This window comes from Klebsiella sp. PCX (assembly GCF_021869705.1).
Taxonomy (GTDB): domain Bacteria; phylum Pseudomonadota; class Gammaproteobacteria; order Enterobacterales; family Enterobacteriaceae; genus Klebsiella; species Klebsiella quasipneumoniae.
Genome location: NZ_CP091527.1, coordinates 4,566,549 through 4,621,433, shown reverse-complemented (window position 1 = coordinate 4,621,433; position 54,885 = coordinate 4,566,549). Strand labels below are relative to the sequence as shown.

Genomic DNA, 54,885 nt, shown 5'->3' with positions numbered 1-54,885 from the left:
TTGTGCACTTCGGTGTGCCGATCGAGGAAGGCGGCCACCGGCTTATCCAGACCGGTCATGGGACGCAGCTTCGGATCCCAGTGCGGGTTTGGCAGAAAGCGCACGTCAAAGACGTAATCGGCATCGATCGGGATACCGTGCTTAAAGCCGAAGGATTCGAAGACCATGGTCAGTTCGCGTTCTCGTTTACCCAGCAGCCGGGTGCGCAACATTTCCGCCAGCTCGTGAACCGACATCTCCGAGGTATCGACAATCAGATCGGCCCGCGAGCGCAGGGGCTCCAGCAGATCGCTCTCTTCATCGATGGCGCTTTCCAGCGACAAATTCTTGCTCGACAGCGGATGCAGGCGACGGGTGTCGCTGTATCGACGGATCAGCGTGTTGCGATCGGCATCGAGAAATAGCAGCTGCGGCGAAAAGCACTCCGGCAGGTTTTTCATCGCCTGCTCAAAGATCTCCGGTGATTCCGGCATGTTCCGCACGTCGATGCTGACGGCCGCCGAAATATTGCGGTCAGCCAGCGACCGTGCCAGATCGGGCAGCAGCACGACCGGCAGGTTATCCACGCAGTAAAAGCCCATATCTTCCAGCGCTCGCAGAGCGACGGATTTACCCGAGCCCGAGCGGCCGCTGACGATCATCAGTACCATGTACCGTTTCTCCTCAGTACGATAAAGGATAAGGTGCGACTGCCGTTATGCGTCATCGCTGCTTCCTGCTTCGGTGATGATCTCATACAACTCTTCATCGCTCTGCGCCGCGCGCAGGCGACGACAAATCGCTTTGTCGGCCAGCCGTTTGGCCACCAGGGAGAGCGTATGCAGGTGGGTTTTTGTCTGATCGGCCGGCACCAGCAGCGCGAACAGCAGGTCGACAGGCTGATTGTCGATCGCGTCGAAGGCGATGGGGGTTTCCAGCTGGACAAAAACGCCGACAGCACGCAGCGTATCCTCTTCCAGTTTTCCGTGGGGAATGGCGATACCATTGCCAATCCCGGTACTGCCCATTTTTTCGCGGGTGAGGATCGCTTCGAACACCACCTGCGGCGGCAAACTTAACTGTTTGGCGGCCAGTTCGCTAATGATTTCCAGAGCACGCTTCTTGCTCTGGCAGTGAACCTGGCTACGGGTACATTCCTGGTTCAGGACGTTGCTCAGTTGTAGAGCCGAATCGTTGTTCATCATAATTTCACCTGAGCGCCCCCGCGCCCGTCGCCGATGTTACCTGGCGGCTGACGCAGGGGGGCCCGGACAATTAGTGTTGTTTTAGTTTATCTTTATGCTTCGTTAACTGCCTTGCCAGCTTGTCGATAAGACCATCGACAGCTGCATACATATCCTGCCCTTCCGCACTGGCATGGATTTCGCCACCGTTGACATGCAGATTCGCGTCCGCAATTTGCGTCACTTTCTCTACTTTTAACACAATATAGACCTGATTGATCCGGTCGAAAAATTGTTCCAGCTTGCTGAACTTCGCCGTGACGAAGTCGCGCATCGCGGGAGTGATCTCGACGTTGTGTCCTGTAATGTTGAGCTGCATAGTGTCTTCCTTATCGGTTGTGTCAGACCAGTTGTTTACGCTGGTTTGACGGCGGGATGGATAAAGACTCTCTGTACTTCGCGACAGTGCGGCGCGCGACCATGATACCCTGCTCGGACAGCATGGAGGTGAGCTTACTGTCGCTCAACGGCTTCGCGGGATTTTCCGCGGCGATGAGTTTCTTCACCAGCGCGCGAATCGCCGTCGACGAGGCTTCGCCGCCGCCTTCGGTATTGACATGGCTGGAGAAGAAATACTTCAGTTCAAAAATACCGCGCGGACTGTGCAGATATTTTTGCGTGGTGACACGGGAAATCGTCGATTCATGCATCTCGACGGCCTGGGCGATATCGGCCAGCACCATCGGCTTCATATACTCTTCACCCTGTTCGAAAAAAGCCTGCTGTTGTTCTACGATGCAGCGGCTCACGCGCAGCAGGGTATCGTTGCGGCTTTCCAGACTTTTAATCAGCCAGCGGGCTTCCTGCAGATTGCTGCGAATGAACTGGCCGTCGGCGTCATTGCGGGCGCTGTTGCCCATTGCCGCATACTGCTGATTAATTTTCAGCCGTGGAATGCTGTCGGCGTTGAGCTCCACGGTCCAGCGGCCGCTGACCTTGCGCACCAGCACGTCGGGAATGACATATTCCGGTTCGCTGGTTTGAATGGACTGGCCGGGACGGGGATCCAGGGACTGGATCAGGTTCACCGCCTCTTTCAGCACCTCTTCTTTCAGCCGGGTCACCCGCATCAGGGTGCGGAAATCATGGTTGGCCAGAAGATCGAGATGATTGCTGATAATCAGCCGGGCCTCTTCCAGCCACGGCGTCTCTTTGGCGAATTGCGAGAGCTGGATCAGCAGACAGTCGCGCAGATCTTTCGCCGCGACGCCAACCGGATCAAAACGCTGGATGCGCTTCAGGACGGCTTCCACTTCTTCGAGGCCGATCTCCTCATCGCCGATGCTGTCGACGATATCTTCAATCTGAACGGTGAGGTAGCCCGTATCGTCGACGGCGTCGACAATGGAGGTGGCGATGGCGCGGTCGGTATCGGTGAAGGGCGTCAGCTCGACCTGCCACATCAGGTAATCCTGCAGCGTCTGGGTGGTCTCGCCTTGATAAACGGGGAGTTCGTCGTCCTGGTAGTCCACGCCGTTGCCTGACGGCGTACCGGCGGTATAGATTTCATCCCAGCTGGCATCGAGAGGAAGCTCGTCGGGCATCTCTTTTTGCTCAAGTGCGTCGACGGTATCGAGAGACTCGCGGTCCTCCACCTCTTTCGCCTCTACCTCGTCGTGAAGATCGGTTTGCTCAAGCAACGGGTTACTTTCCAGCGCTTGCTGGAGCTCTTGCTGGAGTTCTAACGTGGACAACTGCAGCAAACGAATCGCCTGCTGCAGCTGCGGCGTCATGGCAAGCTGTTGGCTAAGCCTTAATTGCAAACCTTGCTTCATGTTCAGGGTAAATATCTCCGGCTAAAACGTCTGTAACCTCTACCCTATCAGAGTCTGAAGTCTTCCCCAAGATACACGCGCTTAACCTGCTCATCTTCGAGGATCTGCTGCGGTGTACCATGAGCGATAAGGTGTCCCTGACTGACAATATACGCGCGTTCGCAGACCGCGAGAGTCTCTCTGACGTTATGGTCGGTAATCAGTACGCCGAGGCCGCTGTCGCGCAAATGCTCAATGATGCGTTTGATGTCGATAACCGAGATCGGATCCACGCCGGCAAAGGGTTCATCCAGAAGAATAAATTTCGGGTTGGCCGCCAGCGCGCGGGCGATTTCGACGCGGCGGCGTTCACCACCGGAGAGCGCCTGACCGAGGCTGTCGCGCAGGTGCTCAATATGAAACTCTTCCATCAGCTCTTTGGCGCGATCTTCCCGCTGCTCGCTGCTCAAATCGTCACGGATCTGCAGGACCGCCATCAGGTTGTCATAAACGCTCAGGCGACGGAAAATCGAGGCTTCCTGCGGCAGATAGCCGATCCCCCGGCGCGCGCGCGCGTGCAGCGGCAGCAGGCTGATGTCTTCGTCATCAATGATAATATTGCCCGCGTCGCGCGGCACAATCCCGACCACCATGTAGAAGGTGGTGGTTTTACCGGCGCCGTTGGGGCCAAGCAAGCCGACAATCTCCCCCGAGTTAACGGTGAGACTGACATCTTCCACCACGCGGCGGCCTTTATACGCTTTAGCGAGATTCTTCGCAGTTAAGGTTGCCATAACGGATTAGTTACTCTTCTTTTGCTGGTTGCCGCTTTTGTCCTGCAGCTCGGACGGCACCAGAACGGTGGTGACGCGTCGACCTTTGTCGCTGAAGGCCTGCATTTTTTGCTCTTTCACCAGATAGGTGATCTTGTCGCCCTTGATGTTGCTGTCGAGCTGTTCAAGGTACGCGTTGCCGGTCAGCACGACGTAATCGTTCTGCAGCTCATAGCGCATTTTCGACGCCCGGCCTTTTACCGGTTTGCCGTTATCCTGCATCTGGTAGAAGGTGGCCGGGTTACCGAAACCTTCGATCACCTCTTTGCCTTTTTCATTGCCCGGACGGGTGACCACCACTTTATCAGCGTTAATTTTGATCGTCCCCTGAGTCACGACCACGTTACCGGTGAAGGTGACGACATTGCCCTGCATATCCAGCGACTGCTGATCGGATTCGATATGGATCGGCTGATCGGTATCGCCCGTCTTGGCGAGGGCCGGCAGGCTGGCGGCCAGTAACGCGCCGGCGAGCGCAATCTTAAGGCTGAGTTTGTTTGTTCTGAATTTCATAAGAGGTTCTCACCTTTTCAATCAGCTCGGCATTTTTGCTGCGAAGGTTTCCACGCATTTTCAGGCCGCTGGAATTAAATGTGGTGCCGTATAACGTCACCATGTCATCAGAGGTAACGTCCTGCGTTACCAGATTTATCTGGGCGTTATCCGTCGTAATTTTGCGCAGTTGAGAGTCAGGCGCGAGCGCATTCACCTCAACGTGCCCGTAAAGATAGAGCATCCGGTCATTTGTCAGCTTCGCTTTATCTGCTCTGACTGACCAGGTTGGCACCTTATTGGTATCAAAGGTGGTCATCACTGGTTTGGTAAACCAGGAGACCTCCTGATCGGAAAAATACTCCACATGCTCGGCAATCAGCCGATAGCTCAGGGCGCCTTCCGGACTGTACACCACGGTGTCAGTGTGTTCGCTTTTATACGTCGGGTCGTTGGGATTGACCTCCTGCTGGGCCGTGTCGTCCGTATTCGCCAGATTCAGGCCGATGAGGATCAGCGCGAGCAGCGACAGTAAAATGATAACCCAACGTCTGGTTTTACTCATATTGATTGCCCTTTGGCCTCATCCAGCTTGCCCTGCGCCAATAGTAACAAATCGCAGACTTCGCGTACCGCGCCGCGTCCGCCATTAATCCGGGTGATGTAATCGGCGCACGGCAGCAGCAGCGGATGCGCATCCGCGACGGCGACGCTAAGCCCCACTTCGGCCATCACCGGCCAGTCAATCAGATCGTCGCCGATGTAGGCGACTTCCTCTGGCCGCACGCCCAGTTTGTCAGTGAGATCGCGGAACGCCAGCAGCTTGTCCGACTGCCCCTGATACAAATGCGTGATGCCCAACGTCTGACAGCGATCTTCTACCAGTTTAGCTTTTCGTCCGGTAATAATCGCCACTTCAATGCCAGAGGTCAGCGCGCAGCGGATACCATAGCCATCGCGGACGTTGAACGCTTTCAGCTCCTCGCCGTGATTACCCATATAGATAAGCCCGTCGGATAATACACCGTCGACATCGAGGATCAGTAAACGGATCTTAGCCGCGCGATCGAGAAACGTCTGGCTTACCGGCCCATAGCAGGTCGCTAACGGAGCATCAGCATTATTCATTATTTTTTCCTTACTTACACTACGCCCGCGCGCAGGAGATCGTGCATATGTACCACACCCAGCAGATGGTCGCCATCGGCAACCAGCACGCAGGTGATATGACGGGATTGCATCAGGTTTAGCGCATCCACCGCCAGGGTGCCGGGACGGATACGGATCCCTCCCCGGGTCATGACGTCGGCAATGCTGGCATCGCGCATATCAACGCCGGTGTCGAAGACCCGGCGCAGGTCACCGTCGGTAAAGATACCGATGATGTTCATGTCGTCATCGCAGATAGCGGTCATACCTAAATTTTTACGGGTGATTTCCAGCAGCGCATCGCGCAGGGTGGCCTGCAGGCCGACGTGCGGGATCTCATCACCGGTATGCATAATATCATTGACGCGCAGCAACAGCTTACGACCGAGTGCGCCACCCGGATGCGAGAGAGCGAAATCCTCAGCGGTAAAGCCGCGGGCTTCCAGCAGGGCGACGGCGAGGGCATCGCCCATCACCAGCGCGGCGGTGGTGCTGGAGGTGGGCGCCAGCCCTAACGGACAGGCCTCCTTCGGCACTTTCACGCACAGATGGATATCCGCCGCGCGCGCCATGCTGCTTTCAGGCCGGCTGGTAATGCAGATAAGCTTCACCTGCTGACGTTTCAGGACCGGGATCAGCGCGAGGATTTCGTTCGATTCGCCGGAGTTCGACAACGCAATCACCACGTCCTGCGGCGTAACCATGCCCAAATCGCCGTGCGCGGCTTCGCCTGGGTGGACAAAAAATGCCGACGTGCCGGTACTGGCGAAGGTTGCCGCCATTTTGCGGCCGATATGGCCGGATTTGCCCATCCCCATCACCACGACCTTCCCGCCGCAGCGGAAAATCGTTTCGCAGGCGCGGGTGAAATCGTCATTTATATACTGATCGAGCTGGGCCAGACCTTCACGTTCAATTTCCAGCACCTGACGGCCTGCCTGTTGAAAGTCAAAATCCGTGGGCAAATCTATTTGCGACATGATGTTATCCCGAGTCATTCAACGAAGAGCGGCGCTGTCCAGAACAGCATCGCCAACCAAACCACAAAACCGCCGACCAGCAGCGCGCCAACCAGTCGTCCCGGCTGCTGCTGGCGGCGCCAGCACAGCACGGCGAAGATCAGGCTGACCAGCAACATCACGCCATAGTCGCGGGTAAAGGCTTCCGCCGCAAAGGCTCCCGGCGCGATCAGCGCCGGCAAACCCAGCACCAGCGCAATATTGAGGATATTTGCGCCGATGATATTGCCGATGGCAATGTCATCTTCCCCTTTGCGCGCCCCGGCGATGGCGGTGGCCAGCTCCGGCAGGCTGGTGCCTATCGCCACTACCGTCAGGCCGACGGTCAGTTCACTGATGGCAAAATAGTTTGCCAGCACCGTACTGTTATCTACCACCATGCGGGTGGCCATCGGCATGACGATCATCGCCACCCCTAACCACAGCAGAGCGACCGGCAGCGACCCTTCACGCGGCAGTTCGGCCAGCTGTTCGCGGGTCAGGCTATCGCTTCCCTGGCGTTCCGCCAGACGGGCGATTTTGATGGTGAACAGCAGCCATAGCAGCGCCAGCGCCAGTAAAAACAGGCCATCGAGACGGGACAGTTGACCATCATAGAGCACCAGCCCTGCCAGTACGCTGACCAGCAACATTAGCGGTAATTCGCGGCGCAGAATATCAGAATGCACGGTAAATGGCCTGAGTAAGGCAGCCAGACCGAGGATCAGGAGAATATTAGTAATGTTGGAGCCGAGCGCGGTGCCCACCGCCAGATCGGTCTGTCCATGCAGCGAGGCCGCGGTGGAAACCATGATCTCTGGCAGGCAAGTGCCAATACTCACCACCGTCATACCGATGATCAGCGGCGGGATCCCCAACATGCGACAGAGGATGGAGGCGGCATAGACCAGACGATCGGCGCTGTAGACAACCAGCAATAAACCAATAATTAACAGAGCCGTCGCTAAGAGCATCTAAAGTCCTTTCTTCAGGTATAATCGTCGCCTCGCTGGGTTATCCCTACGCAGCGTAACGAATTCTTAATTTTGACTTTATGCGTGCCAAAAGTAAAACAAATGCCAGCTTTCGCTAACCTGTGCAGGTAAGATTCTGTAAAAATGTTGTGATTGTGGCGTAAGAAAGGGCGATGCTTGCCCATCAGGTGCTTAGTAAGGATGATTTTATGAGCCAAACTCAGGCGAATTTAGTTGAAGTGCGCGGTATCCGCTTTTCTCGCGGCGATCGCGTGATCTTCGACGACATCTCGCTGTCGGTGCCGCGCGGTAAAATTACTGCGATTATGGGACCTTCGGGGATCGGCAAGACTACCCTGTTACGCCTGATCGGCGGACAGATCCCGCCGGACAGGGGAGAGATCCTGTTCGATGGCGAGAACGTGCCGCAGATGACCCGTTCGCGTCTGTACACGGTGCGTAAGCGGATGAGCATGCTGTTCCAGTCCGGGGCGCTGTTCACCGACCTCAATGTCTTTGACAACGTCGCCTACCCGCTGCGCGAACATACGCATCTGCCGCCTGCGCTGCTGCATACGACGGTGATGATGAAGCTGGAGGCGGTAGGGCTGCGCGGTGCGGCGAAGTTAATGCCCTCTGAGCTTTCCGGCGGCATGGCGCGCCGCGCCGCCCTGGCGAGGGCCATTGCCCTGGAGCCGGATCTCATTATGTTCGACGAACCGTTCGTCGGGCAGGATCCCATCACCATGGGCGTGCTGGTGAAGCTGATTTCTGAACTCAACAGCACGCTGGGTGTCACCTGCATCGTGGTTTCGCACGATGTGCCTGAGGTGCTGAGCATTGCGGACTATGCGTATATCGTGGCGGATAAAAAGATTGTCGCCCACGGCAGCGCCCAGTCGCTACGTGAGAATGCTGACCCTCGGGTTCGTCAGTTCATTGATGGTATTGCCGACGGCCCGGTGCCGTTCCGTTATCCGGCTGGCGACTATCACCATGATTTATTAGGCATAGGGAGTTGAGCGACTGATGCTGTTTAATGCGCTGGCCGCGCTAGGCCATCGCGGTATTAAAACCACCGCGACCTTTGGACGCGCCGGATTAATGCTGTTCAACGCCGTTGTCGGCAAGCCAGAGTTTCGCAAGCACGCGCCGCTGCTGGTTCGTCAGCTCTACAACGTCGGCGTTCTGTCGATGCTGATTATCATTGTATCGGGCCTGTTTATCGGTATGGTGCTCGGGCTGCAGGGGTATCTGGTCTTAACCACCTACAGCGCAGAGACCAGTCTTGGCATGCTGGTGGCGCTGTCGCTGCTGCGCGAGCTGGGGCCGGTGGTCGCCGCGCTGCTGTTTGCCGGTCGCGCCGGGTCGGCGCTGACCGCCGAGATTGGCCTGATGCGGGCCACGGAACAGCTCTCCAGTATGGAGATGATGGCGGTGGATCCGCTGCGCCGCGTCATTTCTCCCCGTTTCTGGGCCGGCGTCATTTCGCTGCCGCTGCTGACGATTATCTTCGTTGCGGTGGGGATCTGGGGTGGAGCGCTGGTGGGCGTGAGCTGGAAAGGCATTGATGGTGGTTTTTTCTGGACCGCGATGCAAAATGCCGTCGACTGGCGAATGGATCTGGTGAACTGCCTGATTAAGAGCCTGGTATTCGCCATTACGGTAACCTGGATTGCGTTATTCAATGGTTATGACGCTATCCCCACTTCCGCCGGGATTAGCCGGGCGACTACGCGCACCGTGGTGCATGCGTCGCTGGCGGTTCTGGGGCTGGATTTTGTGCTGACTGCGCTGATGTTTGGGAATTGAGTTCATGCAAACGAAAAAAAATGAAATCTGGGTAGGGGTGTTCTTACTGGTGGCGCTGCTGGCGGCGCTGTTTGTCTGCCTGAAGGCGGCGAACGTCACCTCGCTACGTACTGAGCCGACTTACCGTCTTTACGCGACCTTCGATAATATCGGCGGCCTGAAAGCACGCTCGCCGGTGCGCATCGGCGGTGTGGTTGTTGGCCGCGTGGCGGACATCACCCTCGACCCGAAAACCTATCTGCCGCGCGTGGAGCTCGATATCGATGAGCGCTACAACCATATCCCTGATACCAGTTCGCTGGCGATCCGCACCTCTGGCCTGCTGGGCGAGCAGTATCTGGCGCTGAACGTCGGTTTTGAAGACCCGGACCTCGGGACGACTATTCTTAAAGACGGCGGTACTATCCAGGACACCAAGTCCGCTATGGTGCTGGAAGATCTGATTGGTCAGTTCCTTTATAACAGTAAGGGCGGCGACAATCAGAATTCTGGCAATGATAAGGCCGAGGCAGAAGGTCATACTGACGCGACGCCGGCAGCCGGCACGACGCATTAATTTCAGGAGAAACACGATATGTTTAAACGCTTACTCATGGTCGCCATGCTGGTGATTGCCCCGCTGACCGCCGCCCAGGCGGCAGACCAGTCCAATCCGTATAAGCTGATGAATGAAGCGGCGCAGAAAACCTTCGATCGCCTGAAGAATGAACAGCCGAAGATCAAGGCCAACCCTAACTATCTGCGCGACATCGTCGACCAGGAGCTTCTGCCTTATGTGCAGGTGAAGTATGCCGGCGCGCTGGTGCTGGGCCGCTATTACAAAGAAGCTACCCCGGCGCAGCGTGAAGCTTATTTTGCCGCCTTCCGTGAATACCTGAAGCAGGCCTATGGCCAGGCGTTGGCAATGTACCATGGTCAGACCTATCAGATTGCCCCGGAACAGCCGCTGGGCAGCGCGACCATCATTCCGATCCGCGTCACTATCATCGACCCGAACGGCCGTCCGCCGGTACGTCTCGACTTCCAGTGGCGTAAAAATACCCAGACCGGCAACTGGCAGGCCTACGATATGATTGCGGAAGGGGTCAGCATGATCACCACCAAACAAAACGAGTGGAGCGACCTGCTGCGTACCAAGGGCGTTGATGGCCTGACCGCGCAGCTCAAAGCGATCTCCGCTCAGCCGATCACCCTGGAACAGAAAAAATAATGAGCGGGCAGCTGAGCTGGACTCGTGATGGCGAGACGCTGGCGCTGCACGGAGAGCTGGACCAGGATCTGCTGGTCCCGCTCTGGGAGGCACGCGCCCAGGCGACGGCGGGGACAGCGATCATCGATCTCAGTCAGACCACGCGCGTGGACACGGCGGGCCTGGCGCTGTTAATGCATTTTGTAGCGCTGATTCGCCGCCAGGGCCGGGAAGCGCAGCTGATCGGCAAGAGCGAAAATCTGCAAACGCTGGTCGGTCTTTACAACCTGCCTGTCGATATGATCCCATAATCTTTTCAGTGTCTTAGCGCTGAAGCTATTCCGAAAGCCCCGGCAATCTTTTCGCCGGGGCTTTTTGCTTGTTTAAGACCGCGCCACTTTCCTCTAAGATGTTGGGCTGTTTTCACTATCAGATAAATTTGAGCCCATGGAAAATCATGAAATTCAGACCGTGCTGATGAACGCACTCCCCCTCCAGGAAGTCCACGTCTCTGGCGATGGCAGCCACTTTCAGGTTATTGCTGTGGGTGAGATGTTCGATGGCATGAGTCGGGTTAAAAAGCAGCAGAGCGTCTACGCGCCGCTGATGGAATATATTGCTGACAACCGCATCCATGCGCTGTCGATCAAGGCCTTTACTCCGCAGGAGTGGGCGCGAGACCGCAAACTAAATGGCTTCTAAGCTGTGGGGGATCCCCTGCAGCGTATGTGAATTTTTAATAGAGAACAGAATCAATGGATAAATTCCGTGTTCAGGGGCCGACTCGCCTTCAGGGCGAAGTCACCATCTCCGGTGCAAAAAACGCCGCCCTGCCAATCCTCTTTTCCGCGCTGCTTGCCGAAGAGCCGGTAGAGATCCAGAACGTACCTAAGCTGAAAGACATCGATACCACCATGAAGCTGCTGAGTCAGCTGGGCGCGAAGGTAGAGCGCAATGGTTCGGTGTGGATTGACGCCGGCCCGGTCGATGTATTCTGTGCTCCGTACGATCTGGTGAAAACCATGCGCGCCTCTATCTGGGCGCTGGGGCCGCTGGTGGCGCGTTTCGGTCAGGGACAAGTCTCTCTGCCTGGCGGCTGCGCCATCGGCGCGCGTCCGGTCGATCTGCATATTAGCGGCCTGGAACAGCTGGGCGCCGAGATCAAACTGGAAGAAGGTTATGTAAAAGCTTCGGTCAATGGTCGTCTGAAAGGCGCGCATATCGTGATGGATAAAGTGAGCGTCGGCGCCACCGTCACTATCATGAGCGCAGCGACCCTCGCCGAGGGTACGACGATTATCGAAAACGCCGCTCGCGAGCCGGAGATCGTCGATACCGCGAACTTCCTTAACGCGCTGGGCGCAAAAATCAGCGGCCAGGGTACCGATCGCATCACCATCGAAGGCGTGCAGCGTCTGGGCGGCGGCGTTTACCGTGTGCTGCCGGACCGTATTGAAACCGGGACCTTCCTGGTGGCCGCAGCCATTTCCGGCGGCAAGATCCTCTGCCGTAACGCGCAACCAGATACCCTCGATGCCGTACTGGCGAAGCTGCGCGACGCCGGAGCGGACATCGAAACGGGCGAAGACTGGATCAGCCTTGATATGCATGGCAACCGTCCGAAAGCGGTTAACGTGCGTACCGCGCCGCATCCGGGCTTCCCGACCGATATGCAGGCCCAGTTCACGCTGCTCAACCTGGTCGCGGAAGGGACCGGCGTGATCACCGAAACGATCTTTGAAAACCGCTTTATGCACATTCCGGAACTGATCCGTATGGGTGCTCACGCGGAGATCGAGAGCAATACCGCGATCTGTCATGGCGTGAAGCAGCTTTCGGGCGCGCAGGTGATGGCGACTGATTTGCGTGCTTCGGCGAGCCTCGTGCTGGCAGGTTGTATCGCTGAGGGAACCACCATCGTCGATCGCATCTATCATATCGATCGTGGCTATGAGCGTATTGAAGATAAACTGCAGGCGCTGGGTGCCAATATTCAGCGCGTGAAAGGCGAGTAATCGCGTCCTGAAAGGGCCCGGGTGTCTCTCCCGGGTCCTTGTCGCATAATCACATCACTTGTCCATCTTCTTCTGACGCATCATCTGCGTTCTGTCGATAAACTCATGCGTTACCGGATCATGGTAGCGTGACGGCCAGATGACCCATGGCTGTGTATCCAGCGCCGTGGCGATGATTAATTCGCCTTTCGGCCAGGGGCGGGTCAGGGCGTTCGCCAGCGTTGAAGAACTCAGACCGTGCCGTCGCGACTCTGCCGCCAGCGATGTTCCCCGTTTACGTAATCCAGCAACAATATCTGCGGGATGCCAGTCGATGAACTTATCCATAAATTCTCCTGGTGATAAAGATCCTGAACGGCCCATATGGGCAACGGAGACACTATACCCGCGCACCAGGTAAGGTTCTAACAAGTTCTGTTAAAGCGTCGGAATATTCAGAATGTATCAAGATATCGGGAAATTTACGGTAGGGAATGGATTTTTACTGGAACTTTCCCGCGCACTGCGCGGGAAGGGAGAGGGGATTAATGATCGCGCTGAACCGCGATATGCGCCAGCCCGATCAAGGCTTCACGCCAGGGGGTGTCCGGGAGAATCTGCAGCGCGGCAATCGCTTTGTCAGCTTCTTCTTCAGCACGTTTCTGCGTCCACTCCAGCGAACCGCAGGCAGCCATCGTTTCCAGGACGGCATCCAGCAGATGGCGGCCGTTGCCCTGCTCGATAGCCCCGCGGATCATCGCCGATTGATCGGCGGTACCATGGTGCATGGCGTGCAGCAGCGGTAGCGTCGGTTTGCCTTCGTTGAGGTCGTCACCGACGTTTTTACCGAGCCGCTCTCCGTCGGAGCTGTAATCGAGTAAATCGTCGATCAGCTGGAAAGCGGTGCCGAGATAGCGGCCATAATCCTGCAACGCGCGCTCTTCTTCCGCAGTGCAGTCGGCCAGCAGTCCCGCACACTGCGAGGCTGCCTCAAACAGACGCGCCGTCTTGCTGTAGATGACGCGCATGTAGTTCTCTTCCGTGATATCCGGGTCATTGACGTTCATCAGCTGCAGCACTTCGCCTTCGGCAATGACGTTCACCGCTTCCGACATGACCTCGAGGATCTTCAGCGAGCCCAGCTGGGTCATCATCTGAAAGGCGCGGGTATAGATAAAATCGCCGACCAGCACGCTGGCGGCATTGCCAAACGCCGCATTTGCCGTGGCTTTGCCGCGACGCATATCAGACTCATCGACGACGTCGTCATGCAGCAGGGTGGCGGTATGAATAAATTCAATCAGCGCAGCGATGGTGACATGCGCGCTCCCCTGATAACCCACCGCGCGCGCGGCGAGCACAGCAATCATCGGGCGAATGCGTTTGCCGCCGCCGCTGACGATGTAATAGCCTAACTGATTGATAAGCTGAACATCGGAGTTGAGTTGCTCAAGAATCGTCGCATTGACACCCGCCATATCTTGCGCGGTTAACTCATTGATTTTTTCTAAATTCATCGCAAAAGCCGGGCCAAATGTCCTGTTACCATGAATCCAGGTGGGATCACAGAAGGATTAAGACAGAATTAAAAGAAGATATGATTGTACTGAAAAATTGCCGTAGATAAACGTTGTCGTGAAAGTTGTGTTTTTTTTCTGCATTGATCGCTAATCGCTCTTGTCAAAGGCTCGCGTTTTGCGTAATATTCGCGCCCTATTGTGAATATTTATAGCGCACTCTGAATCACACGAAGAGGTGCGCGGAAGCGGAGTTTTATATGTACGCGGTTTTCCAAAGTGGTGGTAAACAACACCGAGTAAGCGAAGGTCAGACCGTTCGCCTGGAAAAGCTGGACATCGCAACTGGCGAAGCTGTTGAGTTCGCTGAAGTGCTGATGATCGCAAACGGTGAAGAAATCAAGATCGGCGTTCCTTTCGTTGAGGGCGGCGTAATCAAAGCTGAAGTTGTTGCTCACGGTCGTGGCGAGAAAGTTAAAATCGTTAAGTTTCGTCGTCGTAAACACTATCGTAAGCAGCAGGGCCATCGTCAGTGGTTCACTGATGTGAAAATCACTGGCATCAGCGCCTAAGACCTGAGGAGTAGATTTAAATGGCACATAAAAAGGCTGGCGGCTCGACTCGTAACGGTCGCGATTCAGAAGCTAAACGTCTGGGCGTAAAACGTTTCGGCGGTGAAGCAGTTCTGGCAGGTAGCATCATCGTTCGTCAACGTGGTACCAAATTCCACGCTGGCACCAACGTTGGTTGCGGCCGTGACCACACTCTGTTCGCTTTGACTGACGGTAAAGTCAAGTTCGAAGTTAAAGGCCCGAAAAACCGTAAATTCATCAGCATCGTTGCTGAATAAGTTTTTCGCGTCCCGGTAACGGATGAAAGCCCCGCAACACGTTGCGGGGCTTTTTACATTCGTCTACCGGAAAATTTTTGCAGGGAAACAGGCATGAAGCAGCAGGCTGGGATTGGCATTATTCTGGCGCTTACCACCGCGATGTGTTGGGGAGCGTTGCCGATTGCAATGAAGCAGGTTCTTGAGGTGATGGCGCCGCCAACGGTGGTGTTTTATCGCTTCCTGATGGCCAGTATTGGCCTTGGCGCGATTCTCGCGATCAAAGGCAAACTGCCGCCGCTGCGGATTTTTCGCAAGCCGCGCTGGCTGGTCTTATTAGCGATTGCCACCGGCGGTCTGTTCGGTAACTTCATTCTGTTCAGTTCTTCCCTGCAGTATCTCAGCCCCACGGCTTCTCAGGTCATCGGCCAGCTATCGCCGGTGGGCATGATGGTGGCTAGCGTCGTGATTCTGAAAGAGCGCATGCGCGGCACCCAGGTGGTGGGCGCGTTGATGCTGCTCAGCGGGCTGGTGATGTTCTTCAACACCAGCCTGATTGAAATCTTTACCCGCCTGACGGACTACACGTGGGGGGTAATTTTCGGCGTTGCTGCCGCCACGGTGTGGGTAAGCTACGGCGTCGCGCAAAAGGTGTTATTGCGCCGTCTGGCATCGCAGCAGATACTATTTTTGCTGTACACTTTATGTACGATTGCATTACTGCCGCTCGCTGAGCCTGGGGTGATATCCCGGTTAAGCAGCTGGCAACTGGCATGCCTGATTTTTTGCGGGCTAAATACCCTGGTCGGCTACGGCGCGCTGGCGGAAGCCATGGCGCGCTGGCAGGCGGCGCAGGTCAGCGCGTTAATCACCTTGACGCCACTGTTTACGCTACTGTTTTCTGATTTATTATCAATGGCCTGGCCCGATGTTTTCGCCAGACCGATGTTAAACCTGATTGGTTATCTCGGTGCGTTTGTCGTGGTTGCGGGCGCGATGTATTCCGCCATCGGTCATCGTCTTTGGGGACGTTGGCGTAAGCGAGAGGCGGTAGTACCGCTGCCCCGCTCAGGCGAATGATTTACGGAGAGTAAAATGAAGTTTGTAGATGAAGCAACGATCCTGGTCGTAGCAGGTGACGGCGGCAATGGTTGCGTAAGCTTCCGCCGCGAGAAATATATTCCGAAAGGCGGCCCGGACGGCGGCGATGGCGGTGACGGCGGCGATGTCTGGCTGGAAGCGGACGAGAACCTGAATACCCTGATCGACTACCGTTTTGAAAAATCTTTCCGCGCCGAACGCGGGCAGAATGGCCAGAGCCGCGACTGTACCGGTAAGCGTGGTAAAGACGTGACGGTAAAAGTGCCGGTCGGGACCCGGGTTATCGACCAGGGCACCGGCGAGACCATGGGCGATATGACCAAACACGGTCAGCGTCTGATGGTGGCGAAGGGCGGCTGGCACGGTCTGGGCAACACCCGTTTTAAATCATCCGTTAACCGTACCCCGCGTCAGAAGACCATGGGTACGCCGGGTGATAAGCGCGACCTGCAGCTGGAGCTGATGCTGCTGGCGGACGTCGGAATGCTGGGGATGCCGAACGCCGGTAAATCCACCTTCATCCGTGCGGTCTCCGCCGCCAAGCCAAAAGTGGCTGACTATCCGTTTACCACCCTGGTACCAAGCCTGGGCGTGGTGCGTATGGACAACGAGAAGAGCTTTGTGGTCGCCGATATCCCGGGGCTGATTGAAGGCGCAGCGGAAGGCGCAGGCCTCGGTATCCGCTTCCTCAAGCACCTTGAGCGCTGCCGCGTATTGCTGCACTTGATCGACATCGAGCCTATCGACGGTTCCGATCCGGTTGAGAACGCGCGCATCATCATCGGCGAACTGGAGAAATACAGCGAGAAGCTGGCCTCCAAACCGCGCTGGTTAGTCTTTAACAAGATTGACCTGATGGACAAAGCGGAAGCCGAAGCTAAAGCGAAGGCGATTGCTGAAGCGCTGGGTTGGGAAGAGAAATTCTACCTGATCTCCGCCGCCAGCCAGCAGGGCGTGAAAGATCTGTGCTGGGACGTGATGACCTTCATCATCGAAAACCCCATCGTGCAGGCGGAAGAAGAGCAGAAGCCGGAGAAAGTCGAGTTTATGTGGGACGACTATCACCGTCAGCAGCTTGAAGAGGCCGAAGCCGAAGTGGAAGATGACGAAGACTGGGATGACGACTGGGACGAAGACGACGAAGAAGGCGTCGAATTCATCTACAAACGCTAATCCTGACTTCTTTGGATCAAAAAGGGCCGCATCTGATGCGGCCCTTTTGTTTTTAGTTGTTCTGGTACAGATCCTTATAAAGCCGGCTTTCAAAGCGCACCAACGGTATGCGGCGATTACGCTGATCGGCTGGCTCCACGGCGTAGCCGGAGAGGTATTGCACGAAGGCCACCTTCTGCCCGCTGGCGGTAGTGATGAAGCCCGCAAGGTTATAAACCCCCTGCAGTGACCCAGTTTTCGCCGAGACTTTGCCATCGACGCCCGCCTGATGGAGGCCGGCGCGATACTGCAGCGAGCCGTCATGGCCCGCCAGCGGCAGCATAGAGATGAAGTTGAGCTCGGTGTCGTGCTGGGCGATATACTGCAACACCTGCATCATGGTCGCCGGGGCGATCAGGTTGTGGCGCGACAGGCCAGAGCCGTCGGCGATGATGGTGTTGCCAAGATCAACACCAGCCTGTTGACGCAGGATCTGACGTACGGCATCGGATCCTGCCCGCCAGGTCCCTGGTACGCCGAACCGGGCATGACCGATGGTACGAAAAACGGTATCCGCAATCATGTTGTCGGATTTCTTCAGCATGATCCGCAGCAGATCGTGCAGCGGCGCCGACTGGGTGGTGGCTAATACCGTACCGGGCTCATTGGCCAGTGTCTGACGCAGCAGCGTGCCGCTATAGGCGATCCCCGCCTGCTTCAGCTCCGCTTTAAGGATCGCCCCGGCATAGCTGGCACCATCCTGTATCGCAAAGGCCAGCGGCAGCGGTTCGCTACGCTGCGGCAGGCAGCCGGTGAGGGTATAGCGGTTGAGGTCGCCCGGCACCACGTCCAGTTCGCAATACTGGGCTTCCGATGAGCCGCGCGCCAGGGTGCGAACCTGACTGAACATGGTGACCGGATAATAGGAGGCGACGCGAATGAAGGCGAGATCGCCCGGCTTCTGCGCGCTATACAGCGAGACCGAGAAGCAGTTGCGGTCGACAATCGCCGCCGCAGGCGGAGCGCTGAAGCATTGCGTCATGTCGTTCCACGGCCACCCCGGCGCTTTATCATGGCTGGCGAAGACCGAGGTATCGATAAGCACATTGCCGTCGATACGCTGCACGCCAGCTTTTTTTAGCGTCGCCACCATGTTGCGAATATCCTGCCGCTTCAGCGTTGGGTCGCCGCCGAAGCGGGCGATCAGATCGCCTTTCAGCACGCCGCCGTCCAGTGAGCCTTTGGTTTCCAGCGTGGTGGTGAAGCGAAAATCGGGCCCCAGTTGCAGCAGCGCCGCCAGCGCGGTGATGACCTTTTGCGTACTGGCTGGAAGTGCCATTTGCTGGCTGTGATAGTCGATTTCCGGCGTCGACGCGCCGACCTTTTGCGCCATAAAGGCAAGGTTCGCACCGGCGGGAAGCTGGGTGATGTACTCGTCAATATTCGCCGCCTGAGCGCTAAGCGCTATACCGGCAGTCAATCCGATGATAAATCTGGGAAATCGCATAATCTCGCGCTAACAACCTGAAGCCAGGCCGTCATACTACGGTGCAACGCCCAGTAAAGTAAACGATGACCCATAATGAACTTCGGGTTAAAATACCTATCAAATGAAAAATTGCTGCTGACCTGGGGAGTGTTTCCCGGGTCGGTTTCTTTTTGCTCGTGTCCTGCCCGTGTACAGGACAGGTGGCGGAGCGGGGCTATCCGTTCCCTGAAGGAATGATAAAGAGGTATAACTAATGCAAGCGATTCCGATGACCTTACGTGGCGCTGAAAAACTGCGCGAAGAACTGGATTATCTGAAGTCTGTGCGTCGTCCTGAAATCATTGCCGCTATTGCTGAGGCCCGTGAACACGGCGATCTGAAAGAGAATGCCGAGTATCACGCCGCGCGTGAACAGCAGGGCTTCTGCGAAGGGCGTATCAAGGACATCGAAGCGAAACTGTCCAACGCGCAGGTTATCGATATCACCAAAATGCCGAACAATGGCCGGGTGATTTTTGGTTCAACCGTCAGTGTGCTGAACCTCGATACTGACGAGGAGCAGACCTACCGTATCGTGGGCGATGACGAAGCTGATTTTAAGCAGAATCTGATCTCCGTGAACTCGCCGATTGCCCGTGGTCTGATCGGTAAAGAGCAGGATGACGTCGTGACTATCCGCACACCAGGTGGGGAAGTGGAATACGAAATTACCAAGGTTGAATACCTGTAAGGCGTATTTCCCGCTACGATGTTTATAGATTGTAAAGAAAGGAAAAAGGCCGCATAGCGGCCTTTTATCAACGTCACGAGCATGGCATTTTGCTCGCCTGGCCACAGAAATCCCTCGTTTTACACAAAGTTGTGTCGGGATTGAGGATATTCTTAGCGTGGCAGCGAGATTTTACGCTCTGGCGTTGGGCGGTACAGAACCAGCGTTTTACCGATGACCTGTACGTTACAGGCGCCGGTTTCGCGCACGATGGCTTCCACGATCAAGGCTTTAGTTTCGCGATCTTCTGAGGCGATCTTCACCTTGATGAGTTCATGGTGCCCTAACGCTTGTTCGATCTCGGCCAGTACCCCTTCGGTCAAACCATTGTTGCCAAGCATAACTACCGGCTTGAGCGGATGTGCCAGACCTTTCAGGTGCTGTTTTTGTTTAGTACTCAGATTCATCGTATTTTTTTGCTTACGTTGGGATTGAAAACGGGTCATTCTACCGCCATCTCCCATATATCGCCAAACTACCGCGTCGATTTTTACGCAGTTAAGTACGATGAACCCGAACGGGAATGTTAAATGACAGGTAAAAAGCGTTCTGCCAGCTCAAGCCGCTGGCTTCAGGAACACTTTAGCGATAAATATGTTCAACAGGCACAGAAAAAGGGGTTACGTTCCCGTGCCTGGTTTAAACTTGATGAAATACAGCAAAGTGACAAAATTTTTAAGCCGGGGATGACGGTAGTCGACCTCGGTGCTGCTCCCGGTGGCTGGTCGCAGTATGCGGTCACGCAGATCGGCAACAGCGGCCGCATCATCGCTTGCGATCTTTTACCAATGGATCCAATTGTTGGTGTGGACTTCCTTCAGGGCGATTTTCGTGATGAATTAGTCCTGAAAGCGTTACTTGAGCGAGTGGGCGACAGTAAAGTACAAGTGGTCATGTCCGATATGGCGCCGAATATGTGCGGAACACCGGCGGTGGATATTCCCCGGGCTATGTATCTGGTAGAACTGGCGCTTGAAATGTCTCGTGATGTATTAGCGCCAGGTGGTAGTTTTGTAGTGAAGGTGTTCCAGGGCGAAGGCTTCGATGAGTATCTTCGAGAAATTCGCTCCCTGTTTACGAAGGTCAAAGTTCGTAAGCCGGACTCTTCCCGCGCTCGTTCGCGTGAAGTGTATATTGTAGCGACCGGGCGTAAACCATAACCGGCAGATTTCAAACGAAAGTTTGAAAGAAACTGGATATAGAGTATCCTGACGCTGTTTTTAACACAGTTGTAATAAGAGGTTAATCCCTTGAGTGACATGGCGAAAAACCTAATACTCTGGCTGGTCATTGCCGTTGTGCTGATGTCAGTATTCCAGAGCTTTGGGCCCAGCGAGTCGAATGGCCGCAAGGTGGATTATTCTACCTTCCTGCAAGAGGTCAATCAGGACCAGGTTCGCGAAGCGCGTATCAACGGACGTGAGATCAACGTTACCAAGAAAGATAGTAACCGTTACACGACTTACATTCCGGTTAACGATCCGAAGCTGCTCGATAACCTGTTGACTAAAAACGTCAAAGTGGTTGGTGAACCACCAGAAGAGCCAAGCCTGCTGGCTTCCATCTTCATCTCCTGGTTCCCTATGCTGCTGTTGATCGGCGTCTGGATCTTTTTTATGCGGCAAATGCAGGGCGGCGGCGGGAAGGGCGCGATGTCCTTCGGCAAAAGCAAAGCCCGTATGCTGACGGAAGATCAGATCAAAACCACTTTTGCTGACGTTGCCGGGTGTGACGAAGCGAAAGAGGAAGTCGGCGAACTGGTGGAATACCTGCGTGAGCCGAGCCGCTTCCAGAAACTGGGCGGTAAGATCCCGAAAGGCGTCCTGATGGTCGGTCCTCCGGGTACCGGTAAAACGTTGCTGGCGAAAGCGATCGCTGGCGAAGCAAAAGTGCCGTTCTTTACTATTTCCGGTTCTGACTTCGTAGAAATGTTCGTCGGTGTTGGTGCATCTCGTGTGCGTGACATGTTCGAACAGGCTAAGAAAGCAGCGCCTTGCATCATCTTCATCGATGAAATCGACGCCGTCGGCCGCCAGCGTGGCGCCGGTCTTGGCGGTGGCCACGATGAACGTGAGCAGACCCTGAACCAGATGCTGGTTGAGATGGACGGCTTTGAAGGTAACGAAGGCATTATCGTTATCGCGGCGACTAACCGTCCGGACGTTCTTGACCCCGCGCTGTTGCGTCCGGGCCGTTTTGACCGCCAGGTGGTGGTTGGCCTGCCGGATGTTCGCGGTCGTGAGCAGATCCTGAAAGTGCATATGCGTCGCGTTCCGCTGGCGCCGGATATCGATGCGGCAATCATTGCTCGCGGTACCCCTGGCTTCTCCGGTGCCGACCTGGCCAACCTGGTCAACGAAGCGGCCCTGTTTGCTGCCCGCGGCAACAAACGCGTCGTCTCGATGGTTGAGTTCGAAAAAGCGAAAGACAAAATCATGATGGGTGCGGAACGCCGCTCCATGGTGATGACGGAAGCGCAGAAAGAGTCTACCGCTTACCACGAAGCGGGCCACGCGATTATCGGTCGCCTGGTGCCGGAGCACGATCCGGTACACAAAGTGACGATTATCCCGCGCGGTCGTGCGCTGGGTGTGACCTTCTTCCTGCCGGAAGGCGATGCGATCAGCGCCAGCCGTCAGAAACTGGAAAGTCAGATCTCCACCTTGTACGGCGGTCGTCTGGCGGAAGAGATTATCTACGGTCCGGAACATGTTTCTACCGGCGCGTCCAACGACATTAAAGTGGCGACGAACCTGGCGCGTAACATGGTGACCCAGTGGGGCTTCTCCGACAAACTCGGTCCGCTGCTGTATGCGGAAGAAGAGGGTGAAGTGTTCCTCGGCCGCAGCGTCGCGAAAGCGAAGCATATGTCCGATGAAACCGCGCGTATCATCGACCAGGAAGTGAAATCGCTGATTGAGCGTAACTATGGTCGTGCTCGCCAGTTGCTGAACGACAACATGGATATTCTGCACGCGATGAAAGATGCGCTCATGAAGTATGAGACCATCGATGCGCCGCAGATTGACGACCTGATGGCTCGTCGCGATGTTCGTCCGCCAGCGGGTTGGGAAGAACCAGGTTCTTCTAACAACTCTGACAACAATGGCACGCCTCGTGCGCCGCGTCCGGTTGATGAACCGCGTACGCCGAACCCGGGCAATACCATGTCAGAGCAGCTGGGCGACAAATAAGCTGCCGCTGTTGATGTCTTGTTTTAACCTTAAAACCCCGGGGCGCCCGCTCCGGGGTTTTTCTTTTTTAACCTCTTCTGTCTCAGGGATTTTGTGATGAAACTTGTAGCCCAGGGCTCAACCCTCGATCTCTCTCACCCCCACGTGATGGGTATTCTTAATGTGACGCCTGACTCCTTCTCTGATGGCGGCGCCCATAATTCGCTGATTGAGGCGGTGAAGCATGCCAATCTGATGATCAACGCCGGGGCGACCATCATTGATATCGGCGGTGAATCGACGCGGCCAGGGGCGGCTGAGGTTAGCGTGGAAGAGGAGCTTGCGCGGGTGATCCCGGTGGTGGAGGCTATCGCCCAGCGCTTTGAGGTGTGGATCTCAGTGGACACCTCCAAAGCGGAGGTTATCCGCGAATCGGCCCGAGCGGGGGCGCATATCATTAACGATATTCGTTCGCTGACCGAACCCGGCGCGCTGCAGGCTGCGGCGGAAACCGGGTTGCCGGTGTGTCTGATGCATATGCAGGGACAGCCGAAAACCATGCAGGAGGCGCCGAAGTATGAGGATGTCTTCGCCGATGTAGAGCGCTTTTTTAATGAACACATCGTGCGCTGCGAACAGGCGGGGATCGCAAAAGAAAAATTGCTGCTCGACCCGGGATTCGGTTTCGGTAAAAATCTCACCCACAATTATCAGTTGCTGGCCAGGCTGGGAGAGTTTCATCACTTTGGTCTGCCGCTGCTGGTCGGTATGTCGCGTAAGTCGATGGTAGGTCAGTTGCTGAACGTTGGGCCGTCGGAACGGCTGAACGGCAGCCTGGCGTGTGCCGTCATAGCAGCAATGCAGGGCGCGCAGATTATCCGCGTCCATGATGTCAAAGAAACGGTAGAAGCGCTGCGCGTGGTGGAAGCCACCCTCGCCGCTAAGGGAAAAAAACGTTATGAGTAACCGCAAGTATTTTGGCACCGATGGTATTCGTGGCCGCGTCGGCGATGCGCCGATCACTCCGGAATTTGTGCTTAAGCTCGGCTGGGCGGCGGGTAAAGTGTTAGCGCGCCACGGCTCGCGTAAAATTATCATCGGCAAGGATACCCGTATTTCGGGCTATATGCTGGAATCGGCGCTGGAAGCCGGGCTGGCGGCAGCGGGACTCTCTGCATCGTTCACCGGGCCAATGCCGACGCCGGCGATTGCCTACCTGACGCGCGCCTTTCGCGCCGAGGCGGGGATCGTCATCTCCGCTTCACATAACCCTTTCTACGACAACGGCATCAAGTTCTTCTCCATTGAGGGCACCAAGCTGCCTGATGATGTGGAAGAGGCGATTGAAGCCGAAATGGAGAAAGAACTCACCTGTGTGGATTCGGCTGAGCTGGGTAAAGCCAGCCGTATCGTCGATGCCGCGGGGCGCTACATTGAGTTTTGTAAAGGCACCTTTCCCAATGAACTGAGCCTCTCCACGCTGAAAGTGGTGGTGGACTGTGCGCATGGCGCAACCTACCACATCGCTCCTAATGTATTCCGCGAGCTGGGCGCCCAGGTTATCGCGATGGGCTGTGAGCCTGACGGCCTCAACATCAACGAAGAGGTCGGGGCTACCGACGTGCGGGCGCTGCAGGCGCGCGTGCTGGCGGAAAAAGCCGATCTGGGCATTGCCTACGACGGCGATGGCGATCGGGTGATCATGGTTGACCATGAAGGCAATAAAGTCGATGGTGACCAAATCCTCTACATCATCGCCCGGGAAGGGCTGCGTCAGGGACAGCTGCGCGGCGGCGCCGTCGGTACGCTGATGAGCAATATGGGCCTGGAGCTGGCGCTCAAGCAGCTAGGCATCCCGTTTGCCCGTGCGAAGGTGGGCGACCGCTATGTGCTGGAGATGCTTCAGGAAAAAGGCTGGCGCATCGGTGCGGAAAACTCCGGCCATGTGATCCTGCTGGATAAAACCACCACCGGCGATGGCATCGTCGCCAGTCTGCAGGTGGTCGCGGCGATGGTACGCAACCACATGAGCCTGCATGACCTGTGCAGCGGCATGAAGATGTTCCCTCAGCTGCTGGTGAATGTGCGCTTTACCGAGGGCAGCGGCAACCCTCTGGAGAATGAGCATGTCAAAGCGGTGACCGCAGAAGTGGAAGCGGCATTAGGTAAGCGTGGCCGCGTCCTGCTGCGTAAATCGGGTACGGAGCCGCTGATCCGCGTCATGGTGGAAGGCGAGCATGAAGATCAGGTGCACGAGTTTGCGCATCGCATCGCCGAAGCGGTAAAAAGCGTCTAAGCTTGCCGGCTAAGTGGTTAAAAAGGCGGCGCTTGCCGCCTTTTTTATGATCGAATACCGGCTTTTTGCTGTTTTTTTCTGCAGTTGATACAATGTGTCGAAATTGCCCTTGCGAAGGTCATTCGCTTTGGTTAGTATTCACACCCGCTTCAGTGGGAAACGTTAAAACGTCCCACTTTATTGGTCGAAGCACTTGGTATGCGGCGAATCCGCAAGGAACAGGTTGATTATGTACGAAGCTCTTTTGGTTGTTTTCCTTATTGTAGCGATTGGCCTCGTAGGTCTGGTTATGCTGCAGCAAGGTAAAGGCGCTGATATGGGAGCCTCCTTCGGTGCAGGCGCTTCCGGCACACTGTTTGGGTCCAGCGGTTCTGGTAACTTCATGACCCGTATGACCGGCATCCTGGCTGCGCTGTTCTTCATCATCAGTCTGGCGCTGGGTAACATCAACAGCAACAAGACCAGTAAAGGAAGTGAGTGGGATAACCTGAGCGCGCCGAAAACGGAGCAAACTCAGCCAACTGCGCCGGCTCAGCCGACCAGCGATATCCCGCACTAAGTATTCTGTACCGAGGTGGTGGAATTGGTAGACACGCTACCTTGAGGTGGTAGTGCCCTAACGGGCTTGTGGGTTCGAGTCCCATCCTCGGTACCAATATTCCAGAAGAAAGACGCTGAAAAGCGTCTTTTTTTGTTTTTGTCCCCACCGACCATTTATTATTAAACATCTCTTCGCTGGTCCCCTCCTTTTGCTGTCGTTAAAGTCGCCTCGTCAAATTAACAGAGGTGAAGTGACACAATGAACAAGATCGGGGTGCTTATCGTCGCCGGCGTGCTCGGTTTAGCGGGATGCAGTTCAACATCCCCATCCAAAACGGTGGAGACGATTAATACGCTAACCGTACCGGTATCGCACAGTGAGCCGGGGACTGCGGCGAACAATGCCCAGGCGGTGACGCGCTATTTCCAGGACAATACGGCACTGATTGGTCGCCTTAATCATTCGTTGAAAAGCCATTATTTGCAGGATGTGGAGCGCCGCGATGTGTTCGACAGACACAGCGAGGCATATCAGGTGTATGGCGCGTTGACCCGCCTGGAGCAGATGGCATCCATGAATGACGTTTACCGTAAAGAGAATAATGTTGCTGGTCTGCAGGAGATCAACCGTGTACTGAAAAGCGTGCCACTGACCAGCTGAGATGAGACAGGGACTGCCGGAAGGCAATCCCTGTGCATGGATTAAAAGCGGAAGTTAACCCCGGCATAGGCCCCGTCGGCGAGGGTGTTGTCGCGGTTGCCATCTTTCCCCGCCATATCGATATAACGATAGCCAGCTTCAATATTTAGCGACGGGAGCACGTTAAGGCGTAGCCCGGCATTAGCCTCTACATAATCATCGACGCCGCTGGACATCGAGTCCGGCGAGTAATAACCCTCACCGAAGAGCGTGAAGTACTGGCCGAGTGGGAGTTCTGCTCCGCCACCTGCGGCGATAGCGTAACCTTCATCACCGTCTTTAGGGTTCAAATAGACCCCTTTACCGCCCAGCGTCATCAGAAAGGGCCCGAGGTTAAAGTTGTAACCCATTCCCAGTCCTACGCTGTCCCCGTCATTGTCGCTGTGGGCCCACTGGGTGTTGAACGTCATGCCAGGTTCCCCGGCACCAAAGCTGGCGGACAGATTGGTAAACTCGGCGCCGGCTTCACCATGCAGGTTAACGGATGCGCAGGCAGCGCTGCTGGCCCCTAAAGCGATCATCACGGCAACCATTTTTGGAGCAATAGACTTCATTGTTGAATTCCTTCAGATAAAAAAAAGCCCGATACGGGCGTTCGGGCAAAATTAACGGGTTCTTGGATCTCATCGTTATGGTCGCTGCAGACGGCAAACAAGAGGGGTCAACTCCCGCTGCCGTTGCTCACGCCTGGCCGATTTCCGGTGGCATATCCTGAGCTGATGCAGGCCCGGCGGTTAACGCCGTGAGTGGCAGTCTGCTGGTTGAGCTCAGGGACATGTTGTCCACCGGTAAATTCAGGAACTCAGCATAAAATTTTTCTTTTTTTACCGTTAGCGTTTATTGATTTAAATTTAAACATTTTCAACAGTAAGGTGAATAACGACAAAAAGATGGTGACGGGCGCGGGTTAGAATTTTTCCGGAAGCGAGGCGATACTTTGCAAATAACCGCCGCGGGCAAAGGCAATATAACCGCCTTTCTTTAAGGCTGACAAGACATTGAGAATACTGCTGCGCGACAGATGGGTCCGGTCCTGAATATATTCCAGAATAGACACGCGCTGCCGGGTCTCTTCGGTTAAGAGCATCATTTCCAGCAGATGGTTACGGATCACCGAATAGGTTCGCTGCTGCAGGACCAGATCGTCACGATATACCATATACGAGGTATGATAAGCCAGCAGGCTGGTGACTTCTTCCCACAGGTTGTGCTGACGGAATAGCGCCGACGCCAGGTCATAATCGATACGCAGCAGTTCGGAAGAGACCTCCGCCCGCAGACTATGGCTGCGGCTGGGTTGCAGCATTTCCGCCACGCCGAACAGATGCGGCTCATAGACGGTAACCATCAATAGCTTGTCGGAATTACGAATAATCGACAGCTCGCCTTTTTTAAAAATAAAGAGTTGGGTCTTACCTTTATATTCCCACGTTAGTCTTTTTCTGGCGATCGCGTTAACGGGCGTCGCGTGTGGCTCAAGCACATCGATCAGTCGGTCAATGGCCTTTTGCGGCCTGATCGGCGGTTTAATATTCATGATGTTTATCACCAGATATGAATTAATCAATTGAGGCTATTATAGTCAACAATTTTGCCGGCCGGGTGATAAGGAAAAAATGCCTCTTTTCGATTTTTCTGCTGCTAACTGGTAACAAAAAATAAAAAGCCGGCGGAGAGCCGCCGGCAGAGAGAGTAAACATCGTCAGGCGATTATTTGCCTTTGTTTTCCAGATTTTCAACCTGCGGTAAACCCGTCGCTGAGGAGGCGCTCAGCAGGCCAGACTGCGCATAACCGAACAGCTTCTCGCGGGTATCGGTGATATCCAGATTACGCATGGTCAGCTGGCCGATACGGTCTTCAGCGGTAAACATGGAATCGCCTTTTTCCATGGTCAGGCGCTCTGCTTTATAGGTCAGGTTGTCTGATACCGTATTGAGGATCGAGTAGTCATTGCCGCGACGCAGCTCAAGGGTGACTTCGCCGGTGATCTGGCTGGCGACCCAGCGCTGCAGCGAATCACGCAGCATCAGCGCCTGGGAATCGAACCAGCGGCCCTGATACAGCAGACGGCCCAGCTGGCGACCGTGAGCATGATACTGCTCGATAGTATCTTCGTTATGAATACCGGTCAGCAGACGCTCGTAGGCGATATGCAGCAGCGCCATCCCCGGGGCTTCATAAATGCCGCGGCTTTTCGCTTCGATAATGCGGTTTTCGATCTGGTCGCTCATGCCCAGGCCGTGACGACCGCCGATGCGGTTGGCTTCCAGCATCATTTCAACGTCATCGGCGAAGGTTTTGCCATTCAGCGCCACCGGGTGGCCTTGCTCAAAGCGTACGGTGACTTCTTCCGCAGGGATCTTCACGTTTTCGTCCCAGAACTTCACGCCCATAATCGGGTTGACGATCTTGACGCTGGAATTCAGAAACTCCAGATCTTTCGCTTCGTGGGTAGCGCCGAGCATGTTGGAGTCGGTGGAATAGGCTTTCTCGACCGACATCTTGTAGTCAAAGCCGCAGGCGATCATAAATTCGGACATTTCGTGACGGCCGCCGAGTTCATTGATGAAATCGCTGTCCAGCCACGGTTTGTAGATCTGCAGTTCAGCGTTGGTCAGCAGGCCGTAGCGATAGAAACGTTCGATATCGTTGCCTTTATAGGTGCTGCCATCGCCCCAGATGTTAACGCCGTCTTCTTTCATTGCCGCTACCAGCATGGTGCCGGTGACCGCGCGGCCCAGCGGCGTGGTGTTGAAATAGGTCAACCCGCCAGTGGTGTTATGGAAAGCGCCACACTGAATCGCGGCGATCCCTTCTGCGACCAGCTGTTTGCGGCAGTCGATCAGACGGGCACCTTCGGCGCCGTACTCTTTCGCGCGGCGCGGAATAGCATCGTAGTCGTCTTCGTCCGGTTGACCCAGGTTAGCGGTATATGCATAAGGCACGGCGCCTTTTTTGCGCATCCATAACAGCGCGGCGCTGGTATCCAGTCCACCAGAGAAAGCGATACCAATACGTTGACCAACCGGGAGATGCTTGAGAATCGTCGTCATAAAATAAAACCCTGCTCGATAGACTGTGGTGAGTTCGACCCAACAACCTTAACTGCATTTTTATGCATTAATTGTGAGTATTCATTTAACCATCTTTTACTGGCGACAGGAAGGGCTTCATCATCTTTTTGCTAAAAAAGCCTGAAATACCAGCACAAACGGCAATCGGGGGCGCTAAAATGCATGTTGACAAAATATACTAGTTGCCGTTACAATTCATCCCGATTTTATGTCCCGTCTTCGGTACCAAATCCCAGCAGTATTTGCGTCTTTTGCTCAAAAAGAGTAAAATATGCCACGTTTCAGGCGCGGGGTGGAGCAGCCTGGTAGCTCGTCGGGCTCATAACCCGAAGGTCGTCGGTTCAAATCCGGCCCCCGCAACCACTTTCCCATTAAGTACTTTTTCAAATATACTGTGAGGACTAGGTGTCCTTCGTAGCCGAATTTGAAAGAATTCTTGCGGAAGGTGTTCCAGATCGCCATGGCGATCTCAGGGTTCAGTTATCTAAAGCCCCGATTTATCGGGGTTTTTTGTTATCTGACTTCAGAATAACTGGGCTATACGCCCTTTTTTTATGTCTTGGGGGTGGGTTTGTCCACATTAGAGCAAAAATTGACAGAGATGCTCACTGCGCCGGTTGAAGCGCTTGGCTTTGAGCTGGTCGGCATCGAATTTATTCGCGGTCGCACATCCACACTGCGCATCTATATTGATAGTGAAGATGGCATCAACGTTGATGATTGTGCTGATGTGAGCCACCAGGTAAGCGCCGTCATGGATGTCGAAGACCCGATCACTGTCGCTTACAACCTGGAAGTCTCTTCGCCTGGTCTCGACCGTCCGATGTTCACCGCCGAACACTATCAACGTTTCACTGGCGAAGAAGTTGCGCTGGTGCTGCGCATGGCGGTTCAGAACCGTCGCAAATGGCAGGGCATTATCAAAGCGGTAGACGGTGAAATGATCACGGTAACCGTCGAAGGCAAAGATGAAGTGTTCGCGCTGAGTAACATCCAGAAGGCGAACCTGGTTCCCCACTTTTAACAGTCTGGATTGAGGTGAAAGGCCCCGATGAACAAAGAAATTTTGGCTGTTGTTGAAGCCGTTTCCAACGAAAAAGCGCTGCCGCGTGAGAAAATTTTCGAAGCGCTGGAAAGCGCGCTGGCAACGGCCACCAAGAAAAAATACGAACAAGAGATCGACGTTCGCGTTGAAATCGACCGTAAGAGCGGCGATTTCGACACTTTCCGTCGCTGGCTGGTTGTAGAAGAAGTGACCCAGCCGACGCGCGAGATCACGCTGGAAGCCGCGCGTTTCGAAGATGAAAGCATGAACGTCGGTGACTACGTCGAAGATCAGATTGAGTCTGTCACTTTCGACCGCATCACCACCCAGACCGCTAAACAGGTTATCGTGCAGAAAGTTCGCGAAGCCGAGCGCGCAATGGTGGTCGATCAGTTCCGCGAGCACGAAGGTGAGATCATCACCGGCGTGGTGAAAAAAGTGAACCGCGACAACATCACTCTGGATCTGGGCAACAACGCTGAAGCCGTGATCCTGCGTGAAGATATGCTGCCGCGTGAGAACTTCCGCCCGGGCGACCGCATTCGCGGCGTACTGTACGCAGTCCGTCCGGAAGCGCGTGGCGCCCAGCTGTTCGTGACCCGTTCCAAACCTGAGATGCTGATCGAACTGTTCCGCATCGAAGTGCCGGAAATCGGTGAAGAAGTGCTGGAAATCAAAGCGGCGGCTCGCGATCCGGGATCTCGTGCCAAAATCGCGGTGAAAACCAACGACAAGCGTATCGACCCGGTTGGCGCTTGCGTCGGTATGCGCGGCGCGCGCGTGCAGGCGGTTTCCACTGAGCTGGGCGGCGAGCGTATCGATATCGTCCTCTGGGATGATAACCCGGCGCAGTTCGTGATTAACGCTATGGCGCCGGCAGACGTCGCGTCCATCGTGGTGGATGAAGATAAACACACCATGGATATCGCGGTAGAAGCGGGCAACCTGGCGCAGGCGATTGGCCGTAACGGTCAGAACGTCCGCCTGGCCTCGCAGCTTAGCGGCTGGGAACTCAACGTGATGACCGTTGACGATCTGCAGGCTAAGCACCAGGCGGAAGCGCATGCCGCTATCGATACCTTCACCAAATATCTCGATATTGATGAAGATTTCGCGACAGTGCTGGTTGAAGAAGGCTTCTCCTCGCTGGAAGAGCTGGCCTATGTGCCGATGAAAGAACTGCTGGAAATCGACGGTCTGGATGAAGCCACCGTTGAAGCACTTCGTGAGCGTGCGAAAAACGCACTGACTACGCTGGCGCTGGCTCAGGAAGAAAGCCTGGGAGATAACAAACCTGCCGATGATCTGTTGAATCTCGAAGGTCTGGATCGTGCCCTGGCATTCAAACTGGCTGCCCGTGGTGTTTGTACGCTGGAAGATCTCGCCGAGCAGGGCGTTGATGACCTGGCTGATATCGAAGGGATGACCGACGAGAAAGCTGGCGAGCTCATCATGGCCGCTCGCAACATTTGTTGGTTCGGCGACGAAGCGTAATAAACTGTAGCAGGAAGGAACAGCATGACAGATGTGACTATTAAAGCGCTGGCCTCAGAGATTCAGACCTCTGTGGATCGCCTGATACAGCAATTTGCTGACGCAGGCATCCGCAAAACGGCTGATGATTCTGTGACCTCGCAAGAGAAACAAACTTTGTTGACGCACCTGAACCGTGAGCATGGTTCGGCGCCAGACAAGCTGACGTTACAGCGTAAGACGCGCAGTACGTTGAATATTCCAGGTACCGGTGGAAAGAGTAAATCGGTACAAATCGAAGTCCGCAAGAAACGCACCTTTGTGAAACGCGATCCGCAAGAGGCTGAACGCCTGGCCGCGGAAGAGCAGGCGCAGCGTGAAGCGGAAGAGCAGGCCCGTCGTGAAGCTGAAGAAGCAGCGAAACGCGAGGCGCAATTAAAAGCTGAACGTGAGGCCGCAGAACAAGCTAAACGTGAAGTCGCTGATAAAGCGAAACGTGAAGCTGCGGAAAAAGACAAAGTGAGCAATCAACATACCGACGAAATGACCAAAACCGCCCAGGCTGAAAAGATCCGTCGCGAGAACGAAGCCGCGGAACTGAAGCGCAAATCGGAAGAAGAAGCACGCCGCAAACTTGAAGAAGAAGCGCGCCGTGTAGCGGAAGAAGCACGCCGTATGGCAGAAGAAAACGAAAAAAATTGGTCTGAAACTTCAGACAGCCCGGAAGACACCAGCGACTATCACGTCACCACGTCACAGCATGCTCGTCAGGCTGAAGATGATAACGATCGTGAAGTCGAAGGCGGTCGCGGCCGCAGCCGCAGCAGCAAAGCGGCGCGTCCGGCGAAGAAAGGCAACAAACACGCTGAATCGAAAGCCGATCGTGAAGAAGCCCGTGCGGCCGTTCGCGGCGGTAAAGGCGGTAAGCACCGTAAGGGTTCTGCTCTGCAGCAGGGCTTCCAGAAGCCGGCGCAGGCCGTTAACCGTGACGTGGTGATCGGCGAAACCATCACCGTTGGCGAACTGGCTAACAAGATGGCGGTGAAAGGTTCTCAGGTCATCAAAGCGATGATGAAGCTGGGCGCCATGGCGACCATCAACCAGGTCATCGACCAGGAAACCGCACAGCTGGTTGCCGAAGAGATGGGCCACAAAGTTATCCTGCGTCGTGAAAACGAGCTGGAAGAAGCGGTAATGAGCGACCGTGACACCGGCGCGGCGGCTGAACCGCGCGCACCGGTTGTGACCATCATGGGTCACGTTGACCACGGTAAAACCTCGCTGCTGGACTATATTCGTTCTACTAAGGTTGCCTCCGGCGAAGCGGGTGGTATTACCCAGCACATCGGTGCTTACCATGTAGAAACCGACAACGGCATGATCACCTTCCTGGATACCCCGGGCCACGCCGCGTTTACCTCCATGCGTGCTCGTGGTGCGCAGGCGACGGATATCGTGGTTCTGGTGGTGGCGGCAGACGACGGCGTGATGCCGCAGACTATCGAAGCTATCCAGCACGCCAAAGCGGCGCAGGTGCCGGTGGTAGTTGCGGTGAACAAGATCGATAAGCCTGAAGCCGATCCGGACCGCGTGAAGAATGAACTGTCCCAGTACGGCATCCTGCCGGAAGAGTGGGGCGGCGAGAGCCAGTTCGTCCACGTCTCCGCGAAAGCCGGTACCGGTATCGACGACCTGCTGGACGCGATCCTGCTGCAGGCTGAAGTCCTCGAGCTGAAAGCGGTCCGTAACGGGATGGCGAGCGGCGCAGTGATCGAATCCTTCCTTGATAAAGGTCGTGGTCCGGTTGCTACCGTTCTGGTTCGCGAAGGTACTCTGCACAAGGGTGATATCGTTCTGTGCGGCTTCGAATACGGCCGTGTGCGTGCGATGCGTGACGAACTGGGTCGCGAAGTGCTGGAAGCGGGTCCGTCCATTCCGGTGGAAATCCTCGGCCTGTCCGGTGTGCCGGCTGCCGGTGACGAAGTGACCGTGGTTCGTGACGAGAAAAAAGCGCGTGAAGTGGCGCTGTATCGTCAGGGCAAATTCCGTGAAGTTAAGCTGGCGCGTCAGCAGAAATCTAAACTGGAAAACATGTTCGCTAACATGACCGAAGGCGAAGTTCACGAAGTGAACATCGTGCTGAAAGCTGACGTACAGGGTTCTGTCGAAGCGATTTCCGATTCCTTACTGAAACTGTCTACCGACGAAGTGAAAGTGAAGATCATCGGTTCCGGCGTAGGTGGTATCACCGAAACCGACGCCACCCTGGCTGCAGCATCCAACGCGATTCTGGTTGGCTTCAACGTTCGTGCCGATGCCTCTGCGCGTAAAGTTATCGAAGCGGAAAGCCTGGATCTGCGCTACTACTCCGTCATCTATAACCTGATCGACGAAGTGAAAGCGGCGATGAGCGGTATGCTGTCTCCGGAACTGAAACAGCAGATCATCGGTCTGGCTGAAGTGCGCGATGTCTTTAAATCGCCGAAATTCGGCGCCATCGCGGGCTGTATGGTTACCGAAGGGACCATCAAACGTCACAACCCAATCCGCGTGCTGCGTGACAACGTGGTTATCTATGAAGGCGAGCTGGAATCCCTGCGCCGCTTCAAAGATGACGTTAACGAAGTCCGTAACGGCATGGAATGTGGTATCGGTGTGAAGAACTACAACGACGTTCGCGTTGGCGATATGATCGAAGTGTTCGAAATCATCGAAATCCAGCGTAGCATCGATTAATCATCGGATGGCTAAGCCGCCGGGGAAGCGAAGCGCCACCCGGCAATCATTTTAAAAAGGGGCTTTAGGCCCCTTTTTTGTCTTTATTCTGGAGAATTTATTATGGCGAAAGAATTTGGTCGCCCGCAGCGCGTGGCCCAGGAGATGCAAAAAGAGATTGCGATTATCCTGCAGCGTGAAATCAAAGACCCGCGTCTGGGCATGATGACCACCGTTTCCGGTGTGGAAATGTCCCGTGACCTGGCCTATGCCAAGGTGTATGTCACCTTCCTCAACGACAAAGATGAAGCCGCGGTGAAAGCGGGCATCAAAGCGTTGCAGGAAGCCTCTGGCTTTATCCGCTCTCTGCTGGGGAAAGCGATGCGCCTGCGCATCGTGCCGGAGCTGACCTTCTTCTACGATAACTCACTGGTGGAAGGGATGCGCATGTCCAACCTGGTCACCAGCGTGGTGAAACACGACGATGAGCGTCGTGTGAACCCGGACGACAGCAAGGAGGACTGATGAGTCGTCCTCGTCGTCGCGGCCGCGACGTGCACGGCGTATTGCTGCTGGATAAGCCTCAGGGCGCCTCCAGCAACGATGTGCTGCAGAAAGTAAAGCGTATATATAACGCCAACCGCGCCGGACACACCGGCGCGCTGGATCCGCTGGCGACCGGCATGCTGCCGATCTGCCTTGGCGAAGCGACTAAGTTTTCCCAATACCTGCTGGATTCCGATAAGCGCTACCGCGTGATCGCCAAACTTGGCCAGCGCACCGATACCTCCGATGCCGACGGCCAGGTGGTGGAAGAGCGCCCGCTGACCTTTAGCGACGAACAGCTGGCGGCGGCGCTGGACAGCTTCCGCGGCGAAACGCAGCAGGTGCCGTCGATGTACTCGGCGCTGAAATATCAGGGCAAGAAGCTGTACGAGTATGCCCGTCAGGGGATTGACGTCCCGCGGGAATCCCGGCCGATTACCGTCTATGAGCTGCTGTTTATCCGCCACGAAGGCGATGAGCTGGAGCTGGAGATCCACTGCTCGAAAGGCACCTACATCCGGACGATTATCGATGATTTAGGTGAGAAGCTCGGCTGCGGCGCGCACGTGATTTTCCTGCGTCGCCTGGCGGTGAGCAAATACCCGGTTGAGCGGATGGTAACCCTCGAGCAGCTGCAGGCGCTGGTCGATCAGGCGGCGGCGCAGGATATTCCTGCCGCGCAGCTGCTCGATCCGCTGCTGATGCCCATGGACAGCCCGGCCTCGGACTATCCGCTGGTGACCATCCCGGAGACCTCCGCGGTCTACTTTAAAAACGGCAACCCGGTACGTCAGTCAGGCGCGCCGCTTAACGGGCTGGTACGGGTGATGGAAAGCGAATCCGGCAAGTTTCTCGGCATGGGCGAAATTGACGATGAAGGCCGCGTGGCGCCGCGTCGTCTGGTGGTGGAATACCCGGCGTAAGCGCTTTTCTTGCGATAAAAGCCTGCTACGAGTAGAATATCGCCGCTTAACGTCCGCTAAAGTGTTTTAACATTTTCGGGCGTTGCATCAGGGGTCGCTGAATTAGAGATCGGCACCCTTTCTTTCTTTTAATTTCTGGAGTTCTAAAATGTCTCTAAGCGTTGAAGCTAAAGCAAAAATCGTTTCTGAGTTTGGTCGTGGCGAAAACGACAGCGGTTCTACCGAAGTTCAGGTTGCACTGCTGACTGCACAGATCAACCACCTGCAGGGCCACTTTGCAGAGCACAAAAAAGATCACCACAGCCGTCGTGGTCTGCTGCGCATGGTTTCTCAGCGTCGTAAACTGCTCGACTACCTGAAACGTAAAGATGTTGCACGTTACTCCGCGCTGATCGAGCGTCTGGGTCTGCGTCGCTAATTCTGCGAGTTTCAGAAAAAGGGGCCTGACGGCCCCTTTTTTCGACCGGGCGGCAGCAATTCATTCAAAACTCATGTATTGTTGCTAGTAATGATCTTCATGCAGAGGTTCGCGCGGCTAATGAGAGGCTTCATCCGCAGGGGCGGGTAAAGGTTGTCATTAGTCGCGAGGATGCAGAGGATCGGGTCAATAGACGCTATGTCGTAGATATGGCGTGATTTATAGATAAAAAGGATAGAATTTTGCTTAATCCGATCGTTCGTAAATTCCAGTACGGCCAGCATACCGTGACCCTGGAAACCGGCATGATGGCGCGCCAGGCAACGGCCGCTGTGATGGTTAGCATGGATGACACTGCGGTATTCGTGACCGTTGTGGGCCAGAAAAAAGCGAAGCCAGGCCAGGACTTTTTCCCGCTGACGGTTAACTACCAGGAGCGTACCTACGCTGCCGGTAAAATCCCGGGTGGTTTCTTCCGTCGTGAAGGCCGCCCAAGCGAAGGCGAAACCCTGATCGCGCGTCTGATTGACCGCCCGGTTCGCCCGCTGTTCCCGGAAGGCTTCGTTAACGAAGTACAGGTTATCGCCACCGTTGTTTCCGTTAACCCGCAGGTTAACCCGGATATCGTCGCGATGATCGGCGCTTCCGCAGCGCTGTCCCTGTCTGGTATTCCGTTCAATGGCCCAATCGGCGCCGCGCGCGTGGGTTACATCAACGACCAGTACGTACTGAACCCGACCCAGGAAGAGCTGAAGTCCAGCAAACTGGATCTGGTGGTGGCCGGTACCGAAGCGGCCGTACTGATGGTGGAATCCGAAGCGGAACTGCTGAGCGAAGACCAGATGCTGGGCGCGGTGGTCTTTGGCCACGAGCAGCAGCAGATTGTTATCCAGAACATCAACGACCTGGTGAAAGAAGCCGGTAAACCACGTTGGGACTGGCAGCCGGAAGCCGTCAACGAAGCGCTGAACGCGCGCGTTGCTGCGCTGGCTGAATCCCGCCTGAGCGATGCTTACCGTATCACCGACAAACAAGAGCGTTACGCTCAGGTTGATGTGATCAAATCTGAAACCATCGCTACGCTGGTTGCAGAAGATGAAACCCTGGACGCTAACGAACTGGGTGAAATCCTGCACGCTATCGAGAAAAACGTGGTTCGTAGCCGCGTGCTGGCCGGTGAGCCGCGTATCGATGGTCGCGAAAAAGATATGATCCGTGGTCTGGACGTTCGTACCGGCGTTCTGCCGCGTACTCACGGTTCCGCACTGTTCACCCGTGGCGAAACGCAGGCGCTGGTTACCGCGACGCTGGGTACCGCACGCGATGCGCAGAACATCGATGAACTGATGGGCGAGCGTACCGACTCCTTCCTGTTCCACTACAACTTCCCTCCGTACTCCGTAGGTGAAACTGGCATGGTGGGGTCTCCGAAGCGTCGTGAAATCGGTCACGGTCGTCTGGCTAAGCGCGGCGTTCTGGCCGTGATGCCGACTATCGAAGAATTCCCGTACACCGTACGGGTGGTGTCTGAAATCACCGAATCTAACGGCTCTTCTTCCATGGCTTCCGTCTGCGGTGCCTCTCTGGCGCTGATGGACGCTGGTGTGCCGGTGAAAGCCGCCGTGGCGGGTATCGCCATGGGTCTGGTGAAAGAAGGCGACAACTTCGTCGTGCTGTCTGACATCCTCGGTGACGAAGACCACCTTGGCGATATGGACTTCAAAGTAGCGGGTTCCCGCGACGGTATCTCTGCGCTGCAGATGGATATCAAAATTGAAGGTATCACCAAAGAAATCATGCAGGTTGCATTGAACCAGGCTAAAGGTGCGCGTCTGCACATCCTGGGCGTGATGGAGCAGGCGATTAACGCGCCGCGCGGCGATATCTCTGAATTCGCACCGCGTATCCATACCATCAAGATCAACCCGGACAAGATCAAAGACGTTATCGGTAAAGGCGGTTCTGTTATCCGTGCCCTGACCGAAGAGACCGGTACCACCATCGAAATCGAAGATGACGGTACCGTGAAGATCGCAGCGACTGACGGCGACAAAGCACAGCATGCTATCCGTCGTATCGAAGAGATCACCGCTGAGATCGAAGTTGGCCGTATCTACAATGGTAAAGTGACCCGTATCGTTGACTTTGGCGCGTTCGTTGCCATCGGCGGCGGTAAAGAAGGTCTGGTTCACATCTCGCAGATCGCTGACAAGCGCGTTGAGAAAGTGACTGACTACCTGCAGATGGGTCAGGAAGTGCCGGTTAAGGTTCTGGAAGTTGACCGCCAGGGCCGTGTCCGTCTGAGCATCAAAGAAGCAACTGAACAGACTCCGTCTGCCGCAGCGCCGGAAGTTCCGGCTGCCGAGCAGGGCGAGTAAGGTTGCCGTTAGCCCTCCGCTTTTGCGGAGGGCGTTTTACGGGCAGGACGCCTCGTTTGCAGCCGGGGAACAGGACGTTCATCCAATCGTTGTCTTCGGGAGTGGGAAATGAAGCCTTTTTTGCGCTGGTGTTTCGTGGCGACAGCTCTCACGCTGGCAGGATGCAGTAGCACCGCCTGGCGTAAGGACGCCGTCCTCGCAGTACCATTGCAACCGACTTTACAGCAAGAAGTGATTCTGGCACGTATGGAACAAATTCTTGCCAGTCGGGCTTTATCCGATGACGAACGCGCACAGCTTTTATATGAGCGCGGAGTGTTGTATGATAGTCTCGGTCTGAGGGCATTAGCGCGAAATGATTTTTCACAAGCGCTGGCAATCCGACCCGATATGCCTGAAGTATTCAATTACTTAGGTATTTACTTAACGCAGGCAGGCAATTTTGATGCTGCCTATGAAGCGTTTGATTCTGTACTTGAGCTTGATCCAACTTACAACTACGCGCACTTGAACCGCGGTATCGCCCTGTATTACGGCGGCCGGGCTAAGTTAGCGCAAGATGATCTGCTGGCGTTTTATCAAGACGATCCCAATGATCCTTTCCGTAGCCTGTGGCTTTATATCGCCGAGCGTAAACTCGACGAGAAGCGGGCGCTTGAAGCACTCAGAGAGCGCTTAGACAAGTCGGACAAAGAGCAATGGGGATGGAACATTGTCGAGTTCTACCTTGGCGACATTAGCGAAAAAGAGCTGATGACTCGTCTGAAGGCAGACGCAACGGATAACACCTCGCTCGCTGAGCATCTCAGTGAAACCAACTTCTATTTAGGTAAGTACTACCTAAGTCTGGGGGACAAGGACAGCGCTACGGCACTGTTCAAACTGGCGGTCGCCAACAACGTACATAACTACGTTGAGCACCGATACGCATTGTTGGAATTATCGCTCTTGGGCCAGGAGCAAGATGACCTGGCAGAATCGGACCAGCAATAGCTGACGAACACATCAGCCCATAGTTTTTTGCTTGCCATCACCTTCGCGGGTGAGGGCGTTGTTGTTCGTTAATACACCTACTTTGAGCCGGTTCACACTTTTCAATGAAAATTACCGTAAATTTTCACGATGAGTTATGTAGACTGGCCGCCATTAATTTTGAGGCACACGTACTACATGGCTGAATTCGAAACCACTTTTGCAGATCTGGGCCTGAAGGCTCCTATCCTTGAAGCGCTTAACGATCTGGGTTACGAAAAACCATCTCCGATCCAGGCTGAGTGCATTCCGCATCTGCTGGACGGCCGCGACGTTCTGGGTATGGCCCAGACCGGTAGCGGTAAAACCGCAGCGTTTTCTTTACCGCTGCTGAACAACATCGATCCTGAGCTGAGAGCACCACAGATCCTGGTGCTGGCGCCGACCCGCGAGCTGGCGGTACAGGTTGCTGAAGCAATGACGGAATTCTCTAAACATATGCGCGGCGTAAACGTGGTTGCCCTGTACGGCGGCCAGCGTTATGACGTGCAGCTGCGCGCCCTGCGTCAGGGTCCGCAGATTGTTGTCGGTACCCCGGGTCGTCTGCTGGACCACCTGAAGCGCGGCACCCTGGACCTCTCTAAACTGAGCGGTCTGGTACTGGATGAAGCAGATGAAATGCTGCGCATGGGCTTTATCGAAGACGTAGAAACCATTATGGCGCAGATCCCGGAAGGGCATCAGACCGCGCTGTTCTCCGCCACCATGCCGGAAGCGATCCGTCGCATTACCCGCCGCTTTATGAAAGAGCCGCAGGAAGTGCGTATTCAGTCCAGCGTGACCACTCGTCCGGACATCAGCCAGAGCTACTGGACTGCCTACGGTATGCGTAAAAACGAAGCGCTGGTGCGTTTCCTGGAAGCGGAAGATTTTGATGCGGCGATTATCTTCGTCCGTACCAAAAACGCGACCCTGGAAGTGGCTGAAGCGCTGGAGCGTAACGGCTACAACAGCGCGGCGCTGAACGGCGACATGAACCAGGCGCTGCGTGAGCAGACCCTGGAGCGTCTGAAAGACGGTCGTCTGGATATCCTGATTGCGACTGACGTGGCAGCCCGTGGTCTGGACGTTGAACGTATCAGCCTGGTGGTGAACTACGACATCCCGATGGATTCTGAATCCTACGTTCACCGTATCGGTCGTACCGGTCGTGCGGGCCGCGCGGGCCGCGCGTTGCTGTTCGTTGAGAACCGTGAACGTCGTCTGCTGCGCAACATCGAACGTACGATGAAGCTGACCATCCCGGAAGTGGAACTGCCGAACGCAGAGCTGCTGAGCAAGCGTCGTCTGGAAAAATTCGCCGCGAAAGTCCAGCAGCAGCTGGAAAGCAGCGATCTGGACCAGTACCGTGCGCTGCTGGCGAAAATCCAGCCGACGGCGGAAGGCGAAGAGCTGGACGTGGAAACGCTGGCTGCCGCGCTGCTGAAAATGGCCCAGGGCGAACGCTCGCTGATCGTGCCGCCGGATGCGCCGATGCGTCCGCGTCGTGAGTTCCGTGACCGTGACGATCGCTTCGAGCGTCGTGGCGACCGCAACGATCGCGCTCCGCGTGGCGATCGCGAAGATCGTCCGAAGCGTGAGCGTCGTGACGTAGGCGATATGGAACTGTATCGCATTGAAGTGGGTCGCGATGACGGTGTTGAAGTGCGTCATATCGTTGGCGCGATCGCTAATGAAGGCGATATCAGCAGCCGCTACATCGGTAACATCAAGCTGTTCGCTTCTCACTCCACCATCGAACTGCCGAAAGGGATGCCGGGCGAAGTGCTGCAGCACTTTACTCGTACCCGCATCCTGAACAAGCCGATGAACATGCAGCTGCTGGGCGATGCGCAGCCGCGCACCGAACGTCGTGGCGGTGGTGAACGTCGTGAAGGCGGTCGTAGCTTCGGCGGTGAGCGTCGTGAAGGCGGTCGTGGCTTCGGTGGCGAGCGTCGTGAAGGTGGTCGTGGTGATGGTCGTCGTTTCAGCGGCGAACGTCGTGAAGGCCGTGCGCCGCGTCGTGACGATGCATCCGCGCCGCGCCGCGATGACTCTGCCGGTCGCCGTCGCTTCGGTGGCGATGCATAATTAACGCAGCCCGCTAGCGTAAACTAAATAATACAGCCCCGATCGTCATGATTGGGGCTTTTTTTATTTCTTTTGTACTCGTGTACTGGTACAGTGCTTCGCACCCATCGTGGGAAAGTATTTTTGACTGGAGATTTCGGTAAATGGCGACACTAACCACTACGGCAACCCGTCCGTCCCTGTTTGGCGGCGTGGTGATCATCGGCGGCACGATTATCGGCGCGGGTATGTTCTCGCTGCCGGTGGTGATGTCCGGCGCGTGGTTTTTCTGGTCGCTGGCGGCGCTGGTTTTCACCTGGTTCTGCATGCTGCACTCCGGTCTGATGATCCTCGAGGCCAACCTTAACTACCGGATCGGCTCCAGCTTCGACACCATTACCAAAGACCTGCTCGGCAAGGGCTGGAACCTGGTCAACGGCGTGTCGATCGCCTTTGTGCTGTATATCCTGACCTACGCCTATATTTCAGCCAGCGGCTCGATACTACATCATACGTTTAGCGAGATGTCGCTGAACGTGCCGGCGCGGGCGGCGGGTTTTGGCTTTGCGCTGCTGGTGGCATTTATCGTCTGGATGAGCACCAGGGCGGTGAGCCGCATGACGGCTATTGTGCTCGGCGCCAAGGTGATCACTTTCTTCCTGACCTTTGGCAGTCTGCTGGGGCACGTCGAGCCGACGACGCTGTTTAACGTTGCGGAAAAGAACGCCTCCTATGCGCCATATCTGCTAATGACGCTGCCGTTCTGCCTGGCCTCGTTTGGCTACCACGGCAATGTGCCGAGCCTGATGAAATACTACGGCAAAGATCCACGCACCATTATCCGCTGCTTAACCTACGGTACGCTGCTGGCGCTGGGTCTGTACGTGGTCTGGCTGCTGGTGACGATGGGCAATATCCCGCGTCCGCAGTTTATCGACATCGCGCAGAAGGGCGGCAATATTGATGTGCTGGTGCAGGCCCTGAGCGGGGTGCTGAACAGCCGGAGCCTGGATCTGCTGCTGGTGGTATTCTCTAACTTTGCCGTCGCCAGCTCGTTCCTTGGCGTCACGCTGGGGCTGTTCGACTACCTGGCGGATCTGTTTGGTTTTGACGACAGCGCGCTGGGGCGCTTTAAAACTGCGCTGCTGACATTTATTCCGCCGATGATGGGCGGGCTGGTGAAACCCGATGGCTTCCTCTACGCCATCGGCTATGCCGGCCTGGCGGCGACGATCTGGGCGGCGATTGTACCGGCGCTGCTGGCTCGCGCCTCGCGTAAACGCTTCGGCAGCCCACAGTTCCGCGTATGGGGCGGAACACCGATGATTGTGCTGATCCTACTGTTTGGCCTTGGCAATGCGGTTGTACACATTCTGTCGAGCGTTAATCTGCTGCCGGTTTACCAGTAAGAGGCTTACCCGGTGGCGCGACGTCCACCGGGCCTGGATTTTGATTAACCCAACAATTCCTCTTTCACCTGCATCGCTAAATCGAAAGAATGCAGCCGCGCCTGGTGGTCGAAGATCTGGCCATTGACCATGATTTCGTCCGCCTCGGTTTCCCGCATAATCGACTCTAAGCCGTGGCGGACTTTAGTTTTATCACCCACCAGCGACATGCGCAGCGCCTGCTGCACGCCATACTGCTCGGACGCTGACCACAGCTGATGCATATTTTCCACCGGCGGCGGCAGCTGTCCGGTTTCGCCGCGACGCAGCTTCACAAACGCCTGCTGCATGGAAGTGAAGAGAAACTCCGCATCGCGGTTGCTGTCGGCGGCGATGATATTGATGCACACCATGGCATACGGTTTTTCCAGCCGCGCGGAGGGCGTAAAGTTGCTGCGATACAGGTGCAGGGCCTGGAACAGCATATCCGGCGCGAAGTGCGAGGCGAATGCGAACGGCAAACCGAGCTGCGCCGCCAGCTGGGCGCTGTAGAGGCTTGAACCCAGCAGCCACACCGGAATGCGCTCCCCGTAGCCGGGAACCGGGCGCACGTGCGGGTTCGGATCGCGGGCGTCAAACCAGTCCACCAGTTCCCCCACGTCGCGCGGGAAGTTATCGACATCGCCGCTCATATGGCGACGCAGGGCGCGCATGGTGGGCTGATCGCTGCCCGGCGCGCGGCCAAGGCCGAGGTCTATACGCCCGGGATAGAGGGTGTTCAGGGTGCCGAACTGCTCGGCGATCACCAGCGGCGAATGGTTGGGCAACATCACGCCACCGGAACCCAGATGCAGGGTAGTGGTATTGGCGGCGAGATAGCCAATCAGCACCGAGGTCGCTGCGCTGGCAATGCCGACCATATTGTGGTGCTCCGCCAGCCAGTAGCGGTGATAACCGCGCGATTCGGCCAGCCGGGCGAGATCCAGAGAGTGGGTAAAGGCTTCTTTGGCAGAAGATCCTTGCGGGATCGGCGCCAGATCGAGCACCGAGAACGGAACAGATTTGTCAGTCATAAAGGCTCACTTTGCTACAGCATCGTCATCAGATTGAAGGTCTTCTTCCAGCCTGGTGCATCCAGGACGCGCCAGCCAGAAAAGCTGCATCTTTAATAATGCATTAAAATCTGAGCACTGCTGTTAACAAAGTGAGCGGTTTATCAGGCCTGCAGCGCCAGCCCGGGCAGCCGTTTCCAGTAGCCGTTGCAATCGCTGTTGCCGGTGAGCGCCAACGGCGCAGCGCCGTTTTCATTGGCGCGGAAGGCGTCGAGCATGGCGAAGGTCTCGTTGCCCATCGGCGACAGGCGTACCATATCCACCAAGCCGTGCATGGACGTCAGCTCATTGCCCAGGTTGTAGACATAGCCGCTCATGGTCTGGATACCGTTGAGTACGAACACCTGCTGGTTCTCCTGGGACAGCATGCTGCGTCCGGTTGGGTATTTGATGCAGCAGGTCTCGCACTCATCCTTTGGCCTATCTTCCGAGCGGGCGGTAAAGCAGCGGGCGGAATAAGCCAGCGGCAGATGGCCGTAGCTCAGCACTTCGACTTCAAACTGATTGCGAATGCCCAGCTCTTCGCACTGGGTCAGTAAATTAGCCAGCCAGTCGCGGGAAAGCTCCACCGGCATGCACCAGCGCACCATGCCCTGTTTTAACAGCAGGCGCAGGGTAACGGCGTTGTAGCAGTTCAGCGCATGCCCGGCGACGAACGGCAGCTTGCGTTCGGCGCAGAGATTGACCACGCCCAAATCGCTGGCCTCAATCAGGAACTCCCCGTTATCGACATAGCGCTTTAGCTCGCCCAGTTCGGAGGAGGCCTGCACCAGTGCGAGAGTAGACAGCACCACCTGTTTGCCGCTGCTCGCCAGCGCTTTCGCCATCTCAATCCAGTCGCCGACTTTGGTGGCACGGCGTTTGCTGCACACCGCTTCGCCGAGATAAATGGTGTCGGCGCTGCAGTTGGCTGCCTGCTGGTAAAAATCTTCCAGCGTCTCTTTTGGCCAGTAGTAAAGCACTGGCCCTAATGAATATTTCATGTTTCTCACTGCCATTTACGGTGGTAGGCGCCAAGGGTGGTTTGTGTCCCTTCGGACATGGAGCCAAGGGTTTCCATCCATGCGGATTGCGGCACGAAATTCTGTGGATCGGCTTTGCAGCGATCGATCGCCTGGCGCCAGACTTTCGCTACCTGGGTGACGTAGGCCGGGCTGCGCTGACGGCCTTCGATTTTCACTGAGGCGATATTGGCGGCCATCAACTCCGGCAACAGTTCCAGGGTATTGAGGCTGGTGGGCTCCTCCAGCGCGTGATAGCGCTCGCCATCGACCAGGTAGCGGCCTTTACACAAGGTCGGATAACCGGCGTTTTCCCCATCCTGATAGCGGTCAATCAGCACTTCATTGAGACGCGATTCCAGCCCCTGTGGGGTTTGCTGCCAGCGCACGAAGCGCGCAGGCGAGCAGGCGCCGACGGTGTTGGGCGATTCGCCGGTCAGGTAGGAAGAGAGATAGCAGCGGCCTTCCGCCATGATGCACAGGCTGCCGAAGGCAAAGACTTCCAGCGGCACCGGCGTGGCGCGAGCCAACTGTTTCACCTGGTGAATAGATAACACCCGCGGCAGTACGACGCGCGCCACGTCGAAGTTGCGATGATAGAAGCGAATGGCCTCTTCATTGGTGGCGGAAGCCTGTACCGAGACATGGCGTTCTATATGCGGATAGCGCTCCGCGGCGTACTCCAGCATGGCGATATCGGCCAGAATGAGCGCATCGGCGCCCAACTGAGCCGCCATATCCACCGCGCGCTGCCAGCGGGCGTAGCCGTCGGGGTGGGCGAAGGTGTTGATGGCGATATGCAGCTTACGACGGTGCTGATGCACAAAGCTGACGGCTTCCTGCAGTTTCTTTTCGGTGAAATTAAGGCCGGCAAAGTGGCGGGCGTTGGTGTCATCTTTCAGCCCGATATAGACGGCATCGGCGCCGTTTTCGATGGCCGCCTTAAGCGCCGGAAGGTTACCGGCTGGGCAGAGCAGCTCCATAATTTTTCCTGAAAAATGCGGCCCGTCAGGGACGCTGAATGGTTAACGAGCAGGGATTTTAGTTAACCTTCTGGTGACAATTTTTGATTTGAGGCAGTTAAAAGTGTATTGGCGGCGCCAATAACGGGCTGCCGTCATCGCGTTTTTGTTGATTTACGCCGCTATGTTGTTTATGTGATATGGCACAATAGCGGCACAATTGCATTCATGGAGTAAAGCTTGTGTTGGATAAACTGCGTTCCCGGCTGGTCCACTTTGGCCCGTCTTTAATGAGCGTGCCGGTTAAGCTGGCGCCTTTTGCCCTCAAGCGCCAGGTGCTGGAGCAGGTGCTTAGTTGGCAGTTTCGCCAGGCGCTGGCGGAGGGAGAGCTGGAGTTTCTCGAGGGGCGCTGGTTAAGTATTCATGTGCGTGACATCGGTCTGCTGTGGTATACCTCGGTAGTCGATGGTCGCCTGGTGGTCAGCCAGCAGGCGGACGCCGACGTCAGCTTCAGCGCCGACGCCAGCGATCTGTTAATGATCGCCGCGCGCAAGCAGGATCCGGATACGCTATTCTTCCAGCGTCGTCTGGTTATTGAAGGCGATACGGAGCTGGGGCTGTATGTAAAAAATTTGATGGACGCCATTGAGCTCGAGCAGATGCCCAAAGCGCTGCGCGTGATGTTGCTGCAACTGGCGGATTTTGTCGAAGCTGGACTGAAGAGCCCGCAGAAACCTGAACAGACATCGGTAGGTGAGGCATGCTGATTCGAGTGGAAATTGGGATTGATGCACCGGGAATCGACGCGCTGCTGCGTCGTACCTTCGGCCGCGATGCCGAGGCGCAGCTGGTGCACGATCTGCGTGAAGATGGACTGATCACGCTGGGGGTAGTGGCGACGGATGATGAAGGCCAGGTGATCGGCTACGTTGCCTTCAGCCCGGTTGCGGTGGAAGGTGAAGAGCTACAGTGGGTCGGCCTGGCGCCGCTGGCGGTGGATGAACGCTACCGTGGACAGGGCATTGGCCGGCAGCTGGTCTATGAAGGGCTGGATTCGCTGAATGAGTTTGGCTATGCCGCGGTGGTGACGCTGGGCGACCCGGAGTTATACCGTCGCTTTGGTTTTGAACCGGCCGCGCGCTTCGATCTCCGCTGCCGCTGGCCGGACAGCGCGGAGGCGTTCCAGGTGCACCGCCTGGCGGATGACGCCCTCGAAGGTGTCCACGGCCAGGTCGAATACAGCGACCACTTTAATCGTTTTTGAGCCTTGCCAGCAGGGTTTCGACGGTATCTTCTCCGGCAACGAGGCGCTCTTTTTCGCGCTTCGTTAGCTGCTTAATGCGGTATTCCAGCCGCAAAGCAAGTGAGTGTTCACCAACTTCATGGCTAAAGGCCAGCTGCAGGTCGCCTTTGCCGCGCAACGCCTTCGCGCCTTTCCCTGCCTGATGCTGGCGAAAGCGGCGCGGCACATCGGTGGTGATGCCGGTATAGAGGCGATTATCCGCGGTTCGAATGAGATACAGAAACCAGCACACGGTTATAAAGTCACTATGGTAAGGTGTAGGCACCATAGCATAATGGAGAAGAAAGATGGATACGCTTGCCGCCATTGGCCGCTGGCTGAGTAAACAGCACGTCGTCACCTGGTGCGTCTCCCACGACGACGAGCTGTGGTGTGCGAACGCCTTTTACGTCTATGACCCGGATAGCGTGGCCTTTTACGTGCTCAGCGATGAGCACACCCGCCACGGCCAGATGACCGGCGAGCGGGCAAAGGTGGCCGGCACGGTCAACGGCCAGCCAAAAACCGTGGCCCTGATCCGCGGCGTGCAGTTCCAGGGCGAGATCCGCCGACTGCGCGGCGACGAAGAGGCGCGTATGCGTCAGCGCTACGTCAAGCGCTTCCCGGTGGCCCGCATGTTGTCGGCGCCGGTTTGGGAGATTCGTCCGGACGAAATCAAGTTTACCGACAACACGCTGGGGTTCGGGAAAAAGCTACACTGGCGGCGCGATGCCGGCGCCGAGCAGGCGTAGCGCTTCGCGATTGAAGGCCGGCAGATCGTCCGGCGTTCTGCTGGTGACCAGCTGTTCGTTATCGACCACCACCTCCTGGTCGTAGAACTCGCCCCCCGCGTTTTTCACATCCACCACGATCGGTTTTACCGCCGTGAGCTTACGCCCGCGGATCACATCGGCGCTGATCAGCAGCTGCGGGCCGTGGCAGATGGCGAAGACCGGCTTCCCGCCGTTGACAAAATCGCGGGTAAAGGTGACAAAGCGTTCATCCCCGCGCAGCTGGTCAGGGGAATAGCCCCCGGGCAGCAACAAGGCATCAAATTCACCCGGTGTGACGTCATCAATGGCCCGATCGATGGCGACCTCTGCTTCTCCCTGTTTACCCTTCACCGTCTTGCCAGCCTGCTTTTCGATGGTCACGACCTGATGCCCGGCGAGCTTAAACGCCTCGGCGGGAGAGGTAAATTCAGAATCTTCAAAGTCGTCGGTAATGAGCACGGCTATCTTTTTACTCATGTTTCCTCCGCTATCTGGATGGTCAATGAGGTAATTCCATGAGGATGGTGGATACTTACCTTGTAAGGTATTAAGCCTGGAACATGAGCCCGAAAGTGCAAGGCGGAGAATTCTGTAAAGGAGAATCAATGAGTCAGGTATTATTGACCGGCGCGACCGGGTTAGTTGGCGGTCACTTACTTCGGCTGCTGCAGAATGAGCCGAGCATCAGCGCCATCGCCGCCCCGACGCGTCGCCCACTGGCGCCGGCGGAAGGGGTTTTTAATCCGCACGATCCCCAGTTGACCGATGCCCTGGCGCAGGTGGTTGACCCGGTGGATATCGTTTTCTGCTGTCTGGGAACGACGCGCCGGGAGGCCGGGAGCAAAGAGGCCTTTGTCCATGCTGACTACACGCTGGTGGTTGATACCGCGCTGACCGGCAAACGGCTGGGTGCGCAACATATGCTGGTGGTCAGCGCGATGGGCGCCAACGCCCACTCGCCGTTTTTCTACAATCGGGTGAAGGGGGAAATGGAGGCGGCGCTGATCGAGCAGGGTTGGCCGCGGCTGACCATTGCCCGGCCGTCGATGCTCTCAGGCGAGCGGGAAAAAAAGCGGGCCAATGAGACCTTCCTCGAACCGCTGTTCCGACTCTTACCGGGGAACTGGAAATCCATTGCGGCCCGCGACGTGGCGATTGCCCTGCTGGCGGAGGCGCTGTCGCCTACTCACGAAGGGGTGCAAATTCTCTCATCGTCCGAGCTGCGGGAGCGTGCCGCGCGGCAGGCGGAATAGCGGTTTGCAAACGCAGGCTTCCGGCGTAGTATTCACGGCTTCAATTCATATCCACATTTCTTGCTGGGGAATGCTATGGCTGGTCAGTCTTCATCTCAGGCGGCGTCACCATTTCAATGGTGGAAGCCCGCGCTTTTCTTTCTCGTCGTGATTGTCGGCCTGTGGTTCGTCAAATGGCAGCCATACTACGGGAAAGCCTTCACCGCTGCGGAAACCCACAGTATCGGTAAATCCATTCTCGCCCAGGCCGACGCTAACCCGCTGAAGGCGGCGTGGGACTACGCGGTGGTTTACTTCCTTGCCGTCTGGAAAGCGGCGGTGCTCGGTGTGCTGCTCGGGTCGCTGATCCAGGTGCTGATCCCGCGCGACTGGCTGCTGCGCACCCTGGGACAATCGCGTTTTCAGGGGACGCTGCTGGGGACGATTTTCTCGCTGCCAGGCATGATGTGCACCTGCTGCGCCGCGCCGGTCGCGGCCGGGATGCGCAAACAGCAGGTGTCGATGGGCGGGGCGCTGGCGTTCTGGATGGGCAACCCGCTGCTCAACCCGGCGACGTTGGTGTTTATGGGCTTCGTGCTGGGCTGGCAGTTTGCGTTGGTTCGCCTGGTGGCGGGCCTGGCGACGGTGTTGATTGTCGCGACGCTGGTGCAGAAATGGGTAAAAGAGGCGGCGACGCAGCCTGCCGTGGTGCCTGAAGCGCAAGCGAAAGCGGCCCAGGGCGGCTTCTTTAGCCGCTGGCTGCGGGCGCTGTGGACGCTGTTCTGGAACACCATCCCGGTTTATATCCTCGCGGTACTGGTGCTGGGGGCGGCGCGCGTCTGGCTGTTCCCGCACGCCGATGGCGTGGTGGATAATACCTTGTTCTGGGTCATCGCGATGGCGATTGCCGGCTGTCTGTTTGTGATCCCTACCGCGGCGGAAATTCCGATTGTCCAGACGATGATGCTGGCGGGGATGGGCGTTGCGCCGGCGCTGGCGCTGCTGATTACGTTGCCGGCAGTGAGCGTGCCATCGTTGATTATGCTGCGCAAAGCCTTTCCGGCCAAAGCGCTGTGGCTGACTGGCGGGCTGGTGGCGCTGTGCGGTGCGATTGTTGGAGCGCTGGCGCTGGTGTAGTTTGCCGTAAACGTACGGATAGCCGGATGGAGTGTCGGGCGGCGGCTACGCCTTACCCGGCACACAACGGACAGGGGGCGGTGGCCCGGCTAAGCGTAGCGCCAGCCGGGAAATTGCAGCTTTATTTAATGTAGGTAAAGGCGGTGGTCACCCGGGACACACCGCTCACCCGGCTGGCGATATCCGCCGCCGCGCGGCCTTCACGGTCGGTCACCAGTCCCATCAGGAAGACTTCGCTGTTTTCCGTGGTCACCTTCACGTTCGATGATTTGACCTGATCGGTGCTCAGCAGCTGCGAACGCACCTTGGTGGTAATCCAGGTATCAGAAGAGGCGGTGCCTAAACCAATCGGCTGGCCCTGGCGCACTTCGTTAAACACTTCCGTGGTTCCTTCCACACCCATGGCGATTTGCTTGGCGCGGGCAGAGAGATCCGGCGTCGGCGACTGACCGGTCAGCAGGACTTTGCCCTGATAAGCGGTAACGTTGATGCGGGCCTGTTTCTTAATCTGTTCATCTTTCGACAAGGCGCTATTGACGCGCAGTTCCAGGGTGCTGTCATCGACCTGGGTTCCCACCGTACGCGGGTCCGTTGCGGCTTTAGTGCCGACTGCTGCCGTTCCGACTACCGCGGCGGCAACGCAGCCCTGCAGCAGTAGTGCTGAAAGCAGGATGGCGAGGGGCGAGAGAGCCTTCATGTGTTCTCCTTAATCGTCCTGGTGTGGAAAAAGAGTGTTATCTATCAAATCGCACAGACAGTTGACGGTCAGCATATGCATCTCCTGGATACGCGCGCTGCGGTGTGAGGGGATGCGGATTTCGACATCCTGCTGACCTAACAGGCCCGCCAGCTCACCGCCGTCATAGCCGGTTAACGCGACGATGGTCATGTCGCGGGTCACGGCGGCTTCCACCGCCTTGACGATGTCCCGACTGTTACCGCGCGTGGAGATTGCCAGCAGCACATCGCCAGCGTGTCCCAGGGCGCGCACCTGCTTGGCGTAAATCTCGTCATGCAGGCGATCGTTAGCGATGGCAGTTAAGACCACATTATCGGTGTTTAGTGCAATGGCGGGTAAACCAGGGCGTTCCGTTTCAAAACGATTAATCATGCTGGCAGCAAAATGCTGTGCGTTGGCGGCGGAAGTGCCATTACCACAACAGAGGATTTTGTTGCCGTTGAGCAGGGACTGCACGAGCGTCATCGCCGCCCGGGAGATGGCGTCCGGGAGTGCTTCTGCTGCGGCAATTTGGGTTTGAATGCTTTCGGTAAAGCAGGCTTTGATTCTGTCGAGCACGGGATCCCTTACTTCTGGTATTACGCTATTCGCCAAAGGCGTTTTTTAGCCATTGGATGTCGTTTCCGGTGAAGGCTACCACATCGAAACGGCAATCCACAGTCTCAAAGCTCCCATTCTGTCGGCAGAGCCACAAACGGGCGGCTTTAAGCAGGCGTTGCTGTTTTTGCGGGGTGACGCTGGCCGCCGCGTCACCGTACAGAGCGCTGCGGCGATAGCGCACCTCGACAAAGACGGTGACGGCGCCGTCGCGCATAATGAGGTCAATTTCGCCGCCACGCTCGCGAGCGTTGGCGGCAATAAAACGCAGGCCCTGGCTTTCCAGCCAGCGGCGAGCACGGTTTTCCCATGCATCGCCGGTCTGTTTGCTTAGCTGGCCGGGACGATTTGTCCCTGCTGGTATTTGAGCCATGACAGTTTCCTGGTAATCACGCAGTCCTGAGTCGCCGTCAGATCGCCGGTATTCCCGTTCAGCTCGAAGCCCGGCGTCTGGCGCATTTGCGTGAAGTGGTTTGCCAGCGACCAGGCGTCAGCGCCCATCGCATACAGACGCGCCAGCGAGTAGTCATTGCGCACCGCAGACAGCGCCTGCTGCATCAACGCCGGGTTGCTGCCAGCCAGCATCGGGATTTCGCTATACTGCAGGCCTTCCATCTCCAGACGGAAATCCGGACCTGCGGTGCCCTGTGCGCTGCGCGAACTGGCGTACAGGGTGACATTGCTCTGGCTGCCGTTGCGCATCGCGATCATGGGTTTGATATAGCCAATCTGTTCCGGGGTGGCGAGGATATAGGCCGCGTCGACGCTGCCGCCGCTGCTAACCGGCATTTCATCCGCTGTGCCGAGGACGCTGTTCTGCGCTGATGGCAGGGTGGAGACCGGGGTGCCGCTCAGCGCAATGCCCCCTCCGCCGTTAACGCCGGCGCGCAGCTCCGCCGTGGAGCCAAAACGCTGCTGCAGGACGCTGGCGCCGCCCAGCTTCAGCCACTCGTCGGCAAACGCGTTGACCACACGATCGCCCAGCGCGCCGCGCGGAACCAGCAACAACGGCGTCTGTTTACCCTGTTGATGGATGTGTCGGGCGGCGTCACGCGCTTCGTCTTCCGGTGACAGCGCGAAATAGCAGATATTAGCGCGGCCTTCGACCTTCTCCGGCTGGTTGAGCGCCAGCACGTTGAGCGGCGTATTGCTCTTGAGAACATCTTCGACATTCTCTTTCAGCAGCGGCCCGACGACCAGGGTGGCGCCGTCCTGCTGAGCCTGGGCAAGGAGCTGGCCGATCGGCTGGCTGGTGGTATCGTAAATTTTCAGTTCCGCAGAGGGATTGGCGGCGGTGGCGACCACTGGCTGCGGCTGTGCGGCCGGGGCGGTGACCGGCTGGGTGACCGGGGACGCGGTGGTCTGCGGCGTGGTGGTCGCTGCCGGCGCCTGAGCCGCCGGCTCCGCCGCTGGCGTTGCCTGAGTTTGCGCCGGGGCCTGCACCGGTTCAGCGCGACTTCCGGCAGCCGTCAGATCGCTAATTTCCGCCTGCGACGGGCTTACCACGTCATCGTTACCGGACGTGTTCGCCGCCTGAGCGACCTGAGCGGGAACCGCGCTGCCCGTCACCGACGGCGCACCGTTTTTGGCGGCTTCGAAGCCCTGCTGGATGGTGCGGCCGAAGATCGAGGCCTGGCCGTTCAGCGGCAGGAAAAGCGCAATCTTGTTGATGGAGGCGGGCTTATAGTTTTGCATGTTCACCAGCGCCGTTGGCAGCATTTTGGCGCCAGGGTTTTGCGGGTAGCGCGTCTGCCAGTCTTTGACGCCGGCTTTCAGCAGCGTGGGATCGTTGCGGTTGTCAAACCACATCCGCTGCAGATCCAGCCAGCCCTGGAGGGTGTTTTCATCGGCATTGATCACCAGCGCATTGGCCTGATCCTGGGTCATCGCAGTCAGCGCTTGCCAGGTCGCGTCAATATTTTGCTGGCGCTGTTTGGCATCGCTCAGCAGCGGCTGCTGGGCGATTAAGGCGCGCAGCAGAGTCACCGAGGGTTTGCCCTGGCTGGCATCGATTTGCGCCTGCCAGTAGCGCGCCTGCTGAGGCTGCTCCAGGCTTGCCGGGTCAAGCTTAGCCAGCAGAGTACGGGCCCCCTGATAGTCGTTCTGCGCCAGCTTTACTTCTATTGCCAGCAGTGACTGTTCACGGGCCTGGGTGCTGTCCAGGTTTGACGGCAGCTGGTTAAACAGGTCGATGGCCTGCTGCTGCTTTCCTTCCTGCAGCAGTGCACGAATGGCGAGTAATTGCCAGTTGGTCTTGCTATCATTCGTGCTTTGCTGCATCTGCTGCAAGTAGAAACTGGAGTTGGCCTGCGACGTACCCTGCATAAACGCCGTGCTTTGATCCTGCGTGTGGGTGCCGCAGCCAGCAAAAAGAAGAGTCGCCAGCAATACGGGCAGACAGCGCGCGGGCTTAGAACGAAGAAATGTTGACGGTACCATAAGTGTCCAGTGATATTTTTTTGGCTCAATGCTCAATATTAAATCGGCAATACGGACGAGACAATGAAACAACACGAATCAGCGGATAATTCTCAGGGGCAGCTCTATATTGTGCCCACTCCGATAGGAAATCTGTCTGATATCACGCAGCGCGCACTGGAAGTGTTGCAAGCCGTTGATTTAATTGCTGCGGAGGATACCCGCCACACCGGTTTGCTGCTGCAACATTTTGCGATTAACGCCCGTTTATTTGCGCTTCACGACCATAACGAGCAGCAAAAGGCGGAAACACTTCTCGCTAAACTGAAAGAAGGGCAAAACATCGCGCTGGTCTCCGATGCGGGCACGCCGCTGATTAACGACCCAGGCTATCATCTGGTGCGTACCTGCCGCGAAGCCAATATCCGCGTCGTGCCGCTGCCGGGTCCTTGTGCGGCTATCGCCGCCCTGAGCGCCGCTGGCCTGCCTTCCGACCGTTTCTGTTATGAAGGCTTCCTGCCGGCGAAATCGAAAGGCCGTCGCGATACCCTTAAAGCGCTGGAAGAAGAGCCGCGCACCCTTATCTTCTATGAGTCGACCCACCGG

61 protein-coding genes and 2 tRNA genes (2 of these 63 running past the window's edge) are annotated in these 54,885 nt (G+C 56.5%); 37 read left to right on the top strand and 26 right to left on the bottom strand.

Translation table 11 applies throughout. From position 1 onward, the window contains the following. The 10 genes from rapZ to GQR96_RS22075 all read right to left on the bottom strand — a co-directional run. Window positions 1-650 carry the 5' portion of an RNase adapter RapZ gene (gene rapZ, locus GQR96_RS22120; RefSeq protein ID WP_004206208.1) on the bottom strand. The gene continues 205 nt to the left of window position 1, outside the view, so only the first 650 of its 855 coding nucleotides appear in the window; its start codon is at window positions 648-650; the stop codon falls past the left edge of the window. 45 nt (window positions 651-695) lie between these two features. After that, the gene (gene ptsN / locus GQR96_RS22115; protein ID WP_004144926.1) at window positions 696-1,184 is read right to left on the bottom strand and encodes a PTS IIA-like nitrogen regulatory protein PtsN; all 489 of its coding nucleotides are present in this window, start codon (window positions 1,182-1,184) and stop codon (window positions 696-698) included. 70 nt (window positions 1,185-1,254) lie between these two features. Continuing rightward, window positions 1,255-1,542 (bottom strand): ribosome hibernation promoting factor, encoded by a 288-nt coding sequence (hpf, locus tag GQR96_RS22110; protein ID WP_004206206.1) that lies wholly within the window; start codon window positions 1,540-1,542, stop codon window positions 1,255-1,257. A 22-nt stretch (window positions 1,543-1,564) separates the two neighbouring features. After that, window positions 1,565-2,998 carry an RNA polymerase factor sigma-54 gene (gene rpoN, locus GQR96_RS22105; protein WP_032456660.1) on the bottom strand — a complete coding sequence of 478 codons (1,434 nt, stop codon included), beginning with the start codon at window positions 2,996-2,998 and terminating at the stop codon, window positions 1,565-1,567. A gap of 47 nt (window positions 2,999-3,045) precedes the next feature. After that, a complete protein-coding gene (gene lptB, locus GQR96_RS22100; protein WP_004206203.1) occupies window positions 3,046-3,771 on the bottom strand; it encodes an LPS export ABC transporter ATP-binding protein in 726 nt (241 codons plus the stop codon). A 6-nt stretch (window positions 3,772-3,777) separates the two neighbouring features. Continuing rightward, window positions 3,778-4,323: a lipopolysaccharide ABC transporter substrate-binding protein LptA gene (lptA, locus tag GQR96_RS22095; protein ID WP_002918415.1), complete on the bottom strand. Its 546-nt coding sequence runs from the start codon at window positions 4,321-4,323 to the stop codon at window positions 3,778-3,780. Further along, entirely contained in the window at window positions 4,292-4,867 is a 576-nt protein-coding gene (gene lptC / locus GQR96_RS22090; protein WP_004206202.1) for an LPS export ABC transporter periplasmic protein LptC, read from the bottom strand. The genes lptA and lptC overlap by 32 nt, the downstream gene beginning before the upstream one ends. Then, on the bottom strand, window positions 4,864-5,430 hold the full coding sequence (kdsC, locus tag GQR96_RS22085; RefSeq protein ID WP_065903864.1) for a 3-deoxy-manno-octulosonate-8-phosphatase KdsC: 567 nt from the start codon (window positions 5,428-5,430) through the stop codon (window positions 4,864-4,866). Before kdsC ends, lptC begins: the two co-directional genes overlap by 4 nt. Before the next feature lie 14 nt (window positions 5,431-5,444). Then, complete coding sequence (gene kdsD, locus GQR96_RS22080) at window positions 5,445-6,431, bottom strand: arabinose-5-phosphate isomerase KdsD (RefSeq protein WP_004206200.1); 987 nt, start codon at window positions 6,429-6,431, stop codon at window positions 5,445-5,447. Window positions 6,432-6,445: 14 nt separating this feature from the next. Continuing rightward, window positions 6,446-7,423, bottom strand: a complete 978-nt coding sequence (locus tag GQR96_RS22075) for a calcium/sodium antiporter (protein WP_004206198.1) — start codon at window positions 7,421-7,423, stop codon at window positions 6,446-6,448. A gap of 209 nt (window positions 7,424-7,632) precedes the next feature. Between GQR96_RS22075 and mlaF the strand changes: the two genes are divergently transcribed. From mlaF to murA, 7 genes are all read left to right on the top strand, one after another. Continuing rightward, entirely contained in the window at window positions 7,633-8,445 is an 813-nt protein-coding gene (gene mlaF / locus GQR96_RS22070; RefSeq protein ID WP_004206196.1) for a phospholipid ABC transporter ATP-binding protein MlaF, read from the top strand. 7 nt (window positions 8,446-8,452) lie between these two features. Beyond that, entirely contained in the window at window positions 8,453-9,235 is a 783-nt protein-coding gene (gene mlaE, locus GQR96_RS22065) for a lipid asymmetry maintenance ABC transporter permease subunit MlaE (protein ID WP_004150949.1), read from the top strand. 4 nt (window positions 9,236-9,239) lie between these two features. Beyond that, complete coding sequence (gene mlaD, locus GQR96_RS22060; protein WP_004206195.1) at window positions 9,240-9,791, top strand: outer membrane lipid asymmetry maintenance protein MlaD; 552 nt, start codon at window positions 9,240-9,242, stop codon at window positions 9,789-9,791. Window positions 9,792-9,809: 18 nt separating this feature from the next. Then, on the top strand, window positions 9,810-10,445 hold the full coding sequence (gene mlaC / locus GQR96_RS22055; RefSeq protein ID WP_004206194.1) for a phospholipid-binding protein MlaC: 636 nt from the start codon (window positions 9,810-9,812) through the stop codon (window positions 10,443-10,445). Beyond that, window positions 10,445-10,735, top strand: a complete 291-nt coding sequence (mlaB, locus tag GQR96_RS22050; protein ID WP_004206192.1) for a lipid asymmetry maintenance protein MlaB — start codon at window positions 10,445-10,447, stop codon at window positions 10,733-10,735. The genes mlaC and mlaB overlap by 1 nt, the downstream gene beginning before the upstream one ends. Window positions 10,736-10,871: 136 nt before the next feature. After that, on the top strand, window positions 10,872-11,126 hold the full coding sequence (gene ibaG, locus GQR96_RS22045) for a BolA family iron metabolism protein IbaG (protein ID WP_004144910.1): 255 nt from the start codon (window positions 10,872-10,874) through the stop codon (window positions 11,124-11,126). A gap of 53 nt (window positions 11,127-11,179) precedes the next feature. Then, window positions 11,180-12,439, top strand: coding sequence for a UDP-N-acetylglucosamine 1-carboxyvinyltransferase (murA, locus tag GQR96_RS22040; RefSeq protein WP_004206190.1), 1,260 nt, complete (start codon window positions 11,180-11,182; stop codon window positions 12,437-12,439). Between the two features lie 54 nt (window positions 12,440-12,493). Here the strand turns inward: murA and sfsB are convergent, their stop codons facing one another. Next, window positions 12,494-12,766 carry a DNA-binding transcriptional regulator SfsB gene (sfsB, locus tag GQR96_RS22035; RefSeq protein ID WP_004206189.1) on the bottom strand — a complete coding sequence of 91 codons (273 nt, stop codon included), beginning with the start codon at window positions 12,764-12,766 and terminating at the stop codon, window positions 12,494-12,496. Between the two features lie 197 nt (window positions 12,767-12,963). Then, entirely contained in the window at window positions 12,964-13,935 is a 972-nt protein-coding gene (gene ispB, locus GQR96_RS22030) for an octaprenyl diphosphate synthase (RefSeq protein ID WP_004206188.1), read from the bottom strand. 260 nt (window positions 13,936-14,195) lie between these two features. Here ispB and rplU point away from each other — a divergent pair, with 260 nt between their 5' ends. The 4 genes from rplU (at window position 14,196) to cgtA (ending at window position 17,038) form a co-directional block, all read left to right on the top strand. Next, window positions 14,196-14,507, top strand: a complete 312-nt coding sequence (rplU, locus tag GQR96_RS22025; RefSeq protein WP_002918379.1) for a 50S ribosomal protein L21 — start codon at window positions 14,196-14,198, stop codon at window positions 14,505-14,507. Between the two features lie 20 nt (window positions 14,508-14,527). After that, window positions 14,528-14,785: a 50S ribosomal protein L27 gene (gene rpmA / locus GQR96_RS22020; RefSeq protein WP_002434222.1), complete on the top strand. Its 258-nt coding sequence runs from the start codon at window positions 14,528-14,530 to the stop codon at window positions 14,783-14,785. A 93-nt stretch (window positions 14,786-14,878) separates the two neighbouring features. Then, window positions 14,879-15,844 (top strand): DMT family transporter, encoded by a 966-nt coding sequence (locus tag GQR96_RS22015; protein ID WP_004206187.1) that lies wholly within the window; start codon window positions 14,879-14,881, stop codon window positions 15,842-15,844. Between the two features lie 15 nt (window positions 15,845-15,859). Further along, window positions 15,860-17,038 carry an Obg family GTPase CgtA gene (gene cgtA, locus GQR96_RS22010; RefSeq protein WP_004206186.1) on the top strand — a complete coding sequence of 393 codons (1,179 nt, stop codon included), beginning with the start codon at window positions 15,860-15,862 and terminating at the stop codon, window positions 17,036-17,038. Window positions 17,039-17,090: 52 nt separating this feature from the next. Here the strand turns inward: cgtA and dacB are convergent, their stop codons facing one another. Next, entirely contained in the window at window positions 17,091-18,524 is a 1,434-nt protein-coding gene (gene dacB, locus GQR96_RS22005; protein WP_004206185.1) for a serine-type D-Ala-D-Ala carboxypeptidase, read from the bottom strand. Window positions 18,525-18,759: 235 nt separating this feature from the next. Here dacB and greA point away from each other — a divergent pair, with 235 nt between their 5' ends. Further along, complete coding sequence (gene greA, locus GQR96_RS22000) at window positions 18,760-19,236, top strand: transcription elongation factor GreA (RefSeq protein ID WP_002918375.1); 477 nt, start codon at window positions 18,760-18,762, stop codon at window positions 19,234-19,236. A gap of 152 nt (window positions 19,237-19,388) precedes the next feature. Here greA and yhbY read toward each other — a convergent pair whose 3' ends face one another. Beyond that, a complete protein-coding gene (gene yhbY, locus GQR96_RS21995; RefSeq protein ID WP_002918374.1) occupies window positions 19,389-19,682 on the bottom strand; it encodes a ribosome assembly RNA-binding protein YhbY in 294 nt (97 codons plus the stop codon). 123 nt (window positions 19,683-19,805) lie between these two features. Between yhbY and rlmE the strand changes: the two genes are divergently transcribed. From rlmE to GQR96_RS21960, 7 genes are all read left to right on the top strand, one after another. Then, window positions 19,806-20,435, top strand: coding sequence for a 23S rRNA (uridine(2552)-2'-O)-methyltransferase RlmE (gene rlmE / locus GQR96_RS21990; protein WP_002918373.1), 630 nt, complete (start codon window positions 19,806-19,808; stop codon window positions 20,433-20,435). A 99-nt stretch (window positions 20,436-20,534) separates the two neighbouring features. Then, window positions 20,535-22,469 (top strand): ATP-dependent zinc metalloprotease FtsH, encoded by a 1,935-nt coding sequence (gene ftsH / locus GQR96_RS21985; RefSeq protein WP_004206183.1) that lies wholly within the window; start codon window positions 20,535-20,537, stop codon window positions 22,467-22,469. 96 nt (window positions 22,470-22,565) lie between these two features. Then, entirely contained in the window at window positions 22,566-23,414 is an 849-nt protein-coding gene (folP, locus tag GQR96_RS21980; protein WP_004206182.1) for a dihydropteroate synthase, read from the top strand. Then, window positions 23,407-24,744, top strand: a complete 1,338-nt coding sequence (gene glmM, locus GQR96_RS21975; RefSeq protein ID WP_004206179.1) for a phosphoglucosamine mutase — start codon at window positions 23,407-23,409, stop codon at window positions 24,742-24,744. Before folP ends, glmM begins: the two co-directional genes overlap by 8 nt. A 229-nt stretch (window positions 24,745-24,973) precedes the next feature. Then, complete coding sequence (gene secG, locus GQR96_RS21970; RefSeq protein ID WP_002918369.1) at window positions 24,974-25,303, top strand: preprotein translocase subunit SecG; 330 nt, start codon at window positions 24,974-24,976, stop codon at window positions 25,301-25,303. Between the two features lie 9 nt (window positions 25,304-25,312). Then, a tRNA-Leu gene (locus GQR96_RS21965) sits at window positions 25,313-25,399 on the top strand. A gap of 297 nt (window positions 25,400-25,696) precedes the next feature. Then, complete coding sequence (locus GQR96_RS21960) at window positions 25,697-25,945, top strand: hypothetical protein (protein ID WP_072206933.1); 249 nt, start codon at window positions 25,697-25,699, stop codon at window positions 25,943-25,945. Window positions 25,946-25,986: 41 nt separating this feature from the next. Here the strand turns inward: GQR96_RS21960 and GQR96_RS21955 are convergent, their stop codons facing one another. The 3 genes from GQR96_RS21955 to argG form a co-directional block, all read right to left on the bottom strand. Continuing rightward, window positions 25,987-26,538 carry a YfaZ family outer membrane protein gene (locus tag GQR96_RS21955; RefSeq protein ID WP_032456656.1) on the bottom strand — a complete coding sequence of 184 codons (552 nt, stop codon included), beginning with the start codon at window positions 26,536-26,538 and terminating at the stop codon, window positions 25,987-25,989. Between the two features lie 353 nt (window positions 26,539-26,891). Continuing rightward, entirely contained in the window at window positions 26,892-27,521 is a 630-nt protein-coding gene (locus GQR96_RS21950; protein WP_004206175.1) for a winged helix-turn-helix transcriptional regulator, read from the bottom strand. A 173-nt stretch (window positions 27,522-27,694) separates the two neighbouring features. Continuing rightward, window positions 27,695-29,038, bottom strand: coding sequence for an argininosuccinate synthase (gene argG / locus GQR96_RS21945; protein WP_004144895.1), 1,344 nt, complete (start codon window positions 29,036-29,038; stop codon window positions 27,695-27,697). A gap of 307 nt (window positions 29,039-29,345) precedes the next feature. Between argG and GQR96_RS21940 the strand changes: the two genes are divergently transcribed. From GQR96_RS21940 to mtr, 12 genes are all read left to right on the top strand, one after another. Beyond that, window positions 29,346-29,422, top strand: a tRNA-Met gene (locus tag GQR96_RS21940). Between the two features lie 208 nt (window positions 29,423-29,630). Then, the gene (gene rimP / locus GQR96_RS21935; RefSeq protein ID WP_002918364.1) at window positions 29,631-30,083 is read left to right on the top strand and encodes a ribosome maturation factor RimP; all 453 of its coding nucleotides are present in this window, start codon (window positions 29,631-29,633) and stop codon (window positions 30,081-30,083) included. A 27-nt stretch (window positions 30,084-30,110) separates the two neighbouring features. After that, window positions 30,111-31,598, top strand: a complete 1,488-nt coding sequence (nusA, locus tag GQR96_RS21930) for a transcription termination factor NusA (protein WP_002918252.1) — start codon at window positions 30,111-30,113, stop codon at window positions 31,596-31,598. Window positions 31,599-31,622: 24 nt separating this feature from the next. Then, the gene (infB, locus tag GQR96_RS21925; RefSeq protein ID WP_004206173.1) at window positions 31,623-34,313 is read left to right on the top strand and encodes a translation initiation factor IF-2; all 2,691 of its coding nucleotides are present in this window, start codon (window positions 31,623-31,625) and stop codon (window positions 34,311-34,313) included. A 102-nt stretch (window positions 34,314-34,415) separates the two neighbouring features. After that, window positions 34,416-34,817 (top strand): 30S ribosome-binding factor RbfA, encoded by a 402-nt coding sequence (gene rbfA / locus GQR96_RS21920; protein WP_002918248.1) that lies wholly within the window; start codon window positions 34,416-34,418, stop codon window positions 34,815-34,817. Then, the gene (truB, locus tag GQR96_RS21915) at window positions 34,817-35,761 is read left to right on the top strand and encodes a tRNA pseudouridine(55) synthase TruB (RefSeq protein WP_017899913.1); all 945 of its coding nucleotides are present in this window, start codon (window positions 34,817-34,819) and stop codon (window positions 35,759-35,761) included. The genes rbfA and truB overlap by 1 nt, the downstream gene beginning before the upstream one ends. A 148-nt stretch (window positions 35,762-35,909) precedes the next feature. Continuing rightward, window positions 35,910-36,179 carry a 30S ribosomal protein S15 gene (rpsO, locus tag GQR96_RS21910; protein ID WP_002918244.1) on the top strand — a complete coding sequence of 90 codons (270 nt, stop codon included), beginning with the start codon at window positions 35,910-35,912 and terminating at the stop codon, window positions 36,177-36,179. A gap of 242 nt (window positions 36,180-36,421) precedes the next feature. Next, on the top strand, window positions 36,422-38,557 hold the full coding sequence (gene pnp, locus GQR96_RS21905) for a polyribonucleotide nucleotidyltransferase (protein WP_004206170.1): 2,136 nt from the start codon (window positions 36,422-36,424) through the stop codon (window positions 38,555-38,557). 108 nt (window positions 38,558-38,665) lie between these two features. Continuing rightward, the gene (nlpI, locus tag GQR96_RS21900; protein ID WP_004206169.1) at window positions 38,666-39,550 is read left to right on the top strand and encodes a lipoprotein NlpI; all 885 of its coding nucleotides are present in this window, start codon (window positions 38,666-38,668) and stop codon (window positions 39,548-39,550) included. A gap of 104 nt (window positions 39,551-39,654) precedes the next feature. Further along, on the top strand, window positions 39,655-39,735 hold the full coding sequence (gene yrbN, locus GQR96_RS21895; protein ID WP_085903200.1) for a protein YrbN: 81 nt from the start codon (window positions 39,655-39,657) through the stop codon (window positions 39,733-39,735). Then, the gene (deaD, locus tag GQR96_RS21890; RefSeq protein WP_004206168.1) at window positions 39,728-41,659 is read left to right on the top strand and encodes an ATP-dependent RNA helicase DeaD; all 1,932 of its coding nucleotides are present in this window, start codon (window positions 39,728-39,730) and stop codon (window positions 41,657-41,659) included. The genes yrbN and deaD overlap by 8 nt, the downstream gene beginning before the upstream one ends. A gap of 143 nt (window positions 41,660-41,802) precedes the next feature. After that, window positions 41,803-43,047 (top strand): tryptophan permease, encoded by a 1,245-nt coding sequence (gene mtr, locus GQR96_RS21885; protein WP_004206167.1) that lies wholly within the window; start codon window positions 41,803-41,805, stop codon window positions 43,045-43,047. Between the two features lie 44 nt (window positions 43,048-43,091). On the opposite strand, the gene GQR96_RS21880 is transcribed toward mtr, so the two are convergent. The 3 genes from GQR96_RS21880 to GQR96_RS21870 all read right to left on the bottom strand — a co-directional run bounded on the left by GQR96_RS21880 (window position 43,092) and on the right by GQR96_RS21870 (window position 46,122). Then, window positions 43,092-44,099, bottom strand: coding sequence for a luciferase-like monooxygenase (locus GQR96_RS21880; protein ID WP_065878028.1), 1,008 nt, complete (start codon window positions 44,097-44,099; stop codon window positions 43,092-43,094). Between the two features lie 143 nt (window positions 44,100-44,242). Then, a complete protein-coding gene (locus GQR96_RS21875; RefSeq protein ID WP_064150911.1) occupies window positions 44,243-45,121 on the bottom strand; it encodes a U32 family peptidase in 879 nt (292 codons plus the stop codon). 5 nt (window positions 45,122-45,126) lie between these two features. After that, complete coding sequence (locus tag GQR96_RS21870) at window positions 45,127-46,122, bottom strand: ubiquinone anaerobic biosynthesis protein UbiU (RefSeq protein ID WP_004206164.1); 996 nt, start codon at window positions 46,120-46,122, stop codon at window positions 45,127-45,129. 221 nt (window positions 46,123-46,343) lie between these two features. Here GQR96_RS21870 and GQR96_RS21865 point away from each other — a divergent pair, with 221 nt between their 5' ends. After that, a complete protein-coding gene (locus tag GQR96_RS21865) occupies window positions 46,344-46,868 on the top strand; it encodes a ubiquinone anaerobic biosynthesis accessory factor UbiT (protein WP_002918231.1) in 525 nt (174 codons plus the stop codon). After that, a complete protein-coding gene (locus GQR96_RS21860) occupies window positions 46,862-47,365 on the top strand; it encodes a GNAT family N-acetyltransferase (RefSeq protein ID WP_004206163.1) in 504 nt (167 codons plus the stop codon). The genes GQR96_RS21865 and GQR96_RS21860 overlap by 7 nt, the downstream gene beginning before the upstream one ends. Here the strand turns inward: GQR96_RS21860 and GQR96_RS21855 are convergent. Then, window positions 47,352-47,642: a GIY-YIG nuclease family protein gene (locus GQR96_RS21855; protein ID WP_025999208.1), complete on the bottom strand. Its 291-nt coding sequence runs from the start codon at window positions 47,640-47,642 to the stop codon at window positions 47,352-47,354. The genes GQR96_RS21860 and GQR96_RS21855 overlap by 14 nt on opposite strands. 49 nt (window positions 47,643-47,691) lie before the next feature. Between GQR96_RS21855 and GQR96_RS21850 the strand changes: the two genes are divergently transcribed. Continuing rightward, window positions 47,692-48,135 carry a YhbP family protein gene (locus GQR96_RS21850; protein ID WP_065903871.1) on the top strand — a complete coding sequence of 148 codons (444 nt, stop codon included), beginning with the start codon at window positions 47,692-47,694 and terminating at the stop codon, window positions 48,133-48,135. On the opposite strand, the gene GQR96_RS21845 is transcribed toward GQR96_RS21850, so the two are convergent. Next, the gene (locus tag GQR96_RS21845) at window positions 48,097-48,633 is read right to left on the bottom strand and encodes a type 1 glutamine amidotransferase domain-containing protein (RefSeq protein ID WP_004206160.1); all 537 of its coding nucleotides are present in this window, start codon (window positions 48,631-48,633) and stop codon (window positions 48,097-48,099) included. The two genes, GQR96_RS21850 and GQR96_RS21845, sit on opposite strands and share 39 nt — an antisense overlap. Window positions 48,634-48,761: 128 nt before the next feature. On the opposite strand from GQR96_RS21845, the gene GQR96_RS21840 reads away from it, so the two are divergent. Together GQR96_RS21840 and GQR96_RS21835 are read left to right on the top strand one after the other, a co-directional pair. Continuing rightward, on the top strand, window positions 48,762-49,409 hold the full coding sequence (locus GQR96_RS21840) for an NAD(P)H-binding protein (protein WP_004206158.1): 648 nt from the start codon (window positions 48,762-48,764) through the stop codon (window positions 49,407-49,409). Between the two features lie 75 nt (window positions 49,410-49,484). Further along, window positions 49,485-50,525 carry a permease gene (locus GQR96_RS21835; RefSeq protein ID WP_004206156.1) on the top strand — a complete coding sequence of 347 codons (1,041 nt, stop codon included), beginning with the start codon at window positions 49,485-49,487 and terminating at the stop codon, window positions 50,523-50,525. A gap of 121 nt (window positions 50,526-50,646) precedes the next feature. Here GQR96_RS21835 and dolP read toward each other — a convergent pair whose 3' ends face one another. From dolP to GQR96_RS21815, 4 genes are read right to left on the bottom strand one after another with little or no spacing between them, the layout of a single operon-like run. Next, window positions 50,647-51,222, bottom strand: a complete 576-nt coding sequence (dolP, locus tag GQR96_RS21830; protein WP_002918214.1) for a division/outer membrane stress-associated lipid-binding lipoprotein — start codon at window positions 51,220-51,222, stop codon at window positions 50,647-50,649. Between the two features lie 9 nt (window positions 51,223-51,231). Continuing rightward, entirely contained in the window at window positions 51,232-51,822 is a 591-nt protein-coding gene (gene diaA, locus GQR96_RS21825; RefSeq protein WP_002918211.1) for a DnaA initiator-associating protein DiaA, read from the bottom strand. 25 nt (window positions 51,823-51,847) lie between these two features. Continuing rightward, a complete protein-coding gene (locus GQR96_RS21820) occupies window positions 51,848-52,234 on the bottom strand; it encodes a YraN family protein (RefSeq protein ID WP_004206155.1) in 387 nt (128 codons plus the stop codon). Further along, on the bottom strand, window positions 52,192-54,300 hold the full coding sequence (locus tag GQR96_RS21815; RefSeq protein WP_053809929.1) for a penicillin-binding protein activator: 2,109 nt from the start codon (window positions 54,298-54,300) through the stop codon (window positions 52,192-52,194). The genes GQR96_RS21820 and GQR96_RS21815 overlap by 43 nt, the downstream gene beginning before the upstream one ends. Window positions 54,301-54,363: 63 nt before the next feature. Here GQR96_RS21815 and rsmI point away from each other — a divergent pair, with 63 nt between their 5' ends. Then, window positions 54,364-54,885, top strand: the 5' portion of a protein-coding gene (gene rsmI / locus GQR96_RS21810) for a 16S rRNA (cytidine(1402)-2'-O)-methyltransferase (protein ID WP_069734286.1). It continues 342 nt past the right edge of the window; 522 of the gene's 864 nt are visible here — the first part of the coding sequence; its start codon is at window positions 54,364-54,366; its stop codon lies beyond the right edge, outside the window.

Bases quoted from the DNA above. Each gene is read 5' to 3' on its own strand.
- ptsN (WP_004144926.1), bottom strand. From the start codon at position 1,184: ATGATGAACAACGATTCGGCTCTACAACTGAGCAACGTCCTGAACCAG.
- hpf (WP_004206206.1), bottom strand. From the start codon at position 1,542: ATGCAGCTCAACATTACAGGACACAACGTCGAGATCACTCCCGCGATG.
- rpoN (WP_032456660.1), bottom strand. From the start codon at position 2,998: ATGAAGCAAGGTTTGCAATTAAGGCTTAGCCAACAGCTTGCCATGACG.
- lptB (WP_004206203.1), bottom strand. From the start codon at position 3,771: ATGGCAACCTTAACTGCGAAGAATCTCGCTAAAGCGTATAAAGGCCGC.
- lptA (WP_002918415.1), bottom strand. From the start codon at position 4,323: ATGAAATTCAGAACAAACAAACTCAGCCTTAAGATTGCGCTCGCCGGC.
- lptC (WP_004206202.1), bottom strand. From the start codon at position 4,867: ATGAGTAAAACCAGACGTTGGGTTATCATTTTACTGTCGCTGCTCGCG.
- kdsC (WP_065903864.1), bottom strand. From the start codon at position 5,430: ATGAATAATGCTGATGCTCCGTTAGCGACCTGCTATGGGCCGGTAAGC.
- kdsD (WP_004206200.1), bottom strand. From the start codon at position 6,431: ATGTCGCAAATAGATTTGCCCACGGATTTTGACTTTCAACAGGCAGGC.
- GQR96_RS22075 (WP_004206198.1), bottom strand. From the start codon at position 7,423: ATGCTCTTAGCGACGGCTCTGTTAATTATTGGTTTATTGCTGGTTGTC.
- mlaF (WP_004206196.1), top strand. From the start codon at position 7,633: ATGAGCCAAACTCAGGCGAATTTAGTTGAAGTGCGCGGTATCCGCTTT.
- mlaE (WP_004150949.1), top strand. From the start codon at position 8,453: ATGCTGTTTAATGCGCTGGCCGCGCTAGGCCATCGCGGTATTAAAACC.
- mlaD (WP_004206195.1), top strand. From the start codon at position 9,240: ATGCAAACGAAAAAAAATGAAATCTGGGTAGGGGTGTTCTTACTGGTG.
- mlaC (WP_004206194.1), top strand. From the start codon at position 9,810: ATGTTTAAACGCTTACTCATGGTCGCCATGCTGGTGATTGCCCCGCTG.
- mlaB (WP_004206192.1), top strand. From the start codon at position 10,445: ATGAGCGGGCAGCTGAGCTGGACTCGTGATGGCGAGACGCTGGCGCTG.
- ibaG (WP_004144910.1), top strand. From the start codon at position 10,872: ATGGAAAATCATGAAATTCAGACCGTGCTGATGAACGCACTCCCCCTC.
- murA (WP_004206190.1), top strand. From the start codon at position 11,180: ATGGATAAATTCCGTGTTCAGGGGCCGACTCGCCTTCAGGGCGAAGTC.
- sfsB (WP_004206189.1), bottom strand. From the start codon at position 12,766: ATGGATAAGTTCATCGACTGGCATCCCGCAGATATTGTTGCTGGATTA.
- ispB (WP_004206188.1), bottom strand. From the start codon at position 13,935: ATGAATTTAGAAAAAATCAATGAGTTAACCGCGCAAGATATGGCGGGT.
- rplU (WP_002918379.1), top strand. From the start codon at position 14,196: ATGTACGCGGTTTTCCAAAGTGGTGGTAAACAACACCGAGTAAGCGAA.
- rpmA (WP_002434222.1), top strand. From the start codon at position 14,528: ATGGCACATAAAAAGGCTGGCGGCTCGACTCGTAACGGTCGCGATTCA.
- GQR96_RS22015 (WP_004206187.1), top strand. From the start codon at position 14,879: ATGAAGCAGCAGGCTGGGATTGGCATTATTCTGGCGCTTACCACCGCG.
- cgtA (WP_004206186.1), top strand. From the start codon at position 15,860: ATGAAGTTTGTAGATGAAGCAACGATCCTGGTCGTAGCAGGTGACGGC.
- dacB (WP_004206185.1), bottom strand. From the start codon at position 18,524: ATGCGATTTCCCAGATTTATCATCGGATTGACTGCCGGTATAGCGCTT.
- greA (WP_002918375.1), top strand. From the start codon at position 18,760: ATGCAAGCGATTCCGATGACCTTACGTGGCGCTGAAAAACTGCGCGAA.
- yhbY (WP_002918374.1), bottom strand. From the start codon at position 19,682: ATGAATCTGAGTACTAAACAAAAACAGCACCTGAAAGGTCTGGCACAT.
- rlmE (WP_002918373.1), top strand. From the start codon at position 19,806: ATGACAGGTAAAAAGCGTTCTGCCAGCTCAAGCCGCTGGCTTCAGGAA.
- ftsH (WP_004206183.1), top strand. From the start codon at position 20,535: ATGGCGAAAAACCTAATACTCTGGCTGGTCATTGCCGTTGTGCTGATG.
- folP (WP_004206182.1), top strand. From the start codon at position 22,566: ATGAAACTTGTAGCCCAGGGCTCAACCCTCGATCTCTCTCACCCCCAC.
- glmM (WP_004206179.1), top strand. From the start codon at position 23,407: ATGAGTAACCGCAAGTATTTTGGCACCGATGGTATTCGTGGCCGCGTC.
- secG (WP_002918369.1), top strand. From the start codon at position 24,974: ATGTACGAAGCTCTTTTGGTTGTTTTCCTTATTGTAGCGATTGGCCTC.
- GQR96_RS21955 (WP_032456656.1), bottom strand. From the start codon at position 26,538: ATGAAGTCTATTGCTCCAAAAATGGTTGCCGTGATGATCGCTTTAGGG.
- GQR96_RS21950 (WP_004206175.1), bottom strand. From the start codon at position 27,521: ATGAATATTAAACCGCCGATCAGGCCGCAAAAGGCCATTGACCGACTG.
- argG (WP_004144895.1), bottom strand. From the start codon at position 29,038: ATGACGACGATTCTCAAGCATCTCCCGGTTGGTCAACGTATTGGTATC.
- nusA (WP_002918252.1), top strand. From the start codon at position 30,111: ATGAACAAAGAAATTTTGGCTGTTGTTGAAGCCGTTTCCAACGAAAAA.
- infB (WP_004206173.1), top strand. From the start codon at position 31,623: ATGACAGATGTGACTATTAAAGCGCTGGCCTCAGAGATTCAGACCTCT.
- rbfA (WP_002918248.1), top strand. From the start codon at position 34,416: ATGGCGAAAGAATTTGGTCGCCCGCAGCGCGTGGCCCAGGAGATGCAA.
- truB (WP_017899913.1), top strand. From the start codon at position 34,817: ATGAGTCGTCCTCGTCGTCGCGGCCGCGACGTGCACGGCGTATTGCTG.
- rpsO (WP_002918244.1), top strand. From the start codon at position 35,910: ATGTCTCTAAGCGTTGAAGCTAAAGCAAAAATCGTTTCTGAGTTTGGT.
- nlpI (WP_004206169.1), top strand. From the start codon at position 38,666: ATGAAGCCTTTTTTGCGCTGGTGTTTCGTGGCGACAGCTCTCACGCTG.
- yrbN (WP_085903200.1), top strand. From the start codon at position 39,655: ATGAAAATTACCGTAAATTTTCACGATGAGTTATGTAGACTGGCCGCC.
- deaD (WP_004206168.1), top strand. From the start codon at position 39,728: ATGGCTGAATTCGAAACCACTTTTGCAGATCTGGGCCTGAAGGCTCCT.
- mtr (WP_004206167.1), top strand. From the start codon at position 41,803: ATGGCGACACTAACCACTACGGCAACCCGTCCGTCCCTGTTTGGCGGC.
- GQR96_RS21880 (WP_065878028.1), bottom strand. From the start codon at position 44,099: ATGACTGACAAATCTGTTCCGTTCTCGGTGCTCGATCTGGCGCCGATC.
- GQR96_RS21875 (WP_064150911.1), bottom strand. From the start codon at position 45,121: ATGAAATATTCATTAGGGCCAGTGCTTTACTACTGGCCAAAAGAGACG.
- GQR96_RS21870 (WP_004206164.1), bottom strand. From the start codon at position 46,122: ATGGAGCTGCTCTGCCCAGCCGGTAACCTTCCGGCGCTTAAGGCGGCC.
- GQR96_RS21860 (WP_004206163.1), top strand. From the start codon at position 46,862: ATGCTGATTCGAGTGGAAATTGGGATTGATGCACCGGGAATCGACGCG.
- GQR96_RS21850 (WP_065903871.1), top strand. From the start codon at position 47,692: ATGGATACGCTTGCCGCCATTGGCCGCTGGCTGAGTAAACAGCACGTC.
- GQR96_RS21845 (WP_004206160.1), bottom strand. From the start codon at position 48,633: ATGAGTAAAAAGATAGCCGTGCTCATTACCGACGACTTTGAAGATTCT.
- GQR96_RS21840 (WP_004206158.1), top strand. From the start codon at position 48,762: ATGAGTCAGGTATTATTGACCGGCGCGACCGGGTTAGTTGGCGGTCAC.
- GQR96_RS21835 (WP_004206156.1), top strand. From the start codon at position 49,485: ATGGCTGGTCAGTCTTCATCTCAGGCGGCGTCACCATTTCAATGGTGG.
- dolP (WP_002918214.1), bottom strand. From the start codon at position 51,222: ATGAAGGCTCTCTCGCCCCTCGCCATCCTGCTTTCAGCACTACTGCTG.
- GQR96_RS21820 (WP_004206155.1), bottom strand. From the start codon at position 52,234: ATGGCTCAAATACCAGCAGGGACAAATCGTCCCGGCCAGCTAAGCAAA.
- GQR96_RS21815 (WP_053809929.1), bottom strand. From the start codon at position 54,300: ATGGTACCGTCAACATTTCTTCGTTCTAAGCCCGCGCGCTGTCTGCCC.